General features: G+C 52.8%; 63 protein-coding genes and 1 riboswitch (2 of these 64 running past the window's edge). Of the genes, 48 read left to right on the top strand and 15 right to left on the bottom strand.

What is annotated here, in order from left to right:
- The 38 genes from AC6I8C_RS19300 to AC6I8C_RS19485 all read left to right on the top strand — a co-directional run.
- On the top strand, positions 1-88 hold the 3' end of the coding sequence (locus AC6I8C_RS19300) for a hypothetical protein (RefSeq protein WP_010670497.1). Its footprint begins 197 nt before the window's first position; 88 of the gene's 285 nt are visible here — the last part of the coding sequence; the start codon falls outside the window, past its left edge; the stop codon is at positions 86-88.
- A 54-nt stretch (positions 89-142) separates the two neighbouring features.
- Positions 143-844: an antitermination protein Q gene (locus AC6I8C_RS19305; RefSeq protein WP_497823450.1), complete on the top strand. Its 702-nt coding sequence runs from the start codon at positions 143-145 to the stop codon at positions 842-844.
- A gap of 219 nt (positions 845-1,063) precedes the next feature.
- The gene (locus tag AC6I8C_RS19310; RefSeq protein ID WP_497823451.1) at positions 1,064-1,285 is read left to right on the top strand and encodes a phage holin; all 222 of its coding nucleotides are present in this window, start codon (positions 1,064-1,066) and stop codon (positions 1,283-1,285) included.
- 2 nt (positions 1,286-1,287) lie between these two features.
- Positions 1,288-1,800 (top strand): lysozyme, encoded by a 513-nt coding sequence (locus AC6I8C_RS19315; protein ID WP_497823452.1) that lies wholly within the window; start codon positions 1,288-1,290, stop codon positions 1,798-1,800.
- Positions 1,781-2,182 carry a hypothetical protein gene (locus tag AC6I8C_RS19320; RefSeq protein ID WP_497823771.1) on the top strand — a complete coding sequence of 134 codons (402 nt, stop codon included), beginning with the start codon at positions 1,781-1,783 and terminating at the stop codon, positions 2,180-2,182. Before AC6I8C_RS19315 ends, AC6I8C_RS19320 begins: the two co-directional genes overlap by 20 nt.
- Positions 2,145-2,321 (top strand): Rz1-like lysis system protein LysC, encoded by a 177-nt coding sequence (gene lysC / locus AC6I8C_RS19325; RefSeq protein WP_497823752.1) that lies wholly within the window; start codon positions 2,145-2,147, stop codon positions 2,319-2,321. Before AC6I8C_RS19320 ends, lysC begins: the two co-directional genes overlap by 38 nt.
- Entirely contained in the window at positions 2,318-2,575 is a 258-nt protein-coding gene (locus AC6I8C_RS19330) for a hypothetical protein (RefSeq protein WP_497823453.1), read from the top strand. The genes lysC and AC6I8C_RS19330 overlap by 4 nt, the downstream gene beginning before the upstream one ends.
- Before the next feature lie 92 nt (positions 2,576-2,667).
- Complete coding sequence (locus AC6I8C_RS19335) at positions 2,668-3,051, top strand: hypothetical protein (RefSeq protein ID WP_497823454.1); 384 nt, start codon at positions 2,668-2,670, stop codon at positions 3,049-3,051.
- Positions 3,052-3,130: 79 nt separating this feature from the next.
- Positions 3,131-3,253 (top strand): lysis system i-spanin subunit Rz, encoded by a 123-nt coding sequence (locus tag AC6I8C_RS19340; RefSeq protein WP_497823753.1) that lies wholly within the window; start codon positions 3,131-3,133, stop codon positions 3,251-3,253.
- 578 nt (positions 3,254-3,831) lie between these two features.
- The gene (locus AC6I8C_RS19345; RefSeq protein ID WP_497823455.1) at positions 3,832-4,269 is read left to right on the top strand and encodes a hypothetical protein; all 438 of its coding nucleotides are present in this window, start codon (positions 3,832-3,834) and stop codon (positions 4,267-4,269) included.
- Positions 4,266-5,018, top strand: a complete 753-nt coding sequence (locus tag AC6I8C_RS19350) for a hypothetical protein (protein WP_497823456.1) — start codon at positions 4,266-4,268, stop codon at positions 5,016-5,018. Before AC6I8C_RS19345 ends, AC6I8C_RS19350 begins: the two co-directional genes overlap by 4 nt.
- A gap of 57 nt (positions 5,019-5,075) precedes the next feature.
- Positions 5,076-5,648, top strand: a complete 573-nt coding sequence (locus tag AC6I8C_RS19355; protein ID WP_497823457.1) for a terminase small subunit — start codon at positions 5,076-5,078, stop codon at positions 5,646-5,648.
- A complete protein-coding gene (locus tag AC6I8C_RS19360; protein ID WP_497823458.1) occupies positions 5,635-7,107 on the top strand; it encodes a phage terminase large subunit family protein in 1,473 nt (490 codons plus the stop codon). Before AC6I8C_RS19355 ends, AC6I8C_RS19360 begins: the two co-directional genes overlap by 14 nt.
- Positions 7,108-7,179: 72 nt before the next feature.
- On the top strand, positions 7,180-8,523 hold the full coding sequence (locus AC6I8C_RS19365; protein ID WP_497823459.1) for a DUF4055 domain-containing protein: 1,344 nt from the start codon (positions 7,180-7,182) through the stop codon (positions 8,521-8,523).
- A 105-nt stretch (positions 8,524-8,628) separates the two neighbouring features.
- Positions 8,629-9,381 carry a DUF6651 domain-containing protein gene (locus AC6I8C_RS19370; RefSeq protein ID WP_497823460.1) on the top strand — a complete coding sequence of 251 codons (753 nt, stop codon included), beginning with the start codon at positions 8,629-8,631 and terminating at the stop codon, positions 9,379-9,381.
- 14 nt (positions 9,382-9,395) lie between these two features.
- Positions 9,396-10,562 carry a major capsid protein gene (locus AC6I8C_RS19375; RefSeq protein WP_497823461.1) on the top strand — a complete coding sequence of 389 codons (1,167 nt, stop codon included), beginning with the start codon at positions 9,396-9,398 and terminating at the stop codon, positions 10,560-10,562.
- A 46-nt stretch (positions 10,563-10,608) separates the two neighbouring features.
- Positions 10,609-11,001: a hypothetical protein gene (locus AC6I8C_RS19380; RefSeq protein WP_283544993.1), complete on the top strand. Its 393-nt coding sequence runs from the start codon at positions 10,609-10,611 to the stop codon at positions 10,999-11,001.
- Position 11,002: 1 nt separating this feature from the next.
- Positions 11,003-11,644 (top strand): hypothetical protein, encoded by a 642-nt coding sequence (locus AC6I8C_RS19385; RefSeq protein WP_497823462.1) that lies wholly within the window; start codon positions 11,003-11,005, stop codon positions 11,642-11,644.
- Between the two features lies 1 nt (position 11,645).
- On the top strand, positions 11,646-12,449 hold the full coding sequence (locus AC6I8C_RS19390) for a hypothetical protein (protein WP_283544991.1): 804 nt from the start codon (positions 11,646-11,648) through the stop codon (positions 12,447-12,449).
- Positions 12,450-12,493: 44 nt separating this feature from the next.
- Positions 12,494-14,047: a phage tail protein gene (locus tag AC6I8C_RS19395; RefSeq protein ID WP_497823463.1), complete on the top strand. Its 1,554-nt coding sequence runs from the start codon at positions 12,494-12,496 to the stop codon at positions 14,045-14,047.
- Between the two features lie 33 nt (positions 14,048-14,080).
- Positions 14,081-14,512, top strand: a complete 432-nt coding sequence (locus AC6I8C_RS19400) for a hypothetical protein (RefSeq protein WP_033780351.1) — start codon at positions 14,081-14,083, stop codon at positions 14,510-14,512.
- A gap of 10 nt (positions 14,513-14,522) precedes the next feature.
- The gene (locus AC6I8C_RS19405) at positions 14,523-14,894 is read left to right on the top strand and encodes a hypothetical protein (protein ID WP_497823464.1); all 372 of its coding nucleotides are present in this window, start codon (positions 14,523-14,525) and stop codon (positions 14,892-14,894) included.
- A 181-nt stretch (positions 14,895-15,075) separates the two neighbouring features.
- Positions 15,076-15,522, top strand: a complete 447-nt coding sequence (locus AC6I8C_RS19410) for a phage virion morphogenesis protein (protein ID WP_497823465.1) — start codon at positions 15,076-15,078, stop codon at positions 15,520-15,522.
- 597 nt (positions 15,523-16,119) lie between these two features.
- Positions 16,120-16,827 (top strand): DUF2335 domain-containing protein, encoded by a 708-nt coding sequence (locus tag AC6I8C_RS19415; RefSeq protein WP_497823466.1) that lies wholly within the window; start codon positions 16,120-16,122, stop codon positions 16,825-16,827.
- A 57-nt stretch (positions 16,828-16,884) separates the two neighbouring features.
- Positions 16,885-17,094 carry a hypothetical protein gene (locus AC6I8C_RS19420; RefSeq protein ID WP_497823467.1) on the top strand — a complete coding sequence of 70 codons (210 nt, stop codon included), beginning with the start codon at positions 16,885-16,887 and terminating at the stop codon, positions 17,092-17,094.
- Positions 17,095-17,987: 893 nt separating this feature from the next.
- On the top strand, positions 17,988-18,680 hold the full coding sequence (locus AC6I8C_RS19425) for a DNA-methyltransferase (protein ID WP_497823468.1): 693 nt from the start codon (positions 17,988-17,990) through the stop codon (positions 18,678-18,680).
- Between the two features lie 70 nt (positions 18,681-18,750).
- Positions 18,751-21,027 (top strand): hypothetical protein, encoded by a 2,277-nt coding sequence (locus AC6I8C_RS19430; protein WP_497823469.1) that lies wholly within the window; start codon positions 18,751-18,753, stop codon positions 21,025-21,027.
- 163 nt (positions 21,028-21,190) lie between these two features.
- Entirely contained in the window at positions 21,191-21,865 is a 675-nt protein-coding gene (locus AC6I8C_RS19435) for a thioredoxin domain-containing protein (RefSeq protein WP_497823470.1), read from the top strand.
- Between the two features lie 175 nt (positions 21,866-22,040).
- Positions 22,041-23,030, top strand: a complete 990-nt coding sequence (locus AC6I8C_RS19440) for a LysM peptidoglycan-binding domain-containing protein (RefSeq protein WP_497823471.1) — start codon at positions 22,041-22,043, stop codon at positions 23,028-23,030.
- Positions 23,031-23,116: 86 nt separating this feature from the next.
- Positions 23,117-24,148, top strand: coding sequence for a phage late control D family protein (locus AC6I8C_RS19445; protein ID WP_497823472.1), 1,032 nt, complete (start codon positions 23,117-23,119; stop codon positions 24,146-24,148).
- On the top strand, positions 24,145-24,756 hold the full coding sequence (locus tag AC6I8C_RS19450) for a baseplate assembly protein (protein WP_497823473.1): 612 nt from the start codon (positions 24,145-24,147) through the stop codon (positions 24,754-24,756). Before AC6I8C_RS19445 ends, AC6I8C_RS19450 begins: the two co-directional genes overlap by 4 nt.
- Positions 24,757-24,759: 3 nt before the next feature.
- Entirely contained in the window at positions 24,760-25,125 is a 366-nt protein-coding gene (locus tag AC6I8C_RS19455; protein ID WP_283544979.1) for a phage tail protein, read from the top strand.
- Between the two features lie 3 nt (positions 25,126-25,128).
- Positions 25,129-26,256, top strand: a complete 1,128-nt coding sequence (locus tag AC6I8C_RS19460) for a baseplate J/gp47 family protein (RefSeq protein WP_497823474.1) — start codon at positions 25,129-25,131, stop codon at positions 26,254-26,256.
- A complete protein-coding gene (locus AC6I8C_RS19465; RefSeq protein ID WP_497823475.1) occupies positions 26,257-26,919 on the top strand; it encodes a UCP028438 family phage-derived protein in 663 nt (220 codons plus the stop codon).
- 208 nt (positions 26,920-27,127) lie between these two features.
- Positions 27,128-27,349, top strand: coding sequence for a hypothetical protein (locus tag AC6I8C_RS19470; RefSeq protein ID WP_311967864.1), 222 nt, complete (start codon positions 27,128-27,130; stop codon positions 27,347-27,349).
- Positions 27,350-27,361: 12 nt separating this feature from the next.
- On the top strand, positions 27,362-28,189 hold the full coding sequence (locus AC6I8C_RS19475) for a hypothetical protein (protein WP_497823476.1): 828 nt from the start codon (positions 27,362-27,364) through the stop codon (positions 28,187-28,189).
- 53 nt (positions 28,190-28,242) lie between these two features.
- Positions 28,243-29,655, top strand: a complete 1,413-nt coding sequence (locus tag AC6I8C_RS19480; RefSeq protein ID WP_497823477.1) for a gp53-like domain-containing protein — start codon at positions 28,243-28,245, stop codon at positions 29,653-29,655.
- Positions 29,656-29,657: 2 nt separating this feature from the next.
- The gene (locus AC6I8C_RS19485) at positions 29,658-30,083 is read left to right on the top strand and encodes a tail fiber assembly protein (protein ID WP_497823478.1); all 426 of its coding nucleotides are present in this window, start codon (positions 29,658-29,660) and stop codon (positions 30,081-30,083) included.
- 36 nt (positions 30,084-30,119) lie between these two features.
- Here the strand turns inward: AC6I8C_RS19485 and AC6I8C_RS19490 are convergent, their stop codons facing one another.
- From AC6I8C_RS19490 to AC6I8C_RS19500, 3 genes are all read right to left on the bottom strand, one after another.
- A complete protein-coding gene (locus AC6I8C_RS19490; protein ID WP_250489085.1) occupies positions 30,120-30,725 on the bottom strand; it encodes an Ail/Lom family outer membrane beta-barrel protein in 606 nt (201 codons plus the stop codon).
- Positions 30,726-31,134: 409 nt separating this feature from the next.
- Positions 31,135-31,266, bottom strand: a complete 132-nt coding sequence (locus tag AC6I8C_RS19495; RefSeq protein ID WP_261308180.1) for a hypothetical protein — start codon at positions 31,264-31,266, stop codon at positions 31,135-31,137.
- Positions 31,267-31,430: 164 nt separating this feature from the next.
- The gene (locus AC6I8C_RS19500; protein ID WP_497823479.1) at positions 31,431-32,321 is read right to left on the bottom strand and encodes a LysR family transcriptional regulator; all 891 of its coding nucleotides are present in this window, start codon (positions 32,319-32,321) and stop codon (positions 31,431-31,433) included.
- Positions 32,322-32,442: 121 nt separating this feature from the next.
- On the opposite strand from AC6I8C_RS19500, the gene AC6I8C_RS19505 reads away from it, so the two are divergent.
- Entirely contained in the window at positions 32,443-33,984 is a 1,542-nt protein-coding gene (locus AC6I8C_RS19505; RefSeq protein ID WP_497823480.1) for an MFS transporter, read from the top strand.
- A 146-nt stretch (positions 33,985-34,130) separates the two neighbouring features.
- Here AC6I8C_RS19505 and arsH read toward each other — a convergent pair whose 3' ends face one another.
- A complete protein-coding gene (gene arsH / locus AC6I8C_RS19510; protein ID WP_031592440.1) occupies positions 34,131-34,829 on the bottom strand; it encodes an arsenical resistance protein ArsH in 699 nt (232 codons plus the stop codon).
- Positions 34,830-34,915: 86 nt separating this feature from the next.
- Between arsH and AC6I8C_RS19515 the strand changes: the two genes are divergently transcribed.
- From AC6I8C_RS19515 to arsC, 3 genes are read left to right on the top strand one after another with little or no spacing between them, the layout of a single operon-like run.
- Positions 34,916-35,236: a transcriptional regulator gene (locus AC6I8C_RS19515; RefSeq protein WP_497823481.1), complete on the top strand. Its 321-nt coding sequence runs from the start codon at positions 34,916-34,918 to the stop codon at positions 35,234-35,236.
- 45 nt (positions 35,237-35,281) lie between these two features.
- Positions 35,282-36,571 (top strand): arsenic transporter, encoded by a 1,290-nt coding sequence (locus tag AC6I8C_RS19520; RefSeq protein ID WP_497823482.1) that lies wholly within the window; start codon positions 35,282-35,284, stop codon positions 36,569-36,571.
- A gap of 12 nt (positions 36,572-36,583) precedes the next feature.
- The gene (gene arsC, locus AC6I8C_RS19525; protein ID WP_022624490.1) at positions 36,584-37,009 is read left to right on the top strand and encodes a glutaredoxin-dependent arsenate reductase; all 426 of its coding nucleotides are present in this window, start codon (positions 36,584-36,586) and stop codon (positions 37,007-37,009) included.
- 588 nt (positions 37,010-37,597) lie between these two features.
- Here arsC and AC6I8C_RS19530 read toward each other — a convergent pair.
- Positions 37,598-38,515, bottom strand: a complete 918-nt coding sequence (locus tag AC6I8C_RS19530) for a LysR family transcriptional regulator (protein WP_497823483.1) — start codon at positions 38,513-38,515, stop codon at positions 37,598-37,600.
- Between the two features lie 157 nt (positions 38,516-38,672).
- Between AC6I8C_RS19530 and AC6I8C_RS19535 the strand changes: the two genes are divergently transcribed.
- From AC6I8C_RS19535 to AC6I8C_RS19545, 3 genes are all read left to right on the top strand, one after another.
- Complete coding sequence (locus tag AC6I8C_RS19535) at positions 38,673-39,353, top strand: type 1 glutamine amidotransferase domain-containing protein (protein ID WP_418163267.1); 681 nt, start codon at positions 38,673-38,675, stop codon at positions 39,351-39,353.
- A 1,649-nt stretch (positions 39,354-41,002) separates the two neighbouring features.
- A complete protein-coding gene (locus AC6I8C_RS19540) occupies positions 41,003-41,503 on the top strand; it encodes a VasL domain-containing protein (RefSeq protein WP_497823484.1) in 501 nt (166 codons plus the stop codon).
- A 195-nt stretch (positions 41,504-41,698) separates the two neighbouring features.
- Positions 41,699-42,223, top strand: coding sequence for a phenolic acid decarboxylase (locus AC6I8C_RS19545; RefSeq protein ID WP_013196415.1), 525 nt, complete (start codon positions 41,699-41,701; stop codon positions 42,221-42,223).
- A gap of 19 nt (positions 42,224-42,242) precedes the next feature.
- On the opposite strand, the gene clcA is transcribed toward AC6I8C_RS19545, so the two are convergent.
- Both clcA and AC6I8C_RS19555 read right to left on the bottom strand, forming a co-directional pair.
- The gene (clcA, locus tag AC6I8C_RS19550) at positions 42,243-43,631 is read right to left on the bottom strand and encodes a H(+)/Cl(-) exchange transporter ClcA (protein ID WP_497823485.1); all 1,389 of its coding nucleotides are present in this window, start codon (positions 43,629-43,631) and stop codon (positions 42,243-42,245) included.
- A gap of 94 nt (positions 43,632-43,725) precedes the next feature.
- Positions 43,726-44,034 (bottom strand): YicS family protein, encoded by a 309-nt coding sequence (locus tag AC6I8C_RS19555; protein WP_497823486.1) that lies wholly within the window; start codon positions 44,032-44,034, stop codon positions 43,726-43,728.
- 164 nt (positions 44,035-44,198) lie between these two features.
- Between AC6I8C_RS19555 and AC6I8C_RS19560 the strand changes: the two genes are divergently transcribed.
- Positions 44,199-45,425, top strand: coding sequence for an FAD-dependent oxidoreductase (locus tag AC6I8C_RS19560; protein WP_497823487.1), 1,227 nt, complete (start codon positions 44,199-44,201; stop codon positions 45,423-45,425).
- 152 nt (positions 45,426-45,577) lie between these two features.
- Positions 45,578-47,350, top strand: a complete 1,773-nt coding sequence (locus tag AC6I8C_RS19565) for a putative bifunctional diguanylate cyclase/phosphodiesterase (RefSeq protein WP_497823488.1) — start codon at positions 45,578-45,580, stop codon at positions 47,348-47,350.
- Between the two features lie 36 nt (positions 47,351-47,386).
- On the opposite strand, the gene AC6I8C_RS19570 is transcribed toward AC6I8C_RS19565, so the two are convergent.
- The 7 genes from AC6I8C_RS19570 to AC6I8C_RS19600 all read right to left on the bottom strand — a co-directional run bounded on the left by AC6I8C_RS19570 (position 47,387) and on the right by AC6I8C_RS19600 (position 53,957).
- Positions 47,387-48,322: an ABC transporter substrate-binding protein gene (locus tag AC6I8C_RS19570; protein ID WP_497823489.1), complete on the bottom strand. Its 936-nt coding sequence runs from the start codon at positions 48,320-48,322 to the stop codon at positions 47,387-47,389.
- A gap of 23 nt (positions 48,323-48,345) precedes the next feature.
- Positions 48,346-49,101, bottom strand: coding sequence for an ABC transporter permease (locus AC6I8C_RS19575; protein WP_497823490.1), 756 nt, complete (start codon positions 49,099-49,101; stop codon positions 48,346-48,348).
- Complete coding sequence (locus tag AC6I8C_RS19580) at positions 49,098-49,838, bottom strand: ABC transporter ATP-binding protein (RefSeq protein WP_497823491.1); 741 nt, start codon at positions 49,836-49,838, stop codon at positions 49,098-49,100. Before AC6I8C_RS19580 ends, AC6I8C_RS19575 begins: the two co-directional genes overlap by 4 nt.
- Positions 49,835-50,536: a thiaminase II gene (tenA, locus tag AC6I8C_RS19585; RefSeq protein ID WP_497823492.1), complete on the bottom strand. Its 702-nt coding sequence runs from the start codon at positions 50,534-50,536 to the stop codon at positions 49,835-49,837. The genes AC6I8C_RS19580 and tenA overlap by 4 nt, the downstream gene beginning before the upstream one ends.
- 69 nt (positions 50,537-50,605) lie before the next feature.
- Positions 50,606-50,708, bottom strand: a riboswitch (TPP riboswitch).
- 105 nt (positions 50,709-50,813) lie between these two features.
- Positions 50,814-52,244 carry a 6-phospho-beta-glucosidase gene (locus AC6I8C_RS19590; protein WP_497823493.1) on the bottom strand — a complete coding sequence of 477 codons (1,431 nt, stop codon included), beginning with the start codon at positions 52,242-52,244 and terminating at the stop codon, positions 50,814-50,816.
- Positions 52,245-52,280: 36 nt separating this feature from the next.
- Positions 52,281-53,747: a PTS cellobiose/arbutin/salicin transporter subunit IIBC gene (gene ascF / locus AC6I8C_RS19595; RefSeq protein ID WP_497823494.1), complete on the bottom strand. Its 1,467-nt coding sequence runs from the start codon at positions 53,745-53,747 to the stop codon at positions 52,281-52,283.
- 45 nt (positions 53,748-53,792) lie between these two features.
- The gene (locus AC6I8C_RS19600) at positions 53,793-53,957 is read right to left on the bottom strand and encodes a hypothetical protein (RefSeq protein ID WP_497823495.1); all 165 of its coding nucleotides are present in this window, start codon (positions 53,955-53,957) and stop codon (positions 53,793-53,795) included.
- Positions 53,958-54,005: 48 nt separating this feature from the next.
- Here AC6I8C_RS19600 and AC6I8C_RS19605 point away from each other — a divergent pair, with 48 nt between their 5' ends.
- Entirely contained in the window at positions 54,006-55,022 is a 1,017-nt protein-coding gene (locus AC6I8C_RS19605) for a LacI family DNA-binding transcriptional regulator (protein ID WP_497823496.1), read from the top strand.
- Here the strand turns inward: AC6I8C_RS19605 and AC6I8C_RS19610 are convergent.
- Positions 55,019-55,766, bottom strand: partial view of a DeoR family transcriptional regulator gene (locus AC6I8C_RS19610; protein ID WP_497823497.1) — the 3' portion only. It continues 2 nt past the right edge of the window; the window shows 748 of its 750 coding nt (coding positions 3-750); the start codon is cut by the window's right edge — 1 of its three bases falls inside, at position 55,766; it ends in the stop codon at positions 55,019-55,021. The two genes, AC6I8C_RS19605 and AC6I8C_RS19610, sit on opposite strands and share 4 nt — an antisense overlap.

The raw sequence follows: 55,766 nt of genomic DNA on the forward strand, positions 1-55,766 counted from the left end.
GGGCAGGCATCAGCTGCCCAGAGAAAAATTTGTGCAGAAATTCATTTTTCATTCGTCAGAACGTGCCTGCAGGCATTCAGAAAAATGAATCTTACACGACTCATAGTGCCGGTGACATTCTTACCGGCACAGAGTCTTTACCATGAAACTTGAAAGTGTTGTTAAGTATCACAGCCCGCGCTCCGTTTCGCCTTTCACCCGCCAGTCCTCCTGTTCACCTGATGACATGACCGGCAGCGATGTGATGGCTGCACTGGGTATGACACAGAAACGTGCACCCCTCGGTTATTCTGCCTTCTTTGGCAAAATGCAGCTCAGTCACCATGACAGAGACCGCGCTGTAGGGTTGCTCACTGTGACCGGAATGAAGTCATCAGTGCATTATCCGGCCCTCACTAAATTGCCTGAAGATGAGCGACTGGCGGTCGTTACGGTCATCGCGGGGTATGCCTTTCTTGATTATGCGCGCAGCCCGGATACCGAATCATCCTGCCATGCCTGTCATGGCAAAGGTCTTCGCAACGGAAAGTGCTGCAGCAAATGTAATGGAAAGGGTGTCGTACGGGCAGCCTGTAAGGACTGTAAAGGGCGGGGAGAATCCTTAAATCGTATGATGACACGCTTTCAGGGCGTACCGGTTTATCAGCCCTGTAAGCGGTGTTCCGGGCGCGGCTTTGAACGTATCCCTTCCGCTGTTGTGTTCAGGGCGGTGTGTCAGGTCACACAGGCTCTTACTCTTGATACGTGGAACAAAAGCGTGAAGCAGCTGCTGGAGTTTCTGGTCGCCGAGCTGCACCGTGAAGAGGCCTGGGCAGAGAAGGCGTTAGCGCGCATTACTAAATAGCGAGCGATAATTCATGTGACGATGTTATCGTACGCTATTTACTTTTCCATTTTTTGTGTTAGATTGGCTCCAACGATGGGAAGATGACCCTCGAGAGATTTTTATTCAGCCCTGGCATCTTTGTCAGGGCTTTTTTTATGGCCGGATGTGCCTTCCCTGATCCTGCTCATCCTCCCGCTTAGGCTTCCTTTCACTTCATACTCTGCGCGGCTAATCCTGATGAGCAAACTCACAACCGGTGTCGCTTACAGCGTATCCGCAGGCGAAGTTGTCCATGGCATCCTGACCTATTTCAGCCCGGAAGAGTGGAGCGCCGTCGGCGTTCTGGCCGGTATCAGTCTTGCGACCGTTACCTGTGTCATCAACGGATATTACAGGCGCAAGGCAACACTGGCAGAAATCAGGGCGCTGCGTTGCACCTGCCCTGAAGAGCCTCGCTGAAAATGGTGATATCGGCCGCGCTGCGTAACAGACTTCTGGCTGCAGCCGGTGCGGGTGCCCTGACTCTGGCAATTACGCTGCTCGGCGGTCCGGATGGTCTGGAAGGGCGTCGTTATGTTCCCTATCGGGATGTCGCCGGTGTGCTCACCGTCTGTGATGGCCATACGGGCCCGGATATTGTCAGAAAAAAAAATTATACCGACCAGGAATGCGATGCTCTGCTGCGCGCTGACCTCAAGCCTGTTCAGGCAGACGTAGACAGTCTGGTCACTGTCCCCCTCAGCGATTACCAGCGCGCTGCACTCTACAGCTTTGCCTATAACACCGGTACTGACGCTTTTTCCCGCTCTTCCCTTCTGAGAAAACTCAACTCAGGCGACAAAGCAGGCGCGTGCAATGAACTGCGCCGCTGGGTCTTAGCGGGCGGCAGAAAGTGGAGAGGGCTGATGAAACGCCGCGAAACTGAACGTGCACTTTGCCTGGCGGAGAGCAGCGATGACCTTAAGCCGCGTTAAGTGGGGTGCCGTTACCATCACAGGCCTGCTACTGCTGGTCATCGCGCTAAGCGTCGCCCTGAAGCTTCAGTCCTTATCGAAAGTCGTGATCACTCAGCAGAACAGGCAGCTTGCGCAGGAAAAAGCTTCAGCTGAGATGATTGCGAATAACGTCCTCAGGGCAACAGTACTTTTCAGCGACATTGCACAGGCAACCCACAATGCGAATCAGGTCAGTAATACAGAGAGCGAGCGCAGGGTGGTGGTTATTCACAAGCTGGTCAAAGGTAACAGCTGTGCTAGTAAACCTGTGCCTCGTCCTGCTGCTGACCAGCTGCGTGCACACCGGGGCAAAGTACGTACCGGTGCCGCCAGTACACATTCCGGTGAGTCTGCTGGCTGACTGCGCTGTGCCTTTGATTCCTGACCCGTTGACCTGGGGAGACAGCCTTGAGCTGAATGAGCGTCTGCTTAACGCTCTGCAGCAATGTAACCGGGACAAGGCCGCCATCCGGAAAATCGAACGGGAACGGCAGAAATGAATTTCATCCAGTGGCTGAAAGGTCAGTTTATCCACCCTGAAGAAGGGAGTAATGAAATGTCAGAATCAAATAATGACGAACTCGTTGAACAGTCCGAATTCTCTGCCGAAGCAGCGCAGACTCCCCCATCAGCTGAAGTCAAAGTGGGCGTTCATGATTTTGAAGCTGCGCTGGCGTTTGTTGAAAGTGGGGTTGCTCTGCTGGGCGAAGCCGCAAAGGACGATGTGAAAGCACTGGCGATTAAGTATCTGTGAGCAATGCAGTGCACCTGTCGTGCAAGGCAGCGTGATCATTACATGGAGCATCAGGTATGATTCTCATCTAAATAGCTCAGGATGAGGATAATATGAGAAGGTTCGTCAAAATTTTAGTCATCGCCATTACAGTTCTGGCAGTGCTCGCATTTGCTGTAATGACTCTGTTGATAGTATCAATCAGACCTTCAAAAGTTGATGCTGCCCAGGCTAGAGCCTGCCGACATTATGATTATCAGACCATCATGACTAAGGTGATTCGGGCTAAGACAGGAGATCAGGCTGAATGGAAAAGTTTCTCTGACGCTCAGGCCGCAGCTCAAAAGAATGGGATTCTTATCGATTACGAGCAGATGACATTCGGGAACGATATCTGGTTAGTGCCTTTTGCTCAGTGTAACGGCCAGTCAGCACTCGGGGAATACTTTGGCATGCTTGATTGCACGACAGATAGTGTTGAGTTCAGCAAAAAGTGATTTTCTATGAGTAGCAAGTAAGCACTATCAGTTGCATTGTTTATTTCGCCTAATTGCAGCGGCGGCAGCTTATGAAAAATTGACCACCGGTCATACTTGCGCCGCTCAACAGGATCATTTCACCCTCCGAGAGCGAATCGAAGTTGCCGGAAAGCAAATAGCTGGATTGCAGCATTACATCAGAGAGCAATGTTTACGCTGAATATTGTACTGTCCGAAAATGGGTGCTAAATTCACCAAAGATGAAGAGCTATGCTCATTCGGGTCCGGCTATTTTTTATGCCCGAAAATCAGCCCTGACAGGATCTCCTGCCGGGGCTTTTTTATGTCCGCAGTTAAAACCACACGCGCCATGCCCGGCGCATTAAACAACACAGAGCCTTTCAGGAATCAGCTTCGGAGATAACCGTTAAAAGCGGCGGCTTCTCTGTAGGCGGTTATCTGGGCAACGAGGCTTATTCACTAAAAGGTAAATCGCAATGTACGTGATTCCTCTGCATTACAACGGTGAAGCTTCTAGCATTGACACTGAAGGTTGGATCAATGCCACTGGTGTGGCTGAACGATTTGATAAGCAAGACGATAACTGTATGCGCTTGGCAGAATCGCTTAAATATCTGACCTTTTATTCAGTATGTGCATAGCGAGGGCGCCCTGTGATATGCGATGTGATTTATAATTGTGACCAACTCTTCGTTGATTAGCAAATTTGTCACTTGAAGCAATGTTGGCAGGATTGATTTGAATGTGTATTCTGGAGATCTTTTACTAGGAGGGTTTATGTCGTTAAGTCAAATTAATTCTTTGGTTGTGAAAGCAGCTAAACAAAATCTCGGAAGCCCGTTGAGGGAGGTTTACTTAGTAGGAAGCCAGGCTCAATTGGGTTCAGGTCGGGATTATGACTATGTATTCGTGTTTGAAGACACTTTTTATGAGCTTTCATGCAAGTACGGAAGTAAAAGCTGGGCTCAAACACACAGGCTGCTTGAAGCGTTGTTGAAGCATTGGCTTGTCCATTTCGGTATCACTCAACCTGTAACGTTCGATTTTATTTCGATGTCTGAAAATCGCTTAAAAAATGATATTCCTTTTGCAAAGGTTGCGCTTCAAACTAGTGGGCTTTTGGGAGTCGTTTTTGACAAAAATTCAGGGTTTAATTTCTTTGGGCAACATGGGTTTGTAGGGGTAATAGCTCATCATGGCATAAGAATTTTATGAATTCCTTTATTGATGGGTTAAGGGCTGTGAATCCTTTTTCAACACCTTATGAAGAATGGGAAACAAGGATTCCAACTCAAGAGGAGTCGATAAATTTTTACCGAAAGCATGATTTTTTTGGGCTGATAGACGTAAAAATCCGGCGATTGATTTCCATAGATAACCATTACGACGCTGCTATCCATCAAGTGAGGCGCGGTGCAACAAATATAGAGTTGCATATAGATGATCAATTGGAGAGAAATGATGATTTTAATGCGTTGAGAAGGTTAATGCCCTCTGCAATTCCGAGAGGATTGTCAGAATATCAGTTGAGGCACCAAAGTGGGCACGACTATCCAGATGTTGATTCAATCATAAATAAAGTCGGCATCTACCTTCCTTATGGTCAATTTGTTTATCATGGTGGCTTGCTAAGCCAAATGGGCGCAAGTTTTATCACAACAAGACCATTATCTACCTCATTTTGCCCACAAATAGGAGTGAGGTTAGCGGAAAAAAATTTCAGTGCTCGAAATGCGGGGCGGATGGAACTAACCTTGCTGAAAGTTACAAACCCGAAAACTAAAGCTTACATATTCAAGAACAAAAAAACCACGCAGGGTCATGAAAAGGAGGTTGTTTTTGCTTCTGGCGCTGAGATTTATTTGCGAGGTAGCCATTTGGTTACAATGAAATATCCAGTAAGCACTCCTTGTGGTGGTAGTGAATTTATTCCGGGTTATGTGATTATTGGTGAAATATCATGATTGGTCGCGCACTTTTGCGTGGGCTTTTGTACACTCATTTGAAAATCTGGATATTTAATGGCGCTTAACGACAAACAAGAGATGTTTTGTCGCGAGTACCTCATCGATTTGAACGCTACGCAAGCGGCCATTAGGGCGGGGTACAGCGAAAAGACTGCAAGCCGTACCGGATCTGAAAACCTCTCAAAACCTGATATTGCGCAACGCATCATTAACCTTAAATCAGCCCGTAACGAGAGGGTAGAGATAAAGGCAGATTATGTGCTGCATCGCCTGGCTGAAATTGACCAGATGGACGTGCTCGACATCATGACCGATAACATGAGCATCAAGCCCGTATCGCAATGGCCAGCCTCATGGCGACGCTACCTGAGCGGATTCGATCTGGCTGAGTTGTTCGACGGCCGCGGCGAAGAGCGCGAGATGGTCGGTATCCTGAAAAAGATTAAGTGGCCGGACAAAGTCAGGAATCTGGAGCTGCTCGGCAAACACATTTCCGTGCAGGCATTCCGCGAGCAGGGTACGACATCACTGACAGGCAAAGACGGCGGCCCGCTTGAGGTTGCGCTGCTTACACGCGAGGAATACCGGCAGGCGCGCCGGGAAATGCTGGAGGATGACGACTGCTGAATTCAGGACTGCCGCACGCCGTATAGAGTGTGAAGAGGACGGGCTCTATTTCACCCGGTACTTCTTTAAGCAGCGCACCGGCAGCCGGATGATTGTCGCGCCACATCATCAGGTAATACAGCGAACGCTGGACCGGGTGATTGATGGCGACATCCGGCGACTCATCATCAACGTGCCCCCGGGCTACACCAAGACGGAACTGGCCACCATCAACATGATGGGCCGCGGGCTGGCGCTGAACCGCCGTGCACGCTTCATGCACCTGTCCTATTCCCACAATCTGGCATTACTGAACTCGTCAACCACACGCGGCATCGTGAAATCTGCCGCGTTTCAGGCCATGTGGCCGATGGCGCTTCGCGATGATGCCGACAGTAAAGTCATGTGGTGGACCGAATACGGCGGCGGGGTGTATGCCTCGTCCGCTGCGGGGCAGGTTACCGGCTTTCGTGCCGGGCATATGGAGCCAGGCTGGCAGGGCTGTCTTATTCTTGATGATCCGGTAAAGCCAGACGACGCCTACAGCGAAACCATACGCGTCGGGGTCAATACCCGCTTCAACGAAACCATCCGTTCCCGTCTGGCCATTGAGACCACGCCCATCGTGGTCATCATGCAGCGCATTCACTACCACGATCTGAGTGGCTATCTGCTGCGCGGTGGCAGTGGCGAACAGTGGCACCACCTGAACCTGCCGGTGCTGATTGATAACAGCGAACCGTATTCAGCGCTGTACCCGGAAAACACGCACGCGATCTCCATCGATCATGGTCTGCCTGAAGGCTGGCTCTGGCCGTACAAGCACAACGAATCACACCGCGTCTCTCTGTTTTCACACCGGCGCACAGCCGAAGCACAGTATATGCAGCGGCCCCGCCGGTTTAATGCCGACGGCGCGCTCTGGACCGAAGTAATGGTGTCCGGTGCACGCGCGCTGGATATCACTCTGCAGCCGTCGCGGACGGTCGTCGCCATTGACCCGCAGGCTACCAACAGCGAAGAGAGTGATGAAACCGGTATGGTCGTGGCAAGCAGTTACGGGCGCGGTAATGACAGGCTGTTCTCTGCTGACGCGGATTACTCCGGTAAGTACACGCCGAACGGCTGGGCGAAGCGCGCCATCCGGGCTTATGAAGAGCACCACGCTGAGGCCATCGTCATTGAAACCAACCAGGGCGGTGACATGGCCGAAGATACCCTGCGCAATGCGGGCTTTCGCGGGCGCATCGTCCGCGTCCATGCCAGCAAGGGGAAGTTTGCCCGGGCTGAGCCCATCTCCGCGCTTTACGAACAGGGGCGGGTGGCGCACTGTGGCAACCTTTATCAGCTCGAGAATCAGCTGCTGGAATACGTGCCCGCTACCGCGAAAAAATCACCGGACCGCCTGGATGCGCTGGTCTGGGCCATTACAGAACTGTTCCAGCCAAAAGGCACAACAGTCCGTCCATTCTCTGCCTGACAAAACATCATTATGAACAACGACGTCCGGAAGCGATCGCCCAAAATCGAGTCGATGGCCGGATGCTGGCCCATGATCAGCACGCTGCTGGGCGGCACTGCCGCCATGCGTGCTGCGGGCAAAACGTATCTGCCTAAATGGCCTAACGAAGAAGAGGCGTTCTACCAGAACCGGCTTTCGGTGGCGACGCTGTTTCCGGCGTTTTCGCGTACGGTCGAGGTGCTGAGTGGCAAACCCTTTTCCCGCCCGGTCACCTGGAATGAAGAAGCGGTGCCCGCACGCATACGTGAAATGTTCGGGGATGTGGACCTGCAGGGCACTAACCTGCACTCCTTTCTGGCTGACACTTTTGAGGAAGCGATGGCCTACGGACTGTGCGGCATCCTTGTCGAGCATCCACCGGCGGATAAACAGCTCTCTCTGGCTGAAGAACGCCAGCGTGGATTGCGGCCTTATTTCGCCAGGGTCAATGCCACCAGCCTGCTGGATTACGACTCAGAACGGGTCGATGGACAGGAGACGTTTACGCTGCTGCGCTTCGTCGAGACGGTCAGTGAGCGCGACCCGCAGAATGAATTTGTCGTGAAAAGTATTGAGCAGGTCAGGGTGCTGAATCCCGGCCGCTGGCGGATTTATCGCAAAAAGCTGAATGAAACGAGCGGGGTGCTGGAGTGGCAGCTGCATGACGAAGGCACTACCAGCCTGAAGAAAATAACCTTTGTTCCGGTCTATGGCGACAAACGCGGGTTTATGAACGGCCGGCCGCCGCTGGCTGAACTGGCCTGGCTCAACGTTGAGCACTGGCAGTCCCGCAGCGACCAGCAGACCATCCTGCATGTCGCCCGCGTACCGGTGCTGTTCGGCAAAAAGCTCGGCGACGGTCCCATTTCGGTGGGTGCGGCATCGGCCATCCTGTCAGAAGAGGATGAAGCAGACCTGCGTTATGTGGAGCACAGCGGCAGGGCCATCGAGGCCGGTCGCACAGACATCCTCGACCTTGAGGAAAAGATGCGCCAGGTGGGGGCAGAACTGCTGGTGGTAAAACCCGGCCACCGTACCGTGGTGCAGACGCTGACCGATAATGAAGCGAGCACCAGCGCCCTGCAGCGCATGGTGTGTGACCTCACCGATGCGGCCCGGCTGGCGCTGCAGTATCTGGCGGAATGGATTGGTGAATCCGAAGGCGGGCACGTCACTATCTTCAGTGATTTTGGTGCCACCACGCTGGCTGAAGCGTCCGCTGACTTCCTGGTGGACATGTATAAAACGCGGGCACTGTCTGACGAGACGCTGTTCAACGAGATACAGCGCCGTGGCCTTATTAACAGCGAACTCCGTTGGGCGGAAGAGCAGGCGCGTATCCGCGCCATGCCGCCGTCTTTGCCAGCTAAGCCGGTAACCACATCCCCGGTTTAACGCTCTCCGGGCCCGGCAGATGCAGGGGCCTTTTTTATTGCCGGCCGCTGCGGATGCAGCGCGGCGCCACGGGCCGGATGGCTCTTACCTGGTTGGATGACCCTGATGAAACTGAAACTCGATGAGAACGGCCATGTGGTCGTAAACGATGGCAAACCTGTGTACGTGCAGGAGGACGGCAAAGAGCTGGCGTTTGATGCCCCCGGCACGCTGCAGACCATCTCGCGTCTTAACGGTGAAGCAAAGTCGCACCGTGAGCGTGCGGAAAGTGCAGAAACGCTGCTTAAGACCTTTGAAGGGATTGATGATCCGTCAGCGGCGCTGGCAGCACTGGACACCGTGAAGAACCTGGAAGACAAAACGCTGGTGGATGCCGGTGAAGTCGAAAAGGTCCGCACTGAAGCCGTCCGGGCGCTGGAAGAGAAGTATGCGCCCATCGTAAAAGAGCGCGACGACCTGAGCCAGAAGCTTACGGCGGAGAAAATTGGCGGCAGTTTCGCCCGTTCAAAATTCATTGCCGAGAAAATGAGTATTCCGGCTGACCTGGTGGAAGCCCGATTCGGCAGCAACTTTCAGGTAGTCGGTGACGCCGTCACGGCGTTTGATCGCGACGGAAACAAAATCTTCAGTGCGGTCAGACCCGGCGAAGCGGCGGGGTTCGATGAAGCGCTGAGCATTCTCGTTGAGCACTACCCGTATAAAGATCAGATCCTCAAAGGCACTGGCGCATCAGGCGGCGGCTCTGCTGGGGGGAATGGCAACAGCAGCCCCAACACACTTACCCGTGAACAGTTCGAATCCCTCAGCCCTCAGGAGCAGAGCGAACGGGCCTGTGCGGGTGTACAGATTACCGATTAACAGGATAACCCTGCATGTCTAATACCCTGACTCAACTCATTCCCGACCTGTATCAGTCCCTGGACATCGTGTCCCGTGAACTCTGCGGGTTTATTCCCTCCATCACGCTGGACGCCACAGCAGAACGTGCAGCGCTCAACCAGCCGATTCGTATCCCTGTGACACCGGCTTCAGACGCTGAAGATGTGAAGCCCGGACAACTGCCCCCGGATGACGGTGATCAGGATATTGGTAATGTGCAGCTGGCCATTACCAAATCGCGTATGGTGCCGTTCCGCTGGGAAGGCGAACAGCAGAAGGGCATTAAATCCGGTCCGGGTTACCACGGTATCCGCCGCGACCAGGTTACCCAGGCGATGCGCACGCTGGTTAATGAAATCGAAGAAGATTTGGGCGAGCTGTTCCGTCGCGCTTCACGCGCATCCGGTGAAGCGGGTAAAACACCATTTAAAGATACCCTGACTGACACAGCACAGGTGCGCAAAATCCTGACGGACAATGGCGCACCGCTCAGCGATTTGCAGTGTGTCATCGATACCACTGCAGGCGCGGCACTGCGAACCATGGCGCAGCTGACCAAAGCCAATGAGGCCGGAACCACAGCACTGTGTTCTCAGGGCACACTTCTGGAGTTACATGGTTTTACATTGCGTGAATCAGCCGGCGTCGCTCAGGTGAAAAGTGAGTCGGGTGAAAAGCCACTTAAGGACAGAACATTAACTGTTGCTGAGGATTGCCCGGAAGGAAGTCTGTCTGTAAAAATCCAGCCTTCAGATGGCGACAACAGTAAATCCAGCGTGCCTGACTTTGTTAAGCAAGGGTGCGTCGTTATCATCGGAAAGGACAAGTATGTTGTTGCTGCTAATAGTTATAACACCATTGAAATTTATGAGCCGGGGCTGATGGAAAAGGTTAAAGCAGGAACCAAACTGGAGGTTGTCAGTGAATTTATTGCCAACTTCGCCTTCAGCCGCTCCGCCATCATCCTGGCTACACGCGCCCCCGCGCTGCCAGAAGAAGGCGACATGGCGGATGACCGCATGATGATCACCGATCCGCGCACCAACATGTCCTTTGAAGTTTCCATGTACAAACAGTATCGCCGTGTGCGCTATGAAATCGCCGCGGCATGGGGATGCCAGAACATCAAACCGGAACACAGCGCCCTGTTGCTGGGTTAGTCCTGGTCAGCCACTTCAGACAAAATCCTTTCAGATGAGGTCATACATGCTGACACCCCAGCAGCAGGCCGACGCACGTCGCTATATGGGCTATCCCACGACCGGCGACACGTCACCTGACGATCGCAGTGATGCAGCTTACGCACAGGTCACATCAGGCCGGTTCCAGACGCTGGCTCACAGGCTGACTACGCTGCGGGCTGAGGAGGAAGCCATCGTGGTGAACTATCTGACGACACTGGCCAGTCTGGAATGGGGGATTACCCATGCGGCAGACAACCTTGATACGGATAAAGCGGCTGTCTGGCAGCGGAACCGGTCAGAAGTCTCAGACCGTACGCGTCTCTACAATCAGTGGCGGCGTCAGCTCTGCGGACTGCTCGGCATCCCGCCGGGCCCGTCGCTGGGCAATGGCGTATCCACTGTGACACGGTGCTGATATGGACGCACATCAGCTGGCGGCGAAGGTAAACCAGGGTAACGGGAAGGCCGCGAAGCGCCTTGGCGGTACGGCCCGTCATTACCGGGCGACATCACCCTTCAGCCCTCTCGACGCGCAGCCGCTGCGACAGCTTTCGGCCTCATTCACCACCGATTACGGCTACATGCGCGCAGCCCGGTTCGGACAGGCCACCCGTATTGGCATCTTTGATGCGGCGGGGTTTGAGGTAGGCGATATCCTGGTGTCTACCGAGGGGACTTTTTACGTGGCAGCCATGCCACTGTTACAGCCCATTCTGTGCGTCAGAGCTGAGCGGCTTGTCAGCGTCCGGCGTACCGCGCAGGCAGGTTCCGATAGCGGACTGCAGGATTATGGCGGCACCACAGCTGCCTGTGAGACGCTCATCATGTCCGGCTGGCCAGCCAGCATTCTGCTGAGCCGTGGCGGTGAGCACAGCCCGCTTAAGTTGCCGGGTGAGATGCGCAGCGCGTGGCACAGCATTCTGATGCCTACGTTCGAAGGCCTGTCTCTCCATGCCGGGGATTTTGTGACGGATGACGCCGGGCATCGGTTTGTCATCAGCGGCACGGAACTGACCAACATGGGCTGGCGTCTGACGGCGCTTCAGGTGACGGCGTAACATGGCAAGTACCGATGATGTTGCCCGTTACCTGGCAGGCCGTATTTCAGATGCAGTGTATCCCGGTGGCAGCGGGCTTCCGGGCATCATTAACGCCGCAGTGAAAATCTATCCGGGCTGGCCGGTGCCGGGCATACTGCAGCAGGATATCGAGAACGGTGGTGTGCACGTCTCCGTATGGCCACTGCTGACAGAGCGTAAAATCAGCACGGCGCTTGGCAGGCCGTTCCGTTTGATGGCGAAGGGCAAACCCTCGCTACAGTTCACAGTGAACGGCACCGCGATAAGTGTTGCCGGTGTGGCGTCGGCACTGACTAACGTGCAGATAACCCTTAACGGGAAAACATACACCTTCCACTTCCAGGCAGGCACTACAGCCGAAAAGGCACTTTATATTCTCTCTGTCAGACTGCCCCGGTCATTCACTATAAGCAGCAGTCTCTGCATTATGCTGGTGAGACACATCAGTCTTTCCGTCTCGACCGCGGGTACTGCCGTCAGGGAGCTACGCAGGCAGATAAAAGATTTCCAGGTTACTGTCTGGGCACCCACGCCTGGCCTAAGAGACCGCATCGGCAGTGCCATTGATACGGCGCTCTCTGAACAGTGTCACATTGACCTCAACGACGGCGCGCCCGCGCAGCTCCTGTATGCCCGGCAGTTTGATTCGGACAGGTCAGAGAACTGGCATGTCTACCGGCGCGACCTGATTTTCAGCGTGAATTACGCCACCACCCAGACCATTACCGCACCTGAGGTGACCAGCACGGTTGTCACCGTTAACGGCCAGCAGACTACGCGGTAACCCTCTTCTTTCCAGCATCAGCTCACTCATCCGGAGTCTCACTCATGCCGATTTATTCAACCGGCGATCTCAACACGTCTGCACTCACGGCACCTGACCTGTATGTTCAGGTTGTTCCGCCCCGGGCACGTTACATTAACGGTGTACCCACTGACGGGCTGGGGCTGGTGGGTGTGGCAGGCTGGGGGCCGGTAAACAGCGCCTTTCGTATCACGTCAGATAACGACATTGCATTCTTTCTGGGCACGCCTGAAAACCGTAAGTATGACCTGGCGACAGCGGCTGCCATTTCACTTCAGCTCGGTGCGGCGAACCTGAACTGTGTGCGTGTGACAAACGGTCAGGATAAAGCCGCCAGTGGCCGGCTCTGTGAAAATGGCAGTAAGTCAGGCCTGCTGCTGACCGCACTCTACAGCGGGACGCGGGGAAACCAGATAATTGCAGGTATAGGCAGCGGTACCGCGGTGAACTCGAAAAAGCTGACCATCAGTCTGCCCGGCTTGAGTGCCGAAGTCTTTGATAACCTGCAGGGTGAAGGGGATGCGCTGTGGAAAGCGATGGCAGAGGCCATAAATCACGGTCAGATGAATATCCGCGGTCCCAGCCAGCTGGTACGCGCGAAAGTAACCGAATCTGAAGCGCCCGCACAGGCCGCGGTTAAAGAGATCACACTCAGCGGGGGCACCGACGGCGCAACCGGTATCACGGATGCCACGCTACTCGGTACAGACGGCACTGATGCTCCGCGTAAAGGCATGTATGCCCTGCGTGGCACAAATTCACAGGTTATCAATCTTACCGATGTGACCGATAAAACGTGCTGGCCGGCCATGGCAGCATTCGCGCGGTCCGAGGGTGCCTATGCCATCGGCCAGGGCCCGGCCTCCGCTGGCTGTAAGGCGGTGTCTGAAGCGCTCAACAGTTCTGGCGTGGACGACTGGCATTTCAAGCTGATAGTGGGTGACTGGCCTTACTGGAAAGATACTGCAAACGGCACAAGCCGCATGATTGCGCCCGCCACGTTTGAAGCGGCAAACATTGCCGCCCGGGCACCGCATATCTCTACGCTCAACAAGCGCATCCCCGGCATCATTGCCACCGAGCGGCAGCTGGCGGGGCGCCCTTACTCCGTGCCGGAAATCGGGGCCATCAACTCAGCCCGCCTGGATGTCATCACCAATCTGTGTCCGGGTGGCAGTTACTTCGGCATGCGCTCCGGGCGCAACACCTCATCGAATCCGACCCAGAACGATGACACCTACACCCGCATGACCAACTTCCTGTCGCTGACCATTGCGGCAAGCTTTGGCAGCGTCGTGGGTGACAATCAGACCACAGACCTGCGCCGGGAGACCAAAAGCACGCTGGAGTCTTTCCTGTCAAATCTGGAGACGCTGAAGATGATCGGCGACCCGAATGGCGGACCTGCCTTTGCGGTGCGCCTCGATGCGGCCAATAACCCGGATGCGCGCGTAGCACTGGGCTACATGACAGCCGATGTGCAGGTGAAATACCTCAACGTGGTGCGCTACTTCCTGGTGAACCTGGAAGGGGGCGGCAGTGTGTCCATTTCCGTCTCAGACAGCTTGTCGCGCTGAACACCGCCTCACTTATTACTCCGGAGATAAACCATGCCAACCCTTGGCTATACCGTGGGGCGTGATATTGCTGTCGATATCAATACGCCGACGGGAAAACTGCGCATTCCCAAAATCATGAGCTTTGATTCAAAGCCGCAGGTCTCGACCCATAAAATCACACCGCTCAATGGCATTACCGACGAGCTGCAGATCCCCGTCGGCTGGAATGGCACCATCGCTGCAGAGCGTATGGATGCCACGCTTGATGACTTCTGGGCGAAGTGGGAAGACAACTACTACAACGGCATCGATCAGCCCCGCGGCACCATCACCGAAACCATAACCGAGGCAAACGGCACCGTCAGCGTGTACCGCTATGAGGGCGTGTCGTTTCACCTTACCGATGCCGGTAACAAGCAGGGCGAGAAGACAGTGAACCAGACCCTATCATGGACAGCCAACCGCCGTAAAAAAGTGAACTGAGGAATAGACAATGGTGCAGGTCAGAGTGCATGAGTCGCCACCCGTTGTGACGGAGTCGCCAGTGAAGTCGAATCAGGTCCGGGATGCCAGTGGGCGTGTCATTACCCTGCGTGAGCTGGACCCGGTGCAGGAATCCCGCCTGACCGTCGCGGTCGGCCCGGAAATGGCCATTAACGTGATGTACATGAACATGTACGCCTTTCCGGCGGCGGCCGTGGCTGATATCGACGGCGAAGAATACCCAGTACCGCAGAACCCGAAGCAGATTGAAAGCATGCTCACCATCCTGGGCAAAAACGGACTGAAAGCGGTCAGTGCCTCCCTGCGCGCCATGTCGAACGACAGGGACGATGAGGCCACGGAGACCGCCGCAAAAAACTAGCGCAGAACCCCGGGTTTATTAACCAGTGCTGGCTGATGAAAGCCGGGGTTCCGTTCAGCGTGATTTTTCCGGGCCTGGCAGAGCTGATGCCCCATGAGCGCATTGCCATGGGTGTGGTCATCGGCGAGCTAGAGGGTGGCACTTACAACTGGATCACACGAAGGTGGGAGGAGGGTAAGTAGTGGACCTTGAGCAGTTTGCGCGTGAGCTGTCGTCTGCCTCAGCCAGCATCGCCACCGGGCTCGAAGCCGGTTTCCGTGTCATAGTCAAAGAGATTGAAGAAACAGCTAAAGAAGAAATCGGCGTGTACCAGCCCGCTTACGGGCCCTTTGATGCATGGGCACCGCTCGCTGGGTCGACCAAAGCCGAACGCGTTCGTCAGGGTTACAGTGAAGACGAACCGCTGCTGCGCTCAGGCGAGCTCAGAGATTCCATCGAGAGTGACATAGTGGGGCTGGCGGCCATCGTCGGCACCAAAAACGCTATCGGGCTCTGGCAGGAAGTAGGTACATGCCATATACCGCCGCGGCCTTACATCGGCCCTGCATATGTGAGTAGCGTTAAGCCGCTTGTTGAAACTATTCGATTTGCAATTACAATAGGATTTAAGCCTAACTCATATGTCTGAATTTAATCGAGTTTAAATTAATTCCCACAGGAATGAAAGATAATTGAAACTTCGTTCTGGAAATTACTCAAGGACGGATTTATCACATCACTGGCAAAATAATTAGTAATTATCATTAGATTTACTAATGTTTTTGCAGCGGTTTGTAGTTAGTGATGACGGATACATAAATTTCAGAACATCTTTATACCTTTTCTCGTTATAGTTTTGAGTGGTTATGTGTTAGTTTTTCCACAGCGACTACACTGTTGGTAAGACTGTGGATAAAGTTGACACTCGTGTTCGGAAGCGTGTTACTATCGCGATCTGATTCGAATACCTTGCGAAATCCGGAGGGTATAGTGATGAGAAAAATGAGCAAAATTAAAGAGTTAATAAAAAGCTATAGCTTTTTTGACCCATTCCCAAGTACAAATTATTTCGCTTTTGTCCCATGTAAAACAAACGATGAACGCTTGATTGAAGCTGTATTAACTTTAAATCATTGTTCTAAAACTGCTCTCAAGCAACTACATGATGAGCTTGTTTCCGAGCATGGGGCAGATGCTTCTTCAAAAAAACTTGAACAATACTATAAAATTTTTATAGAGCACGATAATGACTTCACAAAATGCCTCAGTGGTTGGGACGAGCAAAGAATCTCTAAGTGCGAACGATCCATCAGTAAAGAATATTGTAGTCAGTCAGACTGGCAACACGGGATCGGAGCTAACCAGCGAGACAGAGAAGAAGCTGAACGCAAACTCATCAGAGCAATCTCAGCAAGATGAAAATCAACTTGATGCTGACAATATTCAAGATGAAGAAGAAATTGCTGAGCTTGTAACTGATGTTATAAAAAAGGAACCTGAGCTTCTTCAGCGCATAATGGAAGATGAAGAAGTTCGTGAGTTAGTAATGGTCCAACAAATGAGTTATCGCGGACCATTGCCTCCTAGCGAGCTTTTGTCAGGCTATGAAGCATTTTGCCCGGGATCAACTGATAGATTCATCGGTCAGTTAGAGGCCAATCAAAAGCATCAACATGTAATGGAAATTTCTGTCTTAACTGCTCAAGTTGAGAAAGATAAAGAAAACAGAAAGTATGCATTCCATTTAACTATAGGTGCTCTAATTAGTTCTGTAATTTTGGGGCTCTTTGGTCACGACTGGCTAGCAGGAACAATCGCTACTACAACGATTATTGCTATATTGGCAACATTCATCCTTAACAGAATGCCAGGCAATGGATCAGGCGATAAACAAAAAGATCAGAAGAGTGCTGAACCATCTCCCCCAGTTAAACCTGAAGAACCATCTGAGTAAAACTTAAAAAAGCCCACCTAGTTGTGGGTTTTTTTATGCCTGTAAATCGAGTTTCCATTGGATATTCAGGTTTATCGCGTAGCCGTGCGGCTTGAGCTGGATGACCAGATTACGCGCAATCTGATGCAGGTCAGCCGCAATGCGATCGATCTCAACAAGAAGTTAGTTAAAATCACAATGAACATCAGGGCACTGAACCGTGCGGTCCGTGAGGCGAAATCTGCGCTGCGGGCGCTCAATCGGTCCCTGAATATTCCCATAACCTGACAGATGATCAGTGCTTATCGATAAGGCGCAGTCGGCCATTTCTTGTAAGCGAAAAAGTAGAGCATGACGAAATGGATACCCGGGCATGAGAGCAACAGCGCCATCTTCCATCCGAAACCAGCTTTCTGAGCCATGCGAAAGCAAGGTATGAACATTACAAACCAGATGATTAAGGACAGTGCTGCGAGGGGATTGGGCTGTTCCATTAGAAATTCTCCATAAGCTTGATGTTTCATAGTATCGGCAGTGAGCTGTGATCATTTATATGTAATGCGTAATCTTGCTGCTGTCATCTTTTTCACCTCTGGCAGTGCACAATAGCTGTTGAAATAATTGTATGGCTCCTATAGCAGGGTTTAGTTTTAACGTTTTAATCAAGACGCCAATGCTCAAAATGTGAGCTATTAAGTGATGTTAATTGATGGTTCCGATGTCTTCACTAAGTACCATCAAAAGCCAATCATTATTAAAGACAAAAATATCAGTTACTTAAATGCTCAGCGTTAGAGGTTCACTTATTTTTATTTTAAGCCTTGACTAATTATTGTTGATGAATGATAAATATAACTTCTAAGATTAATCCTATTTATGGGTTTTCATATAGCTGAGGAGTTATGAATGGCTAGTTGTAGTTGTTGCGGCAAAGCACTTAATCGTGGAATTTGGACACTTGATGGTAAGCATAAAAGTTGTCCTTTATGTTCAACTACTCAAGGAGGGCAGCATATTTTCCGTCGCTACCCTGAGGACTTTGGCACAACTGAAGCTCGTGTTACAGCGAATAACCCAGATGGAGCTCAAAGCTATTGTGTTGACTGCCGTGGTGTAGATACAGGACAATCGTCCCCGGTCGATCTCACCCAACAGAGATTGTGTAACACAGTGAAAATTTAATGCTTTTAGAAAAATTAGATGCAGTTGAATGGTTGAAAACACTCCCTTCCGGGAGTGTCGACCTTTTAGTAACTGACCCACCTTATGAATCCCTTGAAAAACATCGCAAGATTGGTACAACAACTCGTCTGAAAGTTAGCAAATCGTCTAGCAACGAGTGGTTTGCCATTTTTCCAAACAGCCGATTTGATGAGCTGCTGACTGAAATGTACCGTGTATTGAAGAACAATCGGCACATGTACATTTTCTGCGACCAAGAAACGATGTTTCATTTAAAGCCAGCTGCTGAAAAAGTTGGGTTCAAATTTTGGAAACCAATTGTTTGGAATAAAATGGCTATTGGAATGGGATATCATTACAGAGCAAAATATGAGTTTATTCTTTTTTTTGAAAAAGGTAAGCGTAAGCTCAATAATTTAGGCATTCCGGATATATTGGATGCTAAGCGGGTAATGCGTGGATATCCGACAGAAAAACCAGTAGAGCTAATAAAAGTCCTTATAGAACAAAGCACTGTTGAGGGTGAATCTGTGTGTGATCCTTTCTTTGGTTCGGGGTCGGCATTAATTGCTGCGTCTGAACTTGAACGTTGCCTTTTAGGTAACGATATTTCTTCATCGGCACATGACTATTTCCAGCAAAGACTAGCTAATAACATAAAAGGGCCTCAACTCATTGATAGACTCAAGTAAGATTTTGAAAGTTTTTTTATAAACACTTCCCGCTACGGCGGGTTTTTTATGTCCGTAAATTGAGGTTCCCATGGATATGCAGGCTTACCGTGTAGCCGTGCGGCTGGCCCTAGATGACCAGATAACACGCAACCTGCTGCAGGTGAGCCGCGATGCCATTGAGCTGAATAAGAAGTTCGTCACCATCACCAGAAACATCAAAGCACTGACCAGTGCGGCCCGTGAGGCGACATCTGCGCTGCGGGCTCTCAATCGCTCCCTGAATAATGAGTTTTCTGGCGCGTCCCGTGGCGCGCGTGAGTATGCCGGTGCCATCAGCGAGATTGCTGACCAGACACAGCGTATCAACCGTGCCTCTCGTAATGTCCCGCTGCTGGCCGGTGGTTACGGTGCAGCCATTACACTGCCCGTTCTGGCAGCGGGGGCCGCCGCTGCAGGTAGCAGCGGTGGATACGGCAACAATGGCGGTGGACCTGCGCTGCCTCCTCCTGCAGGAAACAGTCGCTGGTGGCATGGCTGGCATAATGGCGTGCCGCCGGGCGGCTGGGGTGGCGGCGGTTCTGGCCACGGCGGCGGTAATGGCCGGCTACCGGGCGGAGGCTCAAATTCAGACGGTCTGACCAATCTGCCCACCGGCTATCTGGGTTTCAGACTGCTGAAGGGCTTTGTTGATGAGGCAGCCCGCTACCAGACCATGACCGAGAAGTTCAGACAGTTCGGCATGGGTCAGGCTGCGACAGATGAAGCACTGCGTTTCGCAGAAACCACACGGGTCCGGGGCTCCTCGGCCACTGATATGCTGAAATATCTGGTGGAAGCGCAGGGGGTATTCAGCGAGTCCGGCGCAAAAACGCTGGATGAGCAGCTGCGCGCGGCGAAACTGGCGGCACCGGTGCTGGCGCGTATCACCTTCGCCTCCCGCGGGCTGGATGAGCATCAGCGTGAAGCCACAACTGCAAAACAGATGGACATGCTGCGCTTCACCGAGACGGCAGGGGGACTGAAAAGCCCGGAGCGCTTTAATGAACTGATGGACGCGGCGTTTCGCGCTATCCAGTCTTCAGGCGGCAATGTCGATTTCACGCAGTACCGCCAGTTTATGGCCAAAGCGGGCACCTCTGCCTTCAACCTGAGCAATAAAGCCCTGTTTGCTGAGCTGGAGCCGATTATCGGTGAACTGAAGGGCAGTTCAGCGGGTGATGCGCTGATGACTGCTTACAACCGGCTGAACGGGATTGTGAAGCTGCCTAATCAGGTCACGCACGACCTGATGAAAATGGGTATCTGGGATGCCAGCAAGATTGAACTCAACAGCCTGGGCGGCGTGAAGCGTTTCCGGGGCAATCCACTTATTAACGCGCAGCTCTTCAGCCAGTCGCCTGTCGAATACTATGAAAACGTCATCCTGCCACTCTACCGCAGGCACCATTACACCGAAGAACAGAAGCAGCGTGAGAACGCCCTGATATTCGGGCGTACCGGCGGCAAGATGTTCAGTCTCATCGACAAACAGCTTGAGACCATCCATCACCGTATCGATGCCTACGGTGTCGCGCGCGGCCTGAATGATGCCTATGGTGCGGTCGGCAGCACATATAATGGCAAAGCGATCGACTTTCACAAGAAATGGCAGGACCTGCAACGGGTGATGGGGAAAGATGGCGGCCTGCTGGACACGTTCACGCAGGGGCTGGAGACGCTCACGCACTCTCTTCAGCAGATGGCAGACATTGCGCACCGGCATCCCGAAATGGCGAAGTTTGCGGGGCAGGCGGCACTGGCGGTTACCGGCCTTGCAGGTATCAGCGGCGGATTCTGGCTCATCAAACATGCCGCAGGCGCATTGCTGACACCGCTGAAGCTGGCGGGCTGGGGCATTGACCTGCTGATTGGTAAAAGCGCTACTACGGGTCTGACGGGACTCACCGCCGCGCTTACCGGTCTGCCGGGCATAATCTCTGCCGTAACGCTTGCCGCCCTTTATCCGGGCAGCACGGTATCGCAGAGCCGGGAAATGGCAGAGCGTGACAGACTGGCCCGGCAGAATGCGCTTGACCACGGGGTTGCCTATAAACCCTGGTTGCCGACTCAGGCGGACTTTGACAGACAGCAGCAGCGGGGGCAGGCGTATCGTAAAACCGGCAGGTACCCGCCGATACCGCCTGTCTCTGTAAGCCATGGAGCGCAGCCCGTGAATCTCCTGATGACGCATGAAGGGCGCCAGGTACTGGTAGCCACTGTCATGAGTGGCATCAGTAAGCAGGCCGCCAGAGCACCGGCCTCAACCAGCACCTTTGACCCCACAATGCTGATGGTCTATCCCGGCCAGGCTGGCAACCTCTCATAAGTATGACTGCCGGCAGTGAATGTCTGACTCGGCCCCAATAAATGTTTTCAGACGTTCCGGTTTTCAGAATTCTGAAAGCCATTCCCGGCATGCTGACTCAACTGAATTTCTCATTCACTGCCACTATCCTCGGTTTCCGTGAAATTGCCCGTGGAGTCCCGATATGCTCAATGAATACCTGTTCATGCTAATGCTCATTAGCGCATGGCCTGCACCAGCAGAGGTCACGAATCATCAGGTCATCAGTGCCGTTACGTCAGAACAGACTCAGCCTCTGTCGCAGACTGATGCAATGATCCGCCTGAAATTGCTTAACGATCCGCTCTCTCCGGTCGTCGGTGCAGAGCAGCCAGAACTAAAAATTGTCAGTTTCGTGAATTACGACTGTATTCACTGCAAACGTCTGGATACCAGCCTGGAAAGGCTTTTAAAGGCCTATCCTCAGATAGCCATCACCTACAAACTGATTTCGTGGGGGCCGGAAGCCTCAACCGCCGCTACTCGCCGGGCTCTTTCAGTCTGGATCGAGCAACCCGAAAAATTTCACGCATTCCATCACGCGCTGATGTCAGACAGCGGTATGGATAATGGATTGCGTATCTATTCAGCCCTGCATGCTGCCGGGATTTCACTCAGCACGTATCCACTCAATACGCAGAATATTATTGAAGTGAATAAAGAATTGATGAGAAGGCTTCATTTTACAGGTACGCCGACGACCATCATCGGAGACAGTGTGCTGACGGGTGAAGTGACTTACGAAGTACTTGAAGAAGCCGTCAAAACCGCACTGGCAGCGGCTAAGGACGAGAAACACCTGGCCGTCCTGACAAAGTAAATATCCCAGGCTGGACTGGCGCTTAAGTAAGCCCATTGTTTTGTACTGAATGAGATGACCGGGTGTCAGTATTCTCTGTCTGCTGACTCACTTGGCTCTGACAGAGATTATCGCACATACCCGTCAGTAGCTTCCCTGTAACCGTCAGTCTCCCTCTGAACCAGGCCCATTCTGTATGTCATTTCTCAATTCACTGGCGCCGTTCGCGCAGGGTGTCGATCCGACTGGAACCCGGCTGATGCTGGGCGACTTCGAGTTTTTGGAATTTGAAGTCCCTGAACAGATTGCCATCCACGGCAGGCAGAAAACTGTACAGCATCAGCTGATTGGCGGCAGACGCATTATCGATGTGCTGGGTACGGAATACGAACCGCTGTTCTGGTCTGGCATCATCACGGGCGCTCAGGCTGGTGAACGTGTCAGTGTGCTGGAACGCATGCGGGATGCAGGGCACCCGGTGGTGCTGACCCTGGATGATTACCGTTTCACCGTGGTGATTACGGCATTTAACCCGGTCTACGAGTACATCTGGCGTCGCCCTTACTCCATTGAAGTGGCGGTTGTCCGCAATGAGGGCTCGCCAGAGAAGGTGGATGCCCTGACCGGCGCGCTACAGGGACTGATTGACAGTGACCTGGGCCGGGCACTGGGCCTTGCCAGTATCATAAACATTGATGCCGTGGCGCAGGCCGTCAGAAATCTGCATCAGGCGGTAAAGGCGGTGACGAATTTTGCGCATGCCACGGTCGCGCAGGTGCAGGCCGTTGTCCGGCCCATCATCGCTGCACGCAACATCATTCAGCATGAGCTCGCGCTGCTTGAAGCAGAGGCAGGTGAGATTACCTCACTTGGAGGAATGGTGCCCGGCAACCCCGTTTCAAAGACCGTCAGTAATCTGCTCCTTCAGTCAGACCACGCTACCCGCATCCCGGCCCTGTATCACCTTCAGGACGTGCTGGGCAGACTGAACAAAAATGTTAATGCAGGGCAGGCCGCCAGTGGTGTCAGGGCAGTAACGCTGTCAGGCGGCAATCTGTATCAGGTGGCATCAGAGCAGTATGGTGACGCTTCTTTATGGACCAGCATTGCCGAGGCCAATGACCTGGCCGATCCGCAACTGAGCGGCATTCACACGCTAAAAGTACCCACCAGCCCAGCGAGTTAACGATGGACGTCAACAACCCCATTACCAAATCCAGCGCCCGCCACGTCAGCGGGCGATGTCTTTTAAATGGCACAGAGGTGCCCTTTGTGTCGTTCAGTGTTGAGAGCAATGCCTTTCGCGGTGCAGGTACGTTTGAGCTTACGCTGGCGATTTCAGCGCTGCAGCCAGGTATGCAGCTGCTTAACTGGTGGGCGGTGCAGACCACGATCAGGACCGAGCTGTTCATTTCGATTGCGACACCGGCGGGGGTTAACGAGAAAAAACACATCACGGGCAACATCGATACGTGGCATTACGAACCTGCACGCTTTGAGATCTCCGCAGAAGGGCGCGATTTCACCGCAAAACTTATTGATGCGAAGACCCTGGGCGAAAGCTTTAAAAATCTTACCAGCTCACAGATAGCCACTACGCTGGCGCAGCGACACGGCCTGACACCGGTTGTGACGGCGACGACACAGCGCGTCGGTGAGTACTACCAGATTGATTCGACTCACCTGACAGGCGAACAGACGGAATGGGACCTGATAACCAGTCTGGCGGGGATAGAAAACTTTTCGGTTTATGTGGAAGGTGACAGCCTGCATTTCGAACCCCGACGCGCCCCTGCCGGTAATGACGATTATGTTATCCGCTGGCAGCCCCCCGGTGAGCAGGCGTATCCCCGTTGCAATGTCTCCGATGACCTGAATTTTTCAAGAGCATTGACTATTTCCAAAGGCGTGACGGTGCAAGTGCTTAGCTGGAATGCAAAACTTAAAAACAGACAGTTTATGGCGGTCTACCCGGGCCCGGCCAAAGGGGCAGAACCGGGTAAAGCCACAGCCGACAGGCAGGTTTATCGGGTTATCCGCAACGGACTGACCCCTGATGCTGCCCGCGCAATGGCCCGGTCTCTTTACCTGCAGATCATTCAGCATGAGATGACGTTCAGCTGCTCAGTGGCCGGTGACAACCTGCTTATGCCAGAAACTTCCGTACGCATTGAGGGCACTCAGAGCCTCTTTGACCAGGGTTATTTCTGCGATCGGGTGCGTCGTACGCTGAGCGCGGACTCAGGCTACAAAATGATGATATCGGGCAGAAATCACAGCCCAGCACTGGAGGTTAACCGTTGAGAGCACTGATCAACACCATGGCGGCAACGGCCCGTCAGAGCCTGTCCGGCAAAAGCGGCACACGTCAGGACATTATCACGGCATACGATCCGGCCAGTTATGCAATAAAAGTTCAGCTCCAGCCGACCGGTGAGGAAACGGGGTGGATCCCCCTCAGCACGCCATGGGCAGGCAACGGCTGGGGACTGGCTGCAGGGCCGATGCTCGGCGCGGTGGCGGAGGTGGGATTTGATTCTGGCCTGACTGGTGTAGGAATGGCAGAAGGGCAGTTCTATAACGATGCTGATCGCTGCCCGGGCCCACCCTCCGGTGAGTTCTGGCTGGTGCACCAGAGCGGATCGCTTTTGAAGTTTCTCAACAGCGGGGAAGTCCTGCTGTCCGCTAAGGAAAAGCTCACTTATGACGCGCCTGCACACCACTTTACCGGTGGTAACGTGCGCATTGATAAAAATCTTACCGTCGGGAAAGACATCCGCGACAACGATGGGCGCTATGGCACGGTTCATCGTATCCGCACTGTTTATGACGGCCATAAACATCTCGAAAAAGGGCAGGGCAACTTTACCGCCCCGCCTGAGCAGAAAATTACAGCCACTCTCCAGAGTTAAACGATGCACGACCTCTATCACTTCCCGGGCGGAGACCTTGACTCTTCATCCACAGGCGACTTACGCACGGCATCCGCCAGCGATCGCACGAAACAACGCATTCTGCGGCGACTCCTGACCAATCCTGGCGACTACGTTTTTCATCCGGAATACGGGGCAGGACTCGGGAAGAAAATTGGTGAAGCCTTCAGGCCCGGAGAGTGGAAGGCGCTCATCAGCGGCCAGATGTTGCTGGAAGAGGCTGTCGCCAGCCATCCGCCGCCGGTTGTAAAACTGAATCGCATTGAGGGGGGGATCAGTGTGTCAGCGTCCTATACGGATGCCATGACCGGCAACCCGGAAACCCTCATCTTCGATGTCACGAGGTAAACAATGGCACCCCTCAATATAAAATCCTTTACCGATCTTGTGAGTGAGCAGGTTACGGCTATTCAGGCCAGGGCACTGAAGCTGGTGGATTTCTCCATTGGCAGCATTCTCAGGTCGCTGGCAGAGTCGAATGCGGGTGTGGCAATGTGGATACAGCAGCTGATTGTGAAGCTGCTGGTGACGACCCGCGCCGCGACATGCTCCGGCGAGGACCTTGATAGCTGGATGGCAGACTTCAGTTTCCCGCGGCTCTCTGCTGTGCAGGCTATTGGACAGGTCACCTTCAGTCGATTTACAGCCACCAGCAGGGCACTGGTCCCGGTGGGTGCGCATGTCACCACCACAGACGGTGCCCAGCATTATGCTGTGATCGCTGACACGTCGATTGATGCCTGGGATGCCGAGCAGTCAGGTTATGTCATCGCGGCGGGCGTCAGCTCGCTTGTGGTTCCGGTCAGGGCGAACAGAGCAGGCGCTGCGGGTAATGCGCAGCCGGGAACGGTGACGGTCATTTCAGGGGCAATTTTCTATGTAGACACCGTAACCAACACCGCCGCGTTTGTTAACGGCAAGGATGCAGAGGGTGATGACAGCTACCGGGCGAGATTTGTGCTGTGGATCGCCTCACTGTCGAAAGCCACCAAAGCGGCTATCGGCTTTGCCATCAGCAATCTTCAGAGTGGGGTCAGTTATACCCTGACGGAAAATGCCGTGTGGGATGGCTCCTATCAGCCCGGTTATTTTTATGCCGTGGTGGACGATGGCAGTGGCAGCCCTGATGCAGCTTTTGTCCAGCGGGCAGCGATGGCCATCGATGCCGTGCGGGGATTTACCGTCACATTTGGTGTATTTCCGCCAGATGTAATTAAAGCAGATGTCATTCTGGTTATCTCCACCGATGGGACAGCTGATCATGGCGAAATCGTCACGCTGGTCAGAACTGCGATTATTCAGTGCATCGGCAGCCTGGCGCTGGGGAAACTGCTGGCATACACCCAGCTGGTAAAAGTGGCCTACAGCGCCAGTCCGCTGGTGACCAATGTTTCGTCACTGACGCTGAATGGCGGCACTGCCGATATGGCAGCCTCTCACAGGCAGGTTATTCGTCCTGGAACGGTGAAGGTGAGCTGAATGGCCAGAGGCGATCAAAACGACTTTTACAACCGGCTTCATACCCTTCTTCCTGCTGGCTGGTTTGCTGATGAAAGTCCGGTTCTGTTCGGCGCGCTGGCGGCATGTGCGAAATCGCTGGCCTGGTGCTACACACTTTATCTTTATGCCCGGTCGCAGACACGCATGGCGACGGCCACCCATGGCTGGCTTGATCTCGCGGCGTATGACTTTTTTGGCATTAGCCTTATCAGAGCCGCAGGGGTGGAGGACGACCAATTCCGGAATCAGATCAGAACAAATCTGCTGCGGGAGCGCGGCACGCGCCAGGCGGTCATCCAGGTGCTTGAGATATTAACAGGAAACTGCCCGGTTGTGTTTGAACCGTTACGCCCTGCAGATACTGGCGCGTATGGCGGACCGGCAACCGGATATGGTGCTGCTGACGGTTATGGATCCCGTTATCTTCCTTACCAGGCCTTTGTTGTGGTAAGCCGTCCCAAAGGCGAGGGCATACCCCGGGTGGCGGGCTACCACATTCCCTCATCCGGCTACAGCAGAGCTTCACATGGAGAGTATATATCCAGGAACATGTTTACCGGCGGCATCACGGATGCACAGATTTATGCCGCTGTCGCGGCTGTCAAAATGGAAGGCACTCTGGTCTGGGTAAGATTGGTTTAGTGCTGGCTTGCAGATGTTGATTGGACAAAGCTAACTAATTTCATGTGCAGTCTATTATGTTAGTTTTGTTAGAGAACAACCTTGCCCAATCAAGATCATTAGTATTATATTCACTGTATAGATACCCATCACAACACAGATCATGTGCAATAACTGGTTGTCGATGGAGGCCCAATCTCTGCATACAGAGCTCTGGGAAGGAGGCAAAATGGTGAATTTTAAAAAATTTCTTAAAACAGTATCGGAACCCGAAAGATTAATGGATCTTTTTGTAAAAAATCGGTGGGATACGAGAGAAAATCCGGCTGGTGGAGAATCCAGTGAGCGATACTACTTTGACCGTAGTGGTGCTCTACGCATCAACCTAAAAAATAAGGACGTTCAAAACGCAATTGCTCACAATATGCGAGTACTTGCTGAGAAAAAATAAAACGGGTGGTTAATGAGCGCGGCACTGATTGTTATAGTGTTAGTGTGTGGTTACCTGTATGTAAATAGCCACATACCGTCTAAGCATAAATTCAAAAAATCCACGGGCTGGCAATCATATTTCCAGGTGGCCCTCAAGGGGTCATATTACGTTTTTGTTTCTTTCATCGTTCTCATGGTCGCATGGTTTGCGCTACTGGCGGCTATGTGGCTATTAAATGCGCCGCTATTGTTTACCGAAAAATACAAAGCATTTACTTTTGCCTATGACATTCTGAATGTCAAATTTGTGGGTGTCGGGCTTCCATTTCTTTTATTAGTTGCTGTCACTGTTCTTATTAGCTTTGGCGAATCAAAAAATGAAGAGAAAAAACTAAGAAATCCTGAGGAAAGGTTGAGGATTTTCAGGGAGATAGCCAATTCTAGCCCTATCGAGGCCATTCTCCTTGAGTCAATAACAAGCAACAATAACCTTATGGTTTCCATAACCATGCATTCTCGGAAGGTATATATTGGAATTGTCCATGAAGCCCGTCTTGAAGATCATGATACCGATACGATAGTCATCATCCCTTTCCTGAGCGGATATCGTGATAAAGATACTCTGAGCTTTGTGGAAGAAGTGAATTATGCTGAGCACTACAGTGAATGTGAAATTACCTTTGACTCTCATCCGATATCGCTGACGCAATATCGCCATGTCATACCCAGAGATCAAATAGAATCAGTTTCACTTTTAATTCAGATATGTACAAAAGGTTCAAAAAGCGTAAGTACTATAGAACCTCTTATAATCGGAACAGGAATAGTAAAGTCTGAGTTTGTACATTCTTTTCATTAATTCATACCGTTATACATACCCCGCTTCGGCGGGTTTTTTTATGGGAAATTTGTATGGATCGTCAAATTGTTTATCCGGGCGCTATTCCGCTCGAAACTGACCTGCTCAACACTAATAAATTTGCTATGACGGGTATGGCAAAGCTTGCCTTGGCCGTACTGGGTTCCGATACCTGTTTGTATGGATTGAATTGCATACCCGACAGTCCTGCGTCCATGCGGATCATAATCGGCCCCGGCCAGATTTACAGTTTACAGAATACTGATAACACACCGTATTCATCACTCCCGGCAGATATGTCACAGATTATCCTGAAACAGGGACTCATCTGTGAAGCAACCCCGCTCACGCTGACCGCGCCTGCTTCAGCAGGTCACAGCATGAATTATATGGTGCAGGTCGGGTATGAGGATGTGGACTCTGATGAAACGGTACTGCCTTATTACAATGCGGCAAACCCGGCAATGGCCTACAGCGGTCCCGGTAACTCAGGCAAAGCTCAGCCGGCAAAACGGTCAGGTGTCTGTCGGCTGATGTTAAAGGCAGGAGTGTCTTCGCCCACGGGGTCACAGATTACGCCTCAGCCTGATGCGGGATATGTAGCGGCGTGGGGAATTACTGTCACGGAGGGTATGAACGCGATTACGGAAGCCAGTATTTTCAGGATAGAAGGTGCGCCATTTCTTCCTGATGAAGGCATTATCACTGCTGTGCAGCAGGGACGTCTTAACAACTGCAAAACCCGAACCGAAGGCGATAACTATCATCTGTCCTGTCAGCCTCCAGTCACAAAGCTTACAGATGGTATGCGTCTGTTCTTCCGGACACCAGTGACAAATACGGGAACATGTAAACTTCGCGTTGGCGATTTGCCTGCATACCCCATCTATGACAATGCCGCCAAAGAACTTATCAAGAGCACTCTCAGCATCTGCCAGCAAAATGAAGTGGAGTGGAATGCGACACTGAATGCCTGGATCCTGTGTCATAACCAGCAGCACATTGACTGGGTCGACTTTGATCACCGCTATGTGTCTGTAAGTGGTGGCGAGATAAACGGGGATATAAAAGTTGAAGGCTTCCTGAGTACCGACAAGCCTCTGCAAATAGGAAAAGCGGAAATTACGACAGAAGGTGACTTGTCTGGCGAAGCCTGGGACGGAAGTCTGCATACCTGGCTAAAAAATCGTTCAACCAGTCTTTTAAGGGTGAGTGGCTCACCCATGTATTGGAAAGATCCGGTGAGTAAGCTAATCATTCAGGGGGGCCAGCATCACTCGGGTGGAGGTGAAGTTGTTTTTCCTGTTGTTTTTCCTAACAGCTGTCTCATCGCACTGATCACTCAATCTGGTAAACAGGGTCAGAGTAAAGACAATTCGTATATTGATGATGTCAACAAACAGAAATTTACCCTGCATGCAGGCAGGGGGGAAACGTCCTTCTATTGGCTGGCTATGGGGTACTAATAATGACCTTCGGATATAGCGCTAAAAAAAATGCATTTTACTTACTTGATGAAGAAGCGGCTTACAGGGCAAATGGTAACTGGCCGGACGATGTTCTTCCCGTTTCGGATGAAATCTGGCAAAAGTTTGCCGGTAACCCTCCTGAAGGGAAGCAGCGTGGGTCTGGGAAGGAAGGAATGCCCGTCTGGACGGATATCCCTGAACAGGAATACAGCACCATTGAGGATAATCAGGCAATAAAGAATGCGTTGCTGGAAAAGGCCGATACCGAAATACGCATGCTGGCGGTAGTGCAGGATGTATACGGACTAAATGAAGAAGAGAAACAGAAACTCGACGCCTGGAAAAAGCATTTAGCTGAAGTATACAGGCTGAATGCAAGTGTAATGAAAAAAATAGACTGGCCAGCAGTACCAGGCAAGAGTTGAAAGTGGCTCGTCCGGAACGAGCCACTGAATTAATACTTAAAAGCGATATCCCGCATTGACGAAGACACTGGTCATCTTATGTTTTTTTGATGCAAATGCGGCCTGAGATCCTTCAAAGCCCACAGTTAATGCCAGATTTTTGGTTGCATCAAATGTCAGCCCTGTGCTGTATGCAAACTGGTTGGATGAAGTGGAACCATTTTTCATCTGAGAGTTGTTGCGATCATCGAAGATTAATGGATTATCTACTTTCGTATGCGAAATCCCCCCTAAGGCAAAGACGCTGAGTTTCTCTGAGAAGCGATAGGTCGGGCCGATCAGAGCAGAGTAATATTCTGCCTGTCTGTCTAACCGATGTTTTGCATTATAATCCTCTTTGCATTGTGCATTACTCCTTCTGCACTCAGTATCAGCATCCTGCCAGTTCTTCTTCATCACCGATACAGATCCCATGAAACCCCACGGTGATGATGTCTCATACTGAAACCTGAAGTTTCCGCCCTGAATTTCACCAAAATCTTTAATATGGCCACGCTGGTAACCAAAAGACATGGTAGGCCTTACATCCGTATCCTCAGCCATCGCATTGGTACACAAAATTGTGGTGGCCAGCAAAGCCATGGACGCTTTTCTGAATAACATCTGAACTCCTGCTTAAAAGTGGGATGCATGATTCGGCATGCACAACCGTTTAGAGGAGGCCATTTTCAGTCAGGTACAATTCAGAAAAGTGAAAATTAAGTATGTCTTTTCAGTCTGTTACAGTTGATTTTTCCGGAGCTGCCGGGTTAATTGCGGAGCATGCAAAAGTGGGTTAAGGGTAGTAATACAGTTCATCGTGGGATGTCGTAGAATGGATTTTAAGTGAAGCGACGGCAGCTTTGTTCGTAGCTGGACTAACGTCCAGGCTCTTCACAGGAAAGCCAGCGGGAATCTGGAAGGCGTGCTCCTTAATCGAGACCAATGAATTTACGGTTCAGCAGAATGGTTTAGATTTTGCTTCTTTAGGCAAGAGATGAAGCATAAAAAGGGAATTTGAGGAACAGGTGTGTCAGACAGCATGCATGGCAATGGGGAAGGATGCCTGACAGCTGGTCGCCAGCGGTGAACTGGTCACGCAGGAAACGGTTGCCAGAAAGATAGTATAGCTATCAAAGCGACGGCCTGATTTAGCTGCCAGCATTGCATTATCAGTGTTGCTGCAAGCTTAAAATACCGGCGGCGGGGCAGGCGGTTCAATCTTGAAAGCTATCAATGTCCGCTTTGTGCCAGGAGCGGACGTTCATGATTTAAAGATAAGCATAAAAGTGCATACGATTTCAGAAAGCATTAACTGCCTGGTACAGATTACAGAGACAGGCCGGACTCACCAATAAAATCGACAAAGCAGCGTATTCTCGGTGAAAGATACCGGCTAGCCGGCCAGAGTGCCGAGAAAACCCCCTGCCTGGTACAGCTACCTGGCAATACCTCTTTCAGTTGCCCCGTGTTCAAAGATTCGCGAACGACAAAACCGGGCACATAGCAAATCCCCATACCTGACAGGCTCAGGCGAACAGAAGCCTCTATATTATTTACGGTCAGAACAGAGGCTGTCCTCAAGTCAGTACCCGGGCACATACCGCGCAGTTCCCAGGGCTGGAGCAGCCCCGTTGAGGGAAAACGAAAAGAAATGCACCTGTGCATCGTTAAATCCGCTGGCGATCCGGGTACGCCATACTCATTCATATAGGCAGGGCTGGCGCAGAGTACAAAACGAAAATCTCCAACCTTTTTAGATTTCAGTCGGGAGTCCGTCAGTTCACCGCTTCGTATGGCTACATCAAATCCTTCATCAATGATGTTTACCAGCCGGTCGCTGAAATCGAGATCGAGTTCTACATGAGGATAACGGCGGGAAAAGTCCGGCAGAAGAGGAAGGATCAACCTGTAGCCAATGACAGGCAGTGAAACCCTGAGCTTCCCGGCAGGCTGCGCTAAGCTGCTCGTCAGTTCTGACTCCGCCTCCTGTAATTGCTCAAGAATATGCTGGCAGCGGATTAATAAAGCAGCTCCCTCCGCTGTCAGACTCACGTTTCTTGTACTGCGGTTTAAGAGACGTACGCCCAGTTTATGCTCAAGTCTGGCGACATTCTTCCCGACCGCTGAGGCAGAAATCCCAAGCAGCCTTGCGGCCTGTACAAAACTCAGCGTCTCCGCTGTCCGGACAAACGAAGTAAGAGAGGTCAGACTGTCCATTGATTATAAACTTAATGTCCGTTAAGAAGAGATTTTCAGTGTATTTATTCACTCTAATGTCTGCAATAACATTACTGAAGTTTGTTAACCCATCCGCTTTTCGGAAACATAAGGTCACCCAATGGCAACTTCAGCCAGAACACCCAGTCCAATGGCCAGGAATATGGCAGCCTTTTCTGTCTATCTGGCGGCTGTATTGCTGCCGTTAAGCTTTACCGGTGGTGTAATCTCCACGCCGGCAATACAACAGGCTCTTGGCGGCTCGCCTGCCGCGCTGTCATGGCTGACGAATGGATTTATGCTGACTTTCGGCAGTTTTTTGTTGTCAGCCGGTGTTGCTGCGGATGTTACTGGCAGAAAGCGCATTTTTACCGCAGGCTCAGCCCTGTTTTGCCTGAGCAGCGTTATGATCTGCCTGACACAGGATATCTTTATGGCTGGGTTGTTCAGGTCACTGCAGGGTCTTGCGGCGGCCTTGATATTGGCCAGCGGCAGCGCCGCACTGGCCCGTCTCTATGAAGGTCCGGACAGGACCCGGGCCTTCAGCATACTTGGCACTATGTTTGGCGTGGGCCTGGCGTTCGGCCCTGTGTTGATGGGTTTCATTACGGATGCTTTGGGCTGGAGATGGTTGTATGCCATGTTAGCTCTGCTTTCAGGCATTGTAATTTTGACCGGTGCTGCGTTTTTGCCAGCATCAGAGGAGAGCGGACATCAGAAACCAGACGGCACAGGATTAATCATGTTTACTGTAGCCCTGATGTTATTTACATCAGCGGTGATGCTTATACCTGCCTTTGGTTTTTTATCGTTTCCCACATTCGCCCTTTTCATTTCCGCCATGCTGCTTTTCAGCGGGTTTGTAGTGCGTTGCCTGGGGGGTGAAAATCCTGTTCTGGATATCTCTCTGCTGCTGCGCCCGCGCTTTGCCGGCGTTCTGCTACTGCCGATAGCAACATGCTATTGCTATGTTGTGCTGCTGATTATTATTCCGCTGCATTTTATGGGCGGTGACGGGATGAGTGAGTCCCGGAGCGCTTTTTATCTTATGGCGCTGACGTCTCCAATGCTGGTTTTCCCTTCCATTGCCGCACTGCTGACAAGGTGGTTTTCTCCAGGAACCGTTTCAGCTGCAGGACTTATTATCGCATCAGTCGGGCTGCTTTTCCTCGGATACGCACTACCGCGTAACAGCAGTAATTTTCTTGTGCTTTCACTGATTATGACGGGTACCGGCGCTGCGCTTCCATGGGGACTGATGGAAGGTCTGGCACTTTCAGCTGTATCTGTGGAGAAAGCGGGCATGGCCGCAGGCCTCTTTAATACCGTTCGCGTTGCCGGAGAAGGGATCGCTCTGGCGATGGCGTCAGCATTTTTAACAGAAATGAATGATTTGAATCTGAAAAACACCGTTCACGGGTATGCGCCAGAGGTCATTCACCAGGCTGCCGCATGGCTGGGGGGCGGCAGTACTGAGCAGGCCGCTGCGATGTTACCCGGTATTTCACGATTATTGCTTCAGGACAGTTATGACACTGCGTATACGTTTCTTTTTAGAGTTCTGGCTGCTGTCACGCTGATTTGCGCGCTGATGGTCTGGATCACGCTGGGTCGGCAGAGGCAAGGCTGTGCTGCAGGCAATACGCTGGTCAGAGATGAGTGAAAAATCGTGATCGAATAAGGTCGTAAGCGTTCATTTCATCGCATCCGCTTTTCGCTCATAGCGCGCATTATCCGATGTCAGACCACTCTATGCCAGGAGCGGACGTTGTTGAGTTCACACAGCATGAATTCATGAAAACAGGAACGTCATATTTTGTCTTGATTAACGCGGGATGAAAGCTCCTCATGGCTCTCTTTTCGTTCACTGTAGCGATCGGCAAGGTAACCGGTCTGTCCCTTGAGTATAAGGGTGATTTTAAACAACTCTTCGGCGACATCGACGATACGATCATACCAGGACGAGGGTTTCATTCTCCCGTTCTCATCAAATTCCTGCCATGCTTTGGCCACTGAAGACTGGTTGGGGATCGTAAACATCCGCATCCAGCGTCCCAGAATTCGCATCTGGTTCACGGCATTGAAAGATTGCGAACCGCCGCATACCTGCATGACCGCCAGAGTTTTTCCCTGGGATGGGCGAACGGCCCCTTCGCTTAAGGGAATCCAGTCGATTTGTGCCTTCATCACGGCACTCATTGCCCCATGCCGCTCCGGGGAACTCCACACCATCCCGTCACACCACCTGACCAACCCGCGCAACTCGGTGACTTTTGGGTGCGTATCCGGGGCGTCGTCCGGCAGGGGTAAACCTGAAGGGTTAAACAGTCTGACCTCCGCTCCCATCGCCTCCAGCAGGCGACCTGCTTCCTCTGCAGTAAAACGACTGTAAGAACGCTCTCTTACCGAGCCATACAGAATCAGAATGCGTGGCGGCTCATGGAGCTGCAGACGTTCAGCAATATGCTGATCGAAGCAATCAGCGTTCAGGGCAGGAAAGTGCTCCATTTTTTCTCCTTCGGGTGGCTCTGGTGATTTCAAAATAAACACATATGATTTAGCATATATGTATTCTAAAGGGAACGGAGTAATAAATGCTACAGCCTGTTCAGCTTTTTAAAATCCTGTCGGATGAAACCCGGCTCGCAATTGTCATGCTTCTCCGGGAATCGGGCGAACTGTGCGTATGCGATATATGTGCGGCCACCACTGAATCACAGCCTAAAATTTCCCGTCACATGGCTATCCTGCGTGAGGCTGAACTGGTACTGGACCGTCGGGAAGGGAAATGGATTCACTACCGTCTCTCACCCCACATGCCCGCATGGGCCGGCGAGACGATAACGACGGCATGGCACTGCCTGCGCGATGATGTGCGTGCACGACTGGAAAAATCCGCATGTACTTCTTGCTGACAAGCTTAATCATATACACATAAGCATATATAAAGGAGTCTGAGCATGTTTCTGGCAGGAAGTATCTTTATACTCACGCTGGTCCTGGTCATCTGGCAGCCCAGAGGCCTCAGCATTGGCTGGAGCGCAAGTATCGGAGCCGTGCTGGCGCTGGGAACGGGGGTCATCCACTTTGAAGATATCCCTGTCGTCTGGAATATCGTCTGGAATGCAACAGCGGCGTTCATTGCGGTAATCGTCATCAGCCTGCTGCTCGATGAGTCTGGTTTCTTTGAATGGGCCGCACTGCATGTTTCCCGCTGGGGTAACGGGCGCGGTCGCCTGTTGTTTACGTGGATAGTACTGCTTGGCGCTGCTGTTGCTGCGCTGTTTGCTAACGACGGAGCAGCACTGATACTGACACCGATTGTGATTGCGATGCTGCTCGCTCTGGGGTTCAGCCAGGGAACGACACTGGCATTTGTCATGGCTGCAGGATTCATCGCTGATACCGCCAGCCTGCCGCTGATTGTCTCTAACCTGGTAAATATTGTCTCGGCGGATCTCTTTGGCCTGGGCTTTACGCAGTACGCTTCCGTGATGGTTCCTGTGAATCTGGCAGCCATTGCTGCCACGCTGGTCATGCTGCATCTCTTCTTCCGCCGCGATATCCCTGTCAGATATGACGTCTCACTGCTGAAGATTCCTGGCAGTGCGATTAAGGATCCTGCGACGTTCAGGGCTGGCTGGATTGTTCTGCTGTTCCTGCTGGTCGGTTTCTTTGTTCTTGAGCCGCTGGGGATCCCTGTCAGCGCTATAGCAGCAGTTGGCGCAGCGGTGCTGTTCGTGGTGGCAAAGAGGGGCCAGGCCATTAATACCGGGAAAGTGCTTCGTGGTGCGCCCTGGCAGATCGTGATTTTCTCGCTGGGTATGTATCTGGTCGTCTATGGCCTGCGTAATGCCGGACTCACTGAGTATCTTTCTGCCGTACTCAATATGCTGGCAGACAACGGTTTATGGGCTGCCACGTTCGGCACCGGCTTCCTGACTGCCTTCATGTCGTCGGTGATGAACAATATGCCGACGGTGCTGATTGGTGCGCTGTCCATTGACGGGAGTACTGCGACTGGCGTCGTCAGAGAAGCAATGATTTACGCCAATGTGATTGGCTGCGATTTAGGTCCCAAAATTACCCCAATCGGGAGTCTGGCAACCCTGCTGTGGCTGCATGTACTGGCACAGAAAAACATGAGCATTACCTGGGGATATTACTTCCGGACAGGCATAATTATGACCCTGCCCGTGCTGTTCGTTACTCTGGCCGCGCTGGTATGGCGGCTCTCTGTCACTTTGTAATGAGATACTGATATGAGCAATATTACCATCTATCACAACCCGGCCTGTGGCACCTCACGTAACACGCTGGAGATGATCCGTAACAGCGGCAACGAACCAACAATTATTTATTATCTCGATACGCCACCGACACGAGAAGAGCTTACCAGGCTGATTTCAGAAATGGGGATTTCTGTACGTGCATTGCTGCGTAAGAATGTTGAGCCTTATGAGCGATTGGGTCTGGATGAAGATAAATTTTCTGATGCGCAGTTGATCGATTTTATGCTTCAGCACCCGATCCTGATTAACAGGCCGGTAGTAGTGTCACCGTTAGGGACACGACTTTGCCGTCCCTCAGAAATTGTGCTGGATATTCTCCCTGAAGGTCAGAAAGGTTCTTTCACCAAAGAGGATGGAGAAAAGGTGACTGATGAGGCAGGGAGACGGTTTAAGTAACCTGGCGAGTTCACATTAGCGGACACCGGGCGTCCGCTTCTCGCTCTTAGCGGACATTAGCTGCATTATAAAGCAGCTAAGGCCATCTCGAATCGCACGATCATGGCAAATCCGACAAACATGATGTGCATTAAAACGCCTTAAGGATACATTTCAATTAACCGGACGTCCGAGGCTTAGCTTGGCATCTGATAGAGTTCAAGCTCGCCAGCTCGCGAAAAAAATAAATGGCAAGGTGGTTATTTCGGGGATACATCTCATGACGGAAGGACGATCGTAGGGGAAGGGCTAAGGGGAGAATACTGCTAGAGAAGTGATGGTGCTCGTCATGGATGTTTACGAACCGTCGTCACCTACAGTTTGGTTTTAATCAGAAGGCTATTGTGTTGTTTTGTGTACATAGCGGTGTACATACTTAAGTTCAGGCTTAACAATCACGATTCAAAACCCAGTCAAAGCAGGGTTCAACACGGCTTTACTGTCATATTCCTGAGTTGTGAATGAGGAGGATACTGGCCTCCGATGAGAATAATAGTAACTCAGGTTATCATATCAATATTAACTATTAGTGCTGCAATGGTGATCGTGCTAACTGTTTATTTGAGGGTCGGTCAGCGCGTGGGCTGTTTCTGCTACTAAACTCCTCAACCAGCGATGTGCAGGATCGTCGCGATAGCGCGCATGCCAGCCCATTTCAACCGGAAAAGTGCCAAGATCAACCGGCGCGGGAACAATTCTGAGCCGCTGATCTCTGGAAAGATGCTGGCAGATCAGGCGAGGCAGGGTCGCGCAGTAGTCCGTGACCGCAATCATCTCCGGGACGGCCAGAAAATGCGTCACCGACACGGCAACCTGACGGCGCAGGCCGCGCTTTTCAAGTGCCTGATATAAACCCGCGCGCATACGACCAGGCGGCATTACATTAACGTGTCTGAGCTGCTCATACTGTTCTGCGCTGAGGTTTTCGCCCACCAGCGGATGATCTGCGCGTATCACACACGCCAGACCTTCATTCATCAGGTGCTGCACAACCAGATTATCAGGAGGCTCAACGATACGCCCCAGCACCATATCGGTGTTTCCTGAAATCACACCCGTTTCCGTTACGTCGTTGCCAAACGGCGTGAGGCGAAGCCTGATACCGGGCGCGCAGTCACGAAGACGCGCCACAATGGCAGGCATCATGATGAATTCAACATAGCTGTTAGGGGCGAGGGTAAACAACCGGGTGGCGTGCAACGGATCAAAGTCCTGCTGACCAAGGATCACCTTATCAATGGATGACAGGGCAGCACCGACTACCTGGGCCAGCTGTTCTGCTTTCGGTGTCGGGCGCATACCGTAGCGCTCGCGAATAAACAGCGGATCGTTGAGCGTTTCCCGCAGTCGGTTTAAGGCATTTGAAAGAGCCGGCTGGGTAATACCAAGCCGTTCCGCTGCGCGGGTGACGTTGCGCTCTTCAATCATAACCAGCAAAACCGGCAGTAAATTCAGGTCGTATTTCATTTAGCTATAATGCTGCGCGAATACCTTAAATTGAAGAAATAAATTTCATAAATATTTATAGGCGCGCCATGATTAGTGGGTCAACGCAGGACAGGGCGGCTAAATCGCGGGTTCTGACTATCCTTACACCTGAAACTGACTCTTATAGGGAGCATAAATGAAAATTTTAATGGTTTTGACCTCGCATGATGAGTTGGGCACCACCGGCAAGAAGACCGGTTTTTGGCTTGAAGAGCTTGCCGCACCTTACTATGCATTCCTGGATGCGGGCGCTGAAATTACCCTGGCTTCACCGAAGGGCGGACAGCCGCCACTCGATCCAAAAAGCGACGAGCCCGATTCTCAGACTGATGAGACCCGCCGCTTTCATGCTGACTCTGCTGCTCAGGCCGCGCTGGCCTCGACCGTAAGGCTTGATACGGTTAATCAGGAAACGTTTGATGCCGTGTTCTATCCTGGCGGCCATGGGCCGTTATGGGATCTGGCTAACGACAAACACTCCATTTCGCTGATTGAGCAAACCCTGCAGGCTGGCAAGCCGGTGGCGCTGGTTTGTCATGCACCTGGTGTTCTGCGTGATGTGAAAAACGCTGATGGCACACCATTGGTGAAAGGCAAGAAAGTAACCGGATTTACTAATAGCGAAGAAGAGGGCGTTGGCCTGACTGACGTCGTGCCTTTCCTGGTGGAAGATGTGCTGAAACAGAATGGCGGTCTTTACTCACGCGGTGATGACTGGCAATCCTACACGGTGCAGGACGGTTTGCTGATTACCGGACAGAACCCAGGTTCATCGGCTGAGACTGCGAAAGTCTTACTCTCAAGTCTGGCGAGTTAAAGCGTCTGTAGCTAAGATGTTTCGAAAGGTGCCCCAGGGCGCCTTTTTTATTGCTGAACTCAAGGCACAGTGCAGATAGTTACCTGATGAATTATTCAGATCAAATAGATTAGGACTAAATTTAAATTGATGCCAATAATTACAGCGCTGGATATCTCTTATTAACGCTCAGCAGAATAAGTCTACTGAAAATATAAACATGTCTTTAAAGACAGTGTTGACATCGTTTATCAGATCCGTAAAGTAAGACACATCAGCGGCGTCAAGTTGCCCTGATACACCAAAAAATCCCTGGTGTTAGCGTTAATGGTGTCGACAATTTGTAAATATAAGTTGCCGATGGTTCTGTTAAACGAAGTTGTTATTAATCGCAGATAAGTTAATGACGACGCTGTTAGATGGAGTCTGAGTAAATCTTCGAGAAGTAAGTAGTATCGCGTCGCGATGATGTAAGGCCTCGTAGTTCTGAACGTTACTTTACGACAGGATACGATTGCGGTTTAAACGTCGTAATGAAAGTAAGGCAACGCATCAAAGAGTATATATCGCGATGGGGGTGTACAGATTTATACGGGCCTGACCTGTCTTTGTCTCCTGAAAGACTATCAGGTGGTTGAAACCGCTAATAATAATGACATTTGATTATTGTGATCATTATTATCCGCAGGATCTGTTCATAAATAGCAGTATCGAAGCAGTACCTATCAATTAAGTTAGTTAATGTTTAATGTTAAATATGTAGTACCTTAAAAGCCCTGACTATTTCAGTCAGGGCTTTTATCATTTCAGCGTGTCTCTCAGATTTTGCGGGTGTGTCATTACTGATTGTCATTTTCGAATTCTTTCTCATTAGTCACTCTTTGCCGCATTCATGGATGCTTTAATTCTCTTCAGTTTGCACATCCTCTCCATCGCTTCGCATTAAGGTTCCATGCTCTGCTAAGAGTATTCACAAGGTGTGGCTTTAGCGTTGTCATCAGGAGTGACTGCTGGCATTTACCCTGCGCAAGACCTTCAGAACTGGGTTCAGAAATGAACATCACATCGATTCATAGCAAGACATATTAACTATACGCCAGAGCAGGTGCAGCCGCTTCGGCGCAAGCCGCTCTTTGACGTATGCCGTCCATCCCTAAAGAAACCTCCTATAAATCAGATCAGTGCCAGGTTTTTAGGTAGCGCACTCTGTGAAATAACTATTTACATTTTAACATTTCCATTAGATGGGCCGCTGTTTTTTAAACTCGCGCCATGCGTGTTTATCTGAAAATTATTCTTTAGATTCATGCTCCTACACCGCGTCATATCGCCAGTAAATGGAATGCACTCGCTTCTGACCCCGGTTCTGCTCATCACTCAATGTTTAAGAGCAGAAATTTTTCATGGCACGGTAAGCCGTTTTCAACATTTCCCACTGGCAGTGACGGTGATCACGATGAGCGTCTGCCCGAAATCATCGACAACGTTAACGTCGTGCATATCTCAGCAAAACCAACACCGCTGGCTAATTATTCCGCCAGAATCGAGCCAGCGACCGTCAGCGGGGATGCAGCCACGAAACTGTCAATAAAGCCTGCTTCGACTGAAGCTGATGCGGATCAGGTGCCAGCGAACCCGGAGATACCACAGGTTTCACCCCCCTCGCAGGCATGGCGGCCTTTTGCTGCAGGTATGCTGACCATGCTGGTTCTGGGTGCGAACGGCCTGTGGAGCTGGCAAAAAGTTGCTCCGCAGCCGGTCAGTCCCGTACCGGCCATCGCCGATGCGCACGCAAGCTGCCGCCATTCTGGCGACAGGAGTATGGTTTTGTGCTCGCCGACAGAGCTGAACCTGGCGAAACAGAGACGTTAAAAGCGCAGTGGCAGCAGTACCTTATGGGAAACGCGCGACCCACAGAATCATTATCCGGCTGGCATCAGGGGATGGAAGGATTGCAGGCACTGACACACCGCCTGAATATGCTTGATGAGCGCAAAGGCAGGTATCTCACCGGCTCGAAACTGAAGTCGATGGTGTTCTCGATAGCGCAGAACTTCAGCCGCTCAGTTCCTCTCGAAGAGCAGCTCTATAGTTGGAGCAGTCAGAAAGTGCGGCATCAGGTAGAGCAGCACAGCTGGTGCAGGTTGATATGCAGTTTACTCAGCTGCTGAACCGCTATGCGCTGATTAAAAAACAGCCAGAGTGATGGCGTACAGCGATAAGCACTGGGAGGATCAAATGTCTGCCGGGTCGCTTATGGCAAAATCGATAATCTGCGCCATAGTCAATATTCATCGATTAATTGCGCTTTAGCTTTTATTAAATCCATCGGCGCATAGGTTATGCGCTAAATAACAGAGGTTAAAATGTCAACAGAATCTCCGGAAGATATCTCCAGCGACCTGTCTCAGTTCGTTGGCACACATTTTGTTTATACCTATGATAATGGCTGGAAATATGAGTGGTACGCGCGCAATGAAACAACCTGCGACTACCGTATTCATCAGGGGCTGGTGGGTGGTCGTTGGGTGACTAACCAGAAAATGCACGCAGTGCAGTTTGCGCCCGGCATTTACAAAGTAGACTGGCATGAACCCACCGGCACCTGCGTCAGCCTGCTGTTTGATCTGAATCGCACTCTTCTTCACGGCACTATTTTCTTCCCACAGTGGATCGCCGGGGAAGGCCAGCATCCGGAAAAAACCATCTGCTATCAGAATGACTTCATTGAAGATATGCACCGCTTCCGCGACGAAGGCCCGGCTTATCCTTATGTGATCATTCCTGAGTTTGCGAAAGTGACTTACATGAAAAACGAAGGGCCGGATAACGATGAAGTGATCAATCAGGCACCGGGGCAGATGCCTGCTGACTATTTTGATGGTAAGTAACTGATAGTACGACCCGCCGCTATGGGCGGGTCGCTTCTGCCTGGCGTGCCAGTGTGCGGGCCAGTATGGATGAGTAGAGTGGTTTTCCCCCCAGAAACTGCGCCAGCAGCGTAGCCCCAAGACAGGTAATAATCATCGGCAATATCAGCTGATAGTTATCGGTCATCTCCAGCACCAGCACGATCCCGGTGAGCGGTGCCCTTACCGAAGCCGCAAACAGTGCGCCCATCCCCGCAATCGCAAAGGTCCCTGCGTCCAGATGATACAACGGGAACAGGTCCGTCATCGCTACCCCAAAAGCTGTCCCGAGCAGCGTTCCCAGTGCCAGCATCGGCGCAAAAATACCGCCCGGCGCACCTGAGCCAAAACAGAGCAGGGTAGTGACCAGCCTGACCATGAAGATGAGCAGCAGCAGGGTGAACGGGAACACGCCATGAACCGCCTGCGGAATCAGTTCTGAGCCGCCGCCTGCGCCAGGTGCGAACAGCAGCGCCAGAATACCGCAGCCGCCGCCGAGCAATGCACCCGCCAGCACCACGCGTGCCGTTTTGCCGGCATAAACGCGGGCAAAGAGATCCTGCGTTATGAATATCAGGCGGTTAAACAGCACGCCGACCATGCCGATGATCATACCCAGCACCAGATACATCCACAGTGTCTGCACTGGCGCATCAGCCAGTTTGCCAACGGAGATCACCGCCTGTTCGCCGTTGAAACAGCGAAATACGATGCTCGCCATGATGACACCGGTAAACACCGCTTTTATCGAAATCAGGTTATAGCGAAACTGCGGACGCATCTCCTCAATGATGAACAGTATGCCCGCAAGTGGCGCGTTAAACGCGGCGGCCAGGCCCGCAGCCGCGCCCGTTGCCAGCAGCGTATGACGCGCTTCGTTGCTGCGCATCCCAAGAACATCAATCACCATGCGGCCAATGTTGCCGCCCAGCTGCACCGTCGGGCCTTCACGGCCCAGCACCATTCCGGCACCCAGCGTGCCCATGCCGCCAAAAAATTTCACCGGAATCACCCGCCACCAGCGCACAGGTCTCAGCTCTTCAAGCGCCCCTTCAATTTCGGGAATGCCGGAACCACCCGCTTCGGGCGCAAAGCGTCTGACGAGAAAATAGCCGACCATCGCCAGCAAGGCCGAAATGGCAAAAGCGGCGGCGTAAAGCATCCAGCCCTGAAACTGCGCGGGGATAAGCGTATCGGCACGCCACTGCTGTATTGCTTCAACGGCCCGGGCAAATGCTACGCCCGCCAGACCGACCAGCGTACCGACCAGCGCGGCGCAAAACAGCATCGCCAGCGGCGTTTTATCCCGATAGAGCAGGGCGCGAAACATCCGGCTGCGCGCCGCGAGGGAACGGGGAACGTAAACCGGCTGCGGTGATTCTTCATTCATTGAGAGGCATTCTTGTTCAACCAGACCAGCGTGCCAGTTTACTGAGTGATAAGGTGAAAACAAACGTCAGGATCAATTTCAGCCGGGAAAAGAGTTAATCGGTCTGCGGTGGACAAACCACTTGCGCCATGCGTTCGCGGTAGGCTGGGTTGTTCTGGTTTTTCAGCGCCTGAGCCGCGGCGGTTAGCGTGAGCTGATTCTGTTGCAGGTTCTGCCTGTCATTGAGAAACGTCTGGCGCAGTTTTTCATCGGAGAAGGCTGGCGGTAACTGGCACTTCTGGCGCAGATCGTCGGTTATCTGCTGCTGACGCAGTGTAAACTGCAGCGTTTCATAGGGCCCGGCGGCCACAAGCATAGGGCATACTGACAGCAGCATAAACAGCGTATTGCGGATCACGTTCATGATGATCTCCTGACTGCTGAGGACAGGAAAGGCTCTTCGGCAGTTTCAGTTGAGTTTAATCGCATTGCGTAATTAGCCTGAGCACAGCACCATCGACCTGGTGCAGCAATGTCGCCACGGTTGACGCAATAATCATAGCAATACTGGCGCGACAGGGAGCTGACATGCAGCCACATTCCACTGAAATTCTTACCGCTGACTGCTGTATCGTCGGCGGTGGCCCGGCCGGCTTAATGCTGGGTTATCTGTTTGCGCGCGCAGGCCTGCGCGTAGTCGTCATCGAAAAGCACGCTGACTTTCTTCACGACTTTCGCGGAGACACCATCCACCCTTCGACGCTGGAAATAATGCATCAGCTCGGACTGCTGGAATCTTTCCTGACGCTGCCGCATCAGCGAGCCGAAAAGCTTGAGGCAGAAATTGCAGGACAAAGCATTACGATGGCCGACTTCTCACGTCTGCCGGTTCAGTGTCGTTTTATTGCCTTCATGCCGCAGTGGGATTTCCTGAACTATATGGCAGAGCAGAGTGCCCGCTATCCGGGCTTCAGCCTGCTGCAGTCTACTGCCTTCGAGTCGCTGAACGAAGAAAATGGCACGGTCAGCGGCGTGACGGCCTCACGCGGCAATCAGCAGCTGCATATTCGCTGCAAACTGGTGGTCGGTGCGGACGGTCGCCATTCGCGCGTGCGCGACGCGGCCGGGCTGATCGGACAGGAATTTGGCGCCGCGCGCGATGTTATCTGGTTCCGCTTAAGTAAGCAGCCGCAGGATCCCGAGCTGGGCATGGGGCATAAAGGGCCGAAGCAGAACTTCATCGTTATCGATCGTGGCGACTACTGGCAGTGCGGTCTGACCATTCCAAAAGGGGAGTTTGAGGCGAAACAGGCCGCCGGTCTCGACGCGTTTAAAGCAGACGTGGCGGCAGTGTCGCCTTTTGAGGCGACGCGCATGTCGGAAATCGAAAGCTGGGAGGCGTTTAAGCTGCTGTCGATACGTATCGACCGACTGGATAAGTGGGCGAAACCTGGCGTGCTCTGCATTGGTGATGCTGCGCATGCCATGTCGCCAATAGGCGGGGTTGGCGTTAATCTGGCGATTCAGGATGCAGTGGCGACGGCGAACCTCCTTACCGCCCCACTGAAACGGGGTGAACTGCAACTGCGCGATCTGGAAAAAGTGCAGAAGCGTCGTCAGTTCCCCACTGTCGCCACGCAGTTTCTGCAGATTAAAATGAGCCGCAACAAAGCCAGAAGAAAACCCACTGGCAGCAGTAAGGTTCCGGCGATTATCCGTCGCCTGCCGTTTCTGCGTTTTGTGCTGGGTCGCCTGATCGGTCTTGGCTTCAGGACGGAGTCGCCGCAGGTTGCGCGGATGAAAGAAGAGCGTTAAATGATTTCGACAGCGATCAGATATCGTGCGACACTGTTTCGCTGTGAAAGTACTGTCAGGTTGAGCCGCTATTTATCTGATAATTGGGCGCTAATTGAGCATTATTAAGCTAAATTTATTTCGATTTTTGCGCCTGCAAAGGAGAGGTTTCAGTGCATAACGAGCAAAATGGCAGCGACGTAAAACGTCTGAGTGCGATCAAGGCACTTTTGTCGCCGGATGAAACACGGGATAAAGTGCTGGAGAGATTTGTGAATCTCGCCAGTCAGGTGCTGGGTATTTCGGGCAGCTTCATTTCCATTATTGACGATCATAATCAATACATAAGAGCAGCACGGAACTTCGATCTTGAACAATCGACCCGTGATGAGTCTCTCTGCCGCCACGTCATTGATGGTGAGGGACATCTGGTGGTGGTTGATACCCTGCTGGATGAACGCTTTGTGACGCACCCCTTTGTGGAAGGCGACCCGCATATTCGTTTTTATGCCGGTGTGGCGCTGCAAAACCTCGACGGCGTGATGCTGGGAACACTCTGCGTAACCGATACACAGCCTCATCCCTTTGCGGATGAGAAACTCGCTACGCTGCGCTCACTGGCGACGCTGGTAACCTCTTTTCTGGATGCCTGGAACAATGCGGGTTTTGCCGACGTTATAACGCACCTGCCGAACCGGCCACGCCTGATTCGTGATCTGCAGCAACTGACTGTTACCGCGCCCCACAGCCGTTTTCGCCTGATTCTTATCGACTGTCTCGACATTATTCGCATGTATGAGCTTTCCCGCGCGGTCGGCATTGCACTGATGGAGAAATTGCTGAGGCAGATGGCACAGGATGCCGCACAGCGGCTCAATCTGCCGGAAAACGAGACGCTCTACACATTTGCCCCTGGCCGTTTTGCCATTGTGCAGCCCTACTCAGGCCGTTATTCAGCGCATAACATAATCGATCTGTTCAAAGGCATGCGGGCCGATCTGGCGGAAAATATCACGCTCGATCTGGATGTCTTTACCGGCGAAACAGAGTTTGTACCGGGACTGATGGATGCCAACGAAACGGTACGTCAGGCCGTCAGCGCGCTACATGAAGCGATTGATGAGAACATCAGTGTGATGTCGTTTGATGAGAGTTACGACTCGCGGCGCACCGATGACTTTATGATCATGAACGATCTGGCTCAGGCGCTGAAGAAAGATGAAGAGCTGTATCTCGCCTGGCAGCCCAAAGTGTGTCTCAAAACAGGTAAAACGGTCGGGCTGGAGGCGCTGATTCGCTGGAATCATCCTGAGCGGGGTGAGCTCTTCCCATCAGAGTTCATTCCGCTAGCGGGTAAAACCAACCTGATCTCCGATCTGACCAACTGGGTTATTGATCATGCGGTTGAGCAACTGGCGCGCTGGAATCGCGAATACGACCTGATTCCGGTCTCGATCAACGTCAGTGAACGCGATTTCGCCAGGCCTGATTTTGCCGACCAGCTGGTGGCGAAATTAGCGGCGGCACAGTTACCTAATTCGATTATGGGTATTGAGTGTCTGGAGAATGAACTGATCACCAAAAGCGATGTGGCGATTAAAGGGCTGGAAGCGCTGAAATCGCATGGCTTTGTGATCTCGCTGGATGATTTCGGCGTTGGCTACAGCAATATCAGCTATCTGCAGGATATCCCGCTGGATGTGATTAAAATCGACCGATCGCTGATCTCGCGTATGGGCGAGGACGACGCATCCAAAATCATCGTCAGATGCATCATCGGGATGCTGAAAGAGCTGAATTACACCGTGCTGGCCGAAGGTGTGGAAGCAGAAGCCACGCTGGGACTGCTGAAAACCTACGGCTGCGATCAGATTCAGGGCTACTTCTTTTCAAAACCGCTGCCAGCCAGCGACATTGAACACTGGCTTTATCAGAAGTCACGCTAGTCAACCCGCCCGCAGCACCGGCTGCGGGCGCGCTGGTCACTCACTGCCGATGGCGTAACGCTCAACCGGAGTGATGTGCTTAATCAACTTATTATCAAACAAAAACTGCTCATAAGTCTGATAGCGTGCGCGATCCAGTCTGGCCGGATCGGCGGCGAATAGCGGCAGCGTAGCCTGCCATGCCTGATGGTTTAGCGTTGTATTCAGCTCCGGATGCGCCTGTGCAAATGCCTGCCAGCTCTCTTCAGGATGTGCCTGCAACTGGGCATTTCCCTTCTTCAGTGCCCGCAGAAACTTTTTGATTTTTTCTGAATGCGCCTCATCGCGGTTAGCAACGATAATCAGCTCGTCATAGGCCGGCACGCCATAATCCTCGACGTTAAGCACCACCGGATCTTTGCGAGCAAGCGTCATCTCCAGAGCTTCGATATTGCGGTAGCCGCCAATCACCGCATCAACCTGTCCGGTCATCAGGGCGCTGGTGAGCTGAAAATTGACGTTAACCAGCTTTACCTGATCGGCCCTGACTCCGTCATGGCTCAGCATCGTCGCCAGCGTTGCTTCTTCAATACCGCTGACGGAATAGCCGATGCGTTTTCCTTTTAAGTCCGCTGGTTTTCTCACCGTTTTGTCCAGCGTCATCAGCGTATTCAGCGGCGTATTAATCAGCGTGCCCACCCGCATCAGCGGCAGGCCCTGGTCGGCGAAAAAATGCAGCTGCGGCTGATACGTTATCGCTAAGTCCGCCTGCTTAGCGGCTACCAGACGCGGCGGCAGCGCGGGGTCGGAAGGTGGCACAATGTTAACCTCCAGACCCTCTGCCGCAAACGCTCCGGTTTGCTGCGCCACCATAATGGGTGCATGGTCGGGATTGATATACCAGTCGAGCACCAGCGTCAGTTTTTCCATTGCCTGAGCCTGCGAGGCTAAGGTGGCGCTGAACAGCAGGACAATCAGGGGCGTTTTAGTCATAGGTTTTCTCATTAGTAGGGTCGTCAGTGTGGCTCGGGAGCCCAGGTAATCAGGCAGCGAAGCAGAAGATCGATGATCAGCCAGAGGGTCAGTGTCATCAGCACCAGAATAAACAGGGCGGCGAAACAGAGATCGCTCTGCATGCGGGCGTTGGCATTCAGCATCACGTAGCCCAGCCCTTCAGCCGATCCGACCCATTCACCTATGATGGCGCCAATGGGCGCGACGGCGGCTGCCATCCGCAAGCCCGAACCCAGGGCGGGCAGTGCGGCTAACAGCCGGACATGGCGCAGTTGCGATGCGCGTGAAGCGCCCATCGTGCGAGCCAGATCGAGATAGCCAGGGGTGATGCGACGCAGGCCATCAAAAAAGGCGGAGGTAACAGGGAAGAAGATCACCAGTACCGCCATCGCGACTTTGGCGCTCATGCCAAAACCAAACCAGAGCACCAATAGCGGTGCCAGGGCAAATACCGGAATCGCCTGGCTGGTGATCACCAGCGGCATCATCCAGCGCTGTAACCACGGCGAAAAGGTCATCCCGAGTGCCAGCACCGCACCCAGCAGCACGCCGAGCGCCATACCGCTGAGGATTTCAGTCAGGGTTATCAGGCTGTGATGGCCGAGATAGCCAGCGTTGTCCCACAGTGCAGTAGCAACCGCAGCGGGCGAGGGCAGCAGAAAGGCCGGAACGGAAGTGAGCGTGGCGAGCCACCACAGCGCAATTAATCCGGCTGAGAGCATGACTCCACGGCGAAGCGCGGCGAAACGTAATCTCATCCGGCCAGCCTGCTTAGCTGTTTCAGCAAGGCGGCCTGACTCTGAATCACGCTGATGTCATCTGCTGCCCGCGGTGGCTGGCCCTGCAGTGGCGGGCAGGTTTCAATGCCTGCTGAACCCATTACCAGCAGGTGATGACCGAGGCGACAGGCTTCCGCGGCATCATGAGTGATCAGCAGCACGGTATGCCCGGCCAGCACGTCTGCCGCCAGGGTCTGGATCTGCGTGCGGGTCAGTGCATCCAGCGCGGAGAAGGGCTCATCCATCAGCACAATCGGCTGACGGGTGTAGAGGGTACGCGCCAGCGCTACCCGCTGACGCATGCCGCCCGAAAGTGTTGCAGGTCGCGCACGGGCACAGTGGCTCAGGCCCACCCGCGCCAGAAGATGCTGCGCCAGGTCGCGATCGGCTTTCTCACCTTTCAGACGACTGGCGAGGCAGACGTTCTGTTCCACCGTCAGCCACGGATAGAGCAAATCCTGCTGACCCATCCAGGCGATGCGCCCGGCCAGCGGCAGACCATCGCTGCCGTTAATCTGTCCCGAAGTGGGCGGCGTCAGACCGGCAATCACCCGCATCAGGCTGCTTTTACCCACGCCGCTGGCACCCAGTAAAGCGGTAAATGCACCGCCCGCGATTTCCAGATTAAGCTCGCTGAACAGCTGCTGCTGATCCAGCGTCAGGCAGAGCTGGCGAACGGAAATACCCGGCGGCACGGCAGTGTTCATCAGCGTCATGAGCTGACCTGCAGACAGTCAGCATAATTAAGCCCCATCTGCCAGAATGCCGCTTCCAGTCGGGTTGCGGTGGTAAATATCTCCGACAGTGAGTTAATACGCTGTTCACCGGCGCGCTGCTGAGCCAGAGTTTCAAACAGCATCAGTGAAGAACCGACGCCCGCCAGGTAGGACTCATCACCGTAATTATCAATCCATGCCGCGTAAGGATTGCCCTCGAAGCGGGTCGCGGGATCCTCCAGCAGCCTCAGGCCGATTTCCGCATAACCGGCGACGCATGGCATAAGCGCCATCATCAGCTCCAGCGCATCTCCGGTGTGACCCACGTCCAGCACGTAACGGGTGTAATTAAGCGTTTCCATTGCCTCCGTTTCGCTCGCCATCGCCTCTTCGCTGATGCCCCATTGCTGGCAGTAAACGAGATGCAGCGGCAGTTCGCTGATAATGGCGTTCAGCGATGCCGTCGCGCTGCGTAATGCAGCCGGTTCTGAGAGTTTGCTGATCAAAAGCCCCCACGCACGGGCGAAGTGCAGCAGGAAAAGATAATCCTGGGTGAGATAGTGGCGGAAAGCGGCGGGTGGCAGCGTACCCTGACCGAGCTGCTGCACAAAATTGTGTCTGACATAATCGTGCCATTGCGTGCCCGCCTGCTGGCGCAGACGTCCATAAAAGCCGGTTTTGAAAAGCGGATGTAACATAGGATCTCCAGTAGCAGGGAGATCCGGGCATACGGTCTGGAACAGGGGATAGTGCAGGAGATAGGGCAGAAAAATCTGCCGACCCGTCCCTTCGCTGGCATGACCCAGATCAGGTTCAAAGGGTTCGGCTTGCACCATCTCAGCCCATTACAGGACACCCCTCGGAGGCATTCGTTATACGACAATTATTGCCGGAGCACAATGTATGCGTGAGCGTTCTGCTCCGGCACGGCTGATGCGGGACAGGTCATTCAGATATGACTTTTATGTGACAATGTCACGCAAGATCTGCCCCGTTACTGGCAATCACTTTCTTATACCACCAGAACGATTTCTTTCGCGTGCGCGCCAGCGTGCCGTTGCCCAGATCGTCGCGGTCAACGTAGACGAAACCGTAGCGCTTGCTCATTTCACCGGTTGAGGCGGCAACCAGATCGATGCAGCCCCAGCTGGTGTAGCCGATCACCGGGACACCATCCTCTATGGCATCGCCCATGGCGCGGATATGCTCGCGCAGATAGCTGATGCGGTAGTCGTCATTGATCTCGCCATTCGCATCGATTTCATCGCGCGCGCCCAGTCCATTTTCTACCAGGAAAAGCGGCTTCTGATAGCGGTCGTACATCATATTCATGGTGATGCGTAAGCCCAGCGGATCGATGCCCCAACCCCACTCACTGCGTGGCAAATGGGGATTGGTCAGGGATTTCACCACATTAGCAGCACTACTGTTCTGCTCGTTCATTTCCGCCGAGGCGCAGCGAGAGGCGTAATAACTGAACGAGACAAAGTCGACGCTATTTTTCAGGATTTCGGCATCGCCGTCAGCGATCTCAAGCGTGACGCCTTTTTCCCGGAACACGCGCGCAGCGTAAGCCGGATAGGCACCACGTGCCTGCACATCAATGAAAAACAGGTTTTCACGATCTTTTTCCAGCGCTGCCCAGACATCTTCCGGTTTGCTGGACCACGGATAGAAGTTGCCGCCAGCCAGCATACAGCCGACCTGATTCGCCGGATTGACTTCATGCGCGATTCGCGTGACCAGTGCGCTGGCGACCAGTTCGTGATGTGCCGCCTGATACTTCACCTGCTCCCTGTTTTCACCCGGTTCGAACACCAGACCCGCCCCGGAAAACGGGCTGTGCAGCAGAATATTGATCTCGTTGAAGGTCAGCCAGTATTTCACCAGGCCATCAAACGCCTCGAAACAGCTGCGGGCATAGCGCGCAAAGAAGTCGATCATTTTGCGATTGCGCCATGAGCCATATTCGGTCACCAGATGCATCGGCACATCGAAATGACAGAGCGTAACCAGCGGTTCGATATTATATTTCCGGCACTCCTCAAACACCGCGCGGTAAAAAGCGATGCCCTCCGGATTGGGTGTCAGTTCATCGCCATTGGGATAGAGGCGGCTCCAGGCAATGGAAGTACGGAACACGCTGAACCCCATTTCCGCCATTAGTGCGATATCCTCCGGATAGCGGTGATAGAAATCGATGGCATCATGGCTGGGATAAAATTCATCATCACGCAGGGTAAAGCGCTTTTCCAGACCCAGCTTGATCGCCAGTCGGTGTGGGCCATGCGGGATCATATCGACGGTGGTTAAGCCCTTTCCGCCCTCACGAAAACCGCCTTCACTCTGGTTGGCGGCTAACGCGCCGCCCCATAAAAACCCTTGCGGGAACCTTGACTCAGACATGCAATCCTCTTTTCCAGGTCAGCGTGACCCTTTACTTTAGTGGCTATTAATCGCGTTGGTGTGTTCAGTAACTGGCGCAGGTTTCGCGGCGGTCGCGGATTCGGATTTCGTTTCAGTTTCCGCTTCAGGAATATCTTCAAACCCTAACAGCAGCGTCAGCACAAATGACAGCACGACAGACAACACCATGACGGCACCGACCCAGACGATACTCATGGGATTGCTGGGGTCAAAAAACTGGACGCTGGTAAACAGGCCGGGAGAGGCCATTGAGTGGCTGGCCAGCCCGCCAATGCCCGCGACCGCGCCGCAGATAAAACCGCTGATCAGACAGGCAATCAGCGGACGTTTAAGACGAACCGCCACACCATACAGCGCCGGTTCAGAAATACCGGCGATAATGGCTGAAGCCGCCGCTGCCAGCGCCGTCTGGCGCAGTTCACGGTTTTTGGTGCGAAACGCCACCGCCAGCGACGATCCGCCCAGCGACAGGTTGGCACCAATCTCTGACGGCATTACCATGCCCTCTTTGCCGGTTTCGGCAATGGTCTGGATGATGGTCGGCGTGAACACACGATGCATCCCGGTCATCACCAGCAGCGGCCAGATGGCACCCATAATCGCGACGGAAAGCCAGCCAAGATAGCCATGCACGGTGTAAACCAGCGCCGAAATTCCGCTGCCGATCCAGATGCCAATCGGACCAATCAGCACAATCGCAATAGGGGCAGCAATCAGCACAATCAGCATCGGTTTCAGGAAGTTTTTGGTAACGGCGGGTGTAATACGGTCTACGCCGCGCTCAATGTGGGAGAGGATCCAGGTCATCACCAGTGCCGGGATCACCGTGTAGGTATATTTAACCGCAGTGACCGGAATGAAAGCGAACTCTACTGGCTGACCCTGTGCCGCTTTTGCCATCAGCTCAACAAAATTGGGATGCACCAGTACGCCAGCAATCGCGATCGCCAGCGACATATTGGTTTTGAATTTCAGCGCTGCAGAGGCGGCCACCATAATCGGCAGGAAGAAGAATGCGCCGTCGCCAATCACGTTGAGGATCACCAGCGTTGACGAGCCTTTCTCAAACACGCCCGCCATATCAAGGATCATCGCCAGCAGCTTAACCATCGACCCGCCAATAATTGCTGGGATCAGCGGCGACATGGTGCCCACCAGCGCATCCAGAATGCCCGCGCCGATGCCTCGCAGGGTGATTTTGCGTTTCACCGGTTCAGTGGTTACCCCACCGGGCGATCCCAGTGCCAGTACCGCCTGGTATGCCTGTGAAACGTTATTCCCGATGATCACCTGGCACTGCGTGTCGTTGTGTACCACGCCCATGACACCTTTAATCGCTTTAAGGCGAGGATAGTCGACCTGAGTTTCATCTTTCACCACAAACCGCAGACGCGTCATGCAGTGAGTGACAGCTTCAATATTGGTGAGGCCGCCTAGCGCATCGACAATGGCGCGTGACACCTCGGCATAGTTCATGGGCATGATCGCTCTTCTCTGTAGGGTAAATCGGTTAGCATTTTTATGTTTTTAGCGGCTGCTATCAGGTAAATAGGAAACCGGTTTCACAAAATCATGAAGTGCTTTCAGTGAGCCGACAAGAGGATAAATCAGCCAGATTTCTTTTTTGTGAACTTCATCACCTCCGGTGGGTCGGGTATCTGCGCCAGCGGGCAGGGTAAATATTTCCAACATTGAGAGGCTTAGGTAGACTGCAGACCGACGCAGCAAAGGAGCTTCACCATGGCAACGATTCAGGAAGTGGCAAACAGGGCGGCCGTCTCAAAAGCGACGGTGTCACGTGTATTGTCCGGCAATGGCTATGTCGGGCAGGAGAAGCGTGAAAGGGTGTTAAAGGCGATTGCGGAAACCGGCTACCGGCCCAATCTGCTGGCGCGCAACCTGGCGACTAAAACGTCTCAGACTATCGGACTGGTGATCACAAATACGCTCTATAGCGGCAGCTACTTCACTGAGTTGATGGCGCACTCCGCACGCATGATGGAGCAGCAGGGCCGCCAGCTGATTCTGGCAGACGGCAAACACACCGCTGAGCAGGAAGAAGCGGCGATTCAGTTTTTGCTCGACCTGCGGTGTGACGGCATCATTATCTACCCGCGCTTTCTGAGTATCGACGCGCTGGATGCGATTATCTCCCGCCATAAACAGCCGATACTGGTCATCAACCGACGGCTGCGCGTCAACCAGAGCTACTGCATTTACAGCGATCAGCACGCCAGCAGCGCCACAGCGGTAACCCATCTGCTGAATCAGGGACATCGCGACATCGCCTTTATCACCGGTTCTCTGGATTCCCCGACCGGCGTCGAACGTCTGTCAGGTTATCACGCTGCGCTGGCCGCTATGGGGCTGGAAGCGGACGACCGCCGCGTCGTGGCGGGTAAATGGACGGCGCAGAGCGGTATGGCCGCCGTGGACCAGCTGCTGGAACGCAATGTGTCATTCACGGCGCTAGTGGCAAGCAATGATGAGATGGCGATTGGAGCCATCAAGCGGCTGATCGAATGCGGCATCGCGGTGCCTGATCAGGTCTCGGTGATAGGCTTCGATGATCTCCCGCTGGCACCTTATATCACGCCGTCATTATCCAGTATGAAGCTGCCAGTGACGGAGATGATCGATGAGACGATTAACCGCCTGCTGACCATGCTGGATGGCGGTGACTGGCACAGTCAGGCGCCTTTTACGGCCAGCCTGATGTTGCGCGATTCCGTTACTCAGGGCCCCTGGTCTGCTTAATTCGCCGCAATCTGTATCACCTTAATGGCCTGTTTCCTGAGCTGCGTGACGGTCCCCGCATCCAGCGTTTCATCGGTAATCACATGGCCGACCTGGTAACCGGATGAGAGCGGATAAGGGTGAATCTGCCCGAATTTAGAGGCATCAGTCAGGGCATAGCTTTCAGCGCCTTTCGCCAGCACCGCATCCACCACATCACAGCGCAGCATATTGCGGCCGGTGAAGCCGGTCTCTGGGTGCCAGCCATCCACGCCCACAAACGCTCTGTGAAAATGCACCTGCTGAATGGAGTAACGCGTCAGTGGGCCGACCACCGACTCACTGCTTTTCTGCAGCAATCCACCCAGCACAATCACTTCACAGGTGGCGTCCCGCAAAAGCTGGGCAATATAGTGGCTGACGGTGATCAGTGTCAGATCGCCACGGTCAGCCAGCGCACGTGCCAGCAGCGCATTGGTACTGCCCCCTTCGATGAACACCGATTCACCCGTCTGCACCAGGCTGGCGGCGTGTTGAGCCAGCGCCTGCTTGGTGGAATAGCGGGTGTTCATGCGGGTGCCGACATTGTCACTGTCCAGCGCCAGCGCGGAGCCATGCACCCGGCGCAGCAGTCGGTCGCGTTCCAGCAGCGTGAGATCCTGACGCACCGTCACTTCAGAAACACCGGTCAGCTGCGCCAGTTCACTGACCGTTACGCTGCCCCGGCTATTAACCAGTTGAATAATCTGATGATGTCGCGGATTC

This window comes from Pantoea sp. X-Soil-YNGN-844, from assembly GCF_059730595.1.

What these genes read in the sequence shown, in the direction of transcription:
- AC6I8C_RS19480 (WP_497823477.1), top strand. Translation starts at nt 28,243, where the DNA reads ATGGATCGTCAAATTGTTTATCCGGGCGCTATTCCGCTCGAAACTGAC.
- AC6I8C_RS19485 (WP_497823478.1), top strand. Translation starts at nt 29,658, where the DNA reads ATGACCTTCGGATATAGCGCTAAAAAAAATGCATTTTACTTACTTGAT.
- ascF (WP_497823494.1), bottom strand. Translation starts at nt 53,747, where the DNA reads ATGCCCATGAACTATGCCGAGGTGTCACGCGCCATTGTCGATGCGCTA.
- AC6I8C_RS19370 (WP_497823460.1), top strand. Translation starts at nt 8,629, where the DNA reads ATGAAACTGAAACTCGATGAGAACGGCCATGTGGTCGTAAACGATGGC.
- AC6I8C_RS19530 (WP_497823483.1), bottom strand. Translation starts at nt 38,515, where the DNA reads ATGAAATACGACCTGAATTTACTGCCGGTTTTGCTGGTTATGATTGAA.
- AC6I8C_RS19575 (WP_497823490.1), bottom strand. Translation starts at nt 49,101, where the DNA reads ATGAGATTACGTTTCGCCGCGCTTCGCCGTGGAGTCATGCTCTCAGCC.
- AC6I8C_RS19380 (WP_283544993.1), top strand. Translation starts at nt 10,609, where the DNA reads ATGCTGACACCCCAGCAGCAGGCCGACGCACGTCGCTATATGGGCTAT.
- AC6I8C_RS19545 (WP_013196415.1), top strand. Translation starts at nt 41,699, where the DNA reads ATGTCAACAGAATCTCCGGAAGATATCTCCAGCGACCTGTCTCAGTTC.
- AC6I8C_RS19375 (WP_497823461.1), top strand. Translation starts at nt 9,396, where the DNA reads ATGTCTAATACCCTGACTCAACTCATTCCCGACCTGTATCAGTCCCTG.
- AC6I8C_RS19425 (WP_497823468.1), top strand. Translation starts at nt 17,988, where the DNA reads ATGCTTTTAGAAAAATTAGATGCAGTTGAATGGTTGAAAACACTCCCT.
- AC6I8C_RS19605 (WP_497823496.1), top strand. Translation starts at nt 54,006, where the DNA reads ATGGCAACGATTCAGGAAGTGGCAAACAGGGCGGCCGTCTCAAAAGCG.
- AC6I8C_RS19490 (WP_250489085.1), bottom strand. Translation starts at nt 30,725, where the DNA reads ATGTTATTCAGAAAAGCGTCCATGGCTTTGCTGGCCACCACAATTTTG.
- AC6I8C_RS19360 (WP_497823458.1), top strand. Translation starts at nt 5,635, where the DNA reads ATGACGACTGCTGAATTCAGGACTGCCGCACGCCGTATAGAGTGTGAA.
- AC6I8C_RS19535 (WP_418163267.1), top strand. Translation starts at nt 38,673, where the DNA reads ATGAAAATTTTAATGGTTTTGACCTCGCATGATGAGTTGGGCACCACC.
- AC6I8C_RS19345 (WP_497823455.1), top strand. Translation starts at nt 3,832, where the DNA reads ATGTCGTTAAGTCAAATTAATTCTTTGGTTGTGAAAGCAGCTAAACAA.
- AC6I8C_RS19390 (WP_283544991.1), top strand. Translation starts at nt 11,646, where the DNA reads ATGGCAAGTACCGATGATGTTGCCCGTTACCTGGCAGGCCGTATTTCA.
- AC6I8C_RS19305 (WP_497823450.1), top strand. Translation starts at nt 143, where the DNA reads ATGAAACTTGAAAGTGTTGTTAAGTATCACAGCCCGCGCTCCGTTTCG.
- AC6I8C_RS19460 (WP_497823474.1), top strand. Translation starts at nt 25,129, where the DNA reads ATGGCACCCCTCAATATAAAATCCTTTACCGATCTTGTGAGTGAGCAG.
- AC6I8C_RS19310 (WP_497823451.1), top strand. Translation starts at nt 1,064, where the DNA reads ATGAGCAAACTCACAACCGGTGTCGCTTACAGCGTATCCGCAGGCGAA.
- AC6I8C_RS19315 (WP_497823452.1), top strand. Translation starts at nt 1,288, where the DNA reads ATGGTGATATCGGCCGCGCTGCGTAACAGACTTCTGGCTGCAGCCGGT.
- AC6I8C_RS19350 (WP_497823456.1), top strand. Translation starts at nt 4,266, where the DNA reads ATGAATTCCTTTATTGATGGGTTAAGGGCTGTGAATCCTTTTTCAACA.
- AC6I8C_RS19400 (WP_033780351.1), top strand. Translation starts at nt 14,081, where the DNA reads ATGCCAACCCTTGGCTATACCGTGGGGCGTGATATTGCTGTCGATATC.
- AC6I8C_RS19560 (WP_497823487.1), top strand. Translation starts at nt 44,199, where the DNA reads ATGCAGCCACATTCCACTGAAATTCTTACCGCTGACTGCTGTATCGTC.
- AC6I8C_RS19435 (WP_497823470.1), top strand. Translation starts at nt 21,191, where the DNA reads ATGCTCAATGAATACCTGTTCATGCTAATGCTCATTAGCGCATGGCCT.
- AC6I8C_RS19590 (WP_497823493.1), bottom strand. Translation starts at nt 52,244, where the DNA reads ATGTCTGAGTCAAGGTTCCCGCAAGGGTTTTTATGGGGCGGCGCGTTA.
- AC6I8C_RS19505 (WP_497823480.1), top strand. Translation starts at nt 32,443, where the DNA reads ATGGCAACTTCAGCCAGAACACCCAGTCCAATGGCCAGGAATATGGCA.
- AC6I8C_RS19405 (WP_497823464.1), top strand. Translation starts at nt 14,523, where the DNA reads ATGGTGCAGGTCAGAGTGCATGAGTCGCCACCCGTTGTGACGGAGTCG.
- AC6I8C_RS19470 (WP_311967864.1), top strand. Translation starts at nt 27,128, where the DNA reads ATGGTGAATTTTAAAAAATTTCTTAAAACAGTATCGGAACCCGAAAGA.
- AC6I8C_RS19570 (WP_497823489.1), bottom strand. Translation starts at nt 48,322, where the DNA reads ATGACTAAAACGCCCCTGATTGTCCTGCTGTTCAGCGCCACCTTAGCC.
- AC6I8C_RS19415 (WP_497823466.1), top strand. Translation starts at nt 16,120, where the DNA reads ATGACTTCACAAAATGCCTCAGTGGTTGGGACGAGCAAAGAATCTCTA.
- AC6I8C_RS19440 (WP_497823471.1), top strand. Translation starts at nt 22,041, where the DNA reads ATGTCATTTCTCAATTCACTGGCGCCGTTCGCGCAGGGTGTCGATCCG.
- AC6I8C_RS19330 (WP_497823453.1), top strand. Translation starts at nt 2,318, where the DNA reads ATGAATTTCATCCAGTGGCTGAAAGGTCAGTTTATCCACCCTGAAGAA.
- AC6I8C_RS19520 (WP_497823482.1), top strand. Translation starts at nt 35,282, where the DNA reads ATGTTTCTGGCAGGAAGTATCTTTATACTCACGCTGGTCCTGGTCATC.
- AC6I8C_RS19600 (WP_497823495.1), bottom strand. Translation starts at nt 53,957, where the DNA reads ATGTTGGAAATATTTACCCTGCCCGCTGGCGCAGATACCCGACCCACC.
- AC6I8C_RS19540 (WP_497823484.1), top strand. Translation starts at nt 41,003, where the DNA reads ATGGCGGCCTTTTGCTGCAGGTATGCTGACCATGCTGGTTCTGGGTGC.
- clcA (WP_497823485.1), bottom strand. Translation starts at nt 43,631, where the DNA reads ATGAATGAAGAATCACCGCAGCCGGTTTACGTTCCCCGTTCCCTCGCG.
- tenA (WP_497823492.1), bottom strand. Translation starts at nt 50,536, where the DNA reads ATGTTACATCCGCTTTTCAAAACCGGCTTTTATGGACGTCTGCGCCAG.
- arsH (WP_031592440.1), bottom strand. Translation starts at nt 34,829, where the DNA reads ATGGAGCACTTTCCTGCCCTGAACGCTGATTGCTTCGATCAGCATATT.
- AC6I8C_RS19365 (WP_497823459.1), top strand. Translation starts at nt 7,180, where the DNA reads ATGATCAGCACGCTGCTGGGCGGCACTGCCGCCATGCGTGCTGCGGGC.
- arsC (WP_022624490.1), top strand. Translation starts at nt 36,584, where the DNA reads ATGAGCAATATTACCATCTATCACAACCCGGCCTGTGGCACCTCACGT.
- AC6I8C_RS19495 (WP_261308180.1), bottom strand. Translation starts at nt 31,266, where the DNA reads ATGCTGGCAGCTAAATCAGGCCGTCGCTTTGATAGCTATACTATCTTT.
- AC6I8C_RS19475 (WP_497823476.1), top strand. Translation starts at nt 27,362, where the DNA reads ATGAGCGCGGCACTGATTGTTATAGTGTTAGTGTGTGGTTACCTGTAT.
- AC6I8C_RS19515 (WP_497823481.1), top strand. Translation starts at nt 34,916, where the DNA reads ATGCTACAGCCTGTTCAGCTTTTTAAAATCCTGTCGGATGAAACCCGG.
- AC6I8C_RS19320 (WP_497823771.1), top strand. Translation starts at nt 1,781, where the DNA reads ATGACCTTAAGCCGCGTTAAGTGGGGTGCCGTTACCATCACAGGCCTG.
- AC6I8C_RS19465 (WP_497823475.1), top strand. Translation starts at nt 26,257, where the DNA reads ATGGCCAGAGGCGATCAAAACGACTTTTACAACCGGCTTCATACCCTT.
- AC6I8C_RS19555 (WP_497823486.1), bottom strand. Translation starts at nt 44,034, where the DNA reads ATGAACGTGATCCGCAATACGCTGTTTATGCTGCTGTCAGTATGCCCT.
- AC6I8C_RS19430 (WP_497823469.1), top strand. Translation starts at nt 18,751, where the DNA reads ATGGATATGCAGGCTTACCGTGTAGCCGTGCGGCTGGCCCTAGATGAC.
- AC6I8C_RS19385 (WP_497823462.1), top strand. Translation starts at nt 11,003, where the DNA reads ATGGACGCACATCAGCTGGCGGCGAAGGTAAACCAGGGTAACGGGAAG.
- AC6I8C_RS19500 (WP_497823479.1), bottom strand. Translation starts at nt 32,321, where the DNA reads ATGGACAGTCTGACCTCTCTTACTTCGTTTGTCCGGACAGCGGAGACG.
- AC6I8C_RS19580 (WP_497823491.1), bottom strand. Translation starts at nt 49,838, where the DNA reads ATGACGCTGATGAACACTGCCGTGCCGCCGGGTATTTCCGTTCGCCAG.
- AC6I8C_RS19455 (WP_283544979.1), top strand. Translation starts at nt 24,760, where the DNA reads ATGCACGACCTCTATCACTTCCCGGGCGGAGACCTTGACTCTTCATCC.
- AC6I8C_RS19355 (WP_497823457.1), top strand. Translation starts at nt 5,076, where the DNA reads ATGGCGCTTAACGACAAACAAGAGATGTTTTGTCGCGAGTACCTCATC.
- AC6I8C_RS19335 (WP_497823454.1), top strand. Translation starts at nt 2,668, where the DNA reads ATGAGAAGGTTCGTCAAAATTTTAGTCATCGCCATTACAGTTCTGGCA.
- AC6I8C_RS19395 (WP_497823463.1), top strand. Translation starts at nt 12,494, where the DNA reads ATGCCGATTTATTCAACCGGCGATCTCAACACGTCTGCACTCACGGCA.